This window comes from Erythrobacter sp. RANMB8, from assembly GCF_056848235.1.
Genome location: NZ_JBREHG010000012.1, coordinates 1 through 55595 on the forward strand (window position 1 = coordinate 1; position 55595 = coordinate 55595).

At 65.9% G+C, this 55595-nt stretch carries 52 protein-coding genes, 3 tRNA genes, 1 other RNA gene and 1 pseudogene (1 of these 57 running past the window's edge); 35 read left to right on the plus strand and 22 right to left on the minus strand.

What is annotated here, in order from left to right:
- Window position 1 precedes the first annotated feature (1 nt).
- From ACU0AG_RS12705 to ACU0AG_RS12735, 7 genes are all read right to left on the minus strand, one after another.
- Window positions 2-1312, minus strand: coding sequence for an NAD(P)/FAD-dependent oxidoreductase (locus ACU0AG_RS12705; RefSeq protein WP_482782652.1), 1311 nt, complete (start codon window positions 1310-1312; stop codon window positions 2-4).
- A 220-nt stretch (window positions 1313-1532) separates the two neighbouring features.
- Complete coding sequence (accC, locus tag ACU0AG_RS12710; protein ID WP_482782653.1) at window positions 1533-2879, minus strand: acetyl-CoA carboxylase biotin carboxylase subunit; 1347 nt, start codon at window positions 2877-2879, stop codon at window positions 1533-1535.
- Window positions 2880-2884: 5 nt separating this feature from the next.
- On the minus strand, window positions 2885-3397 hold the full coding sequence (gene accB, locus ACU0AG_RS12715) for an acetyl-CoA carboxylase biotin carboxyl carrier protein (protein ID WP_482782654.1): 513 nt from the start codon (window positions 3395-3397) through the stop codon (window positions 2885-2887).
- Between the two features lie 107 nt (window positions 3398-3504).
- On the minus strand, window positions 3505-3945 hold the full coding sequence (locus ACU0AG_RS12720; RefSeq protein WP_482782655.1) for a type II 3-dehydroquinate dehydratase: 441 nt from the start codon (window positions 3943-3945) through the stop codon (window positions 3505-3507).
- A gap of 39 nt (window positions 3946-3984) precedes the next feature.
- Window positions 3985-4398 (minus strand): holin family protein, encoded by a 414-nt coding sequence (locus ACU0AG_RS12725; RefSeq protein ID WP_482782656.1) that lies wholly within the window; start codon window positions 4396-4398, stop codon window positions 3985-3987.
- Between the two features lie 69 nt (window positions 4399-4467).
- A complete protein-coding gene (locus tag ACU0AG_RS12730) occupies window positions 4468-5370 on the minus strand; it encodes an HpcH/HpaI aldolase/citrate lyase family protein (RefSeq protein ID WP_482782657.1) in 903 nt (300 codons plus the stop codon).
- A 52-nt stretch (window positions 5371-5422) separates the two neighbouring features.
- Entirely contained in the window at window positions 5423-7495 is a 2073-nt protein-coding gene (locus tag ACU0AG_RS12735) for a TonB-dependent receptor plug domain-containing protein (RefSeq protein ID WP_482782658.1), read from the minus strand.
- Between the two features lie 220 nt (window positions 7496-7715).
- On the opposite strand from ACU0AG_RS12735, the gene ACU0AG_RS12740 reads away from it, so the two are divergent.
- From ACU0AG_RS12740 to ACU0AG_RS12750, 3 genes and pseudogenes are all read left to right on the plus strand, one after another.
- On the plus strand, window positions 7716-8198 hold the full coding sequence (locus ACU0AG_RS12740) for a (2Fe-2S)-binding protein (RefSeq protein ID WP_482782659.1): 483 nt from the start codon (window positions 7716-7718) through the stop codon (window positions 8196-8198).
- Complete coding sequence (locus tag ACU0AG_RS12745; RefSeq protein WP_482782660.1) at window positions 8198-10465, plus strand: xanthine dehydrogenase family protein molybdopterin-binding subunit; 2268 nt, start codon at window positions 8198-8200, stop codon at window positions 10463-10465. The genes ACU0AG_RS12740 and ACU0AG_RS12745 overlap by 1 nt, the downstream gene beginning before the upstream one ends.
- A 1-nt stretch (window position 10466) precedes the next feature.
- Window positions 10467-10970, plus strand: a pseudogene (locus tag ACU0AG_RS12750) (nucleotidyltransferase family protein); the annotation flags it as partial.
- Between the two features lie 26 nt (window positions 10971-10996).
- Here ACU0AG_RS12750 and ACU0AG_RS12755 read toward each other — a convergent pair.
- From ACU0AG_RS12755 to ACU0AG_RS12765, 3 genes are all read right to left on the minus strand, one after another.
- Entirely contained in the window at window positions 10997-12001 is a 1005-nt protein-coding gene (locus tag ACU0AG_RS12755; protein ID WP_482782661.1) for an XdhC family protein, read from the minus strand.
- 149 nt (window positions 12002-12150) lie between these two features.
- Window positions 12151-12226, minus strand: a tRNA-Thr gene (locus tag ACU0AG_RS12760).
- Window positions 12227-12403: 177 nt separating this feature from the next.
- Window positions 12404-12480 (minus strand) — tRNA-Pro (locus ACU0AG_RS12765).
- 296 nt (window positions 12481-12776) lie between these two features.
- On the opposite strand from ACU0AG_RS12765, the gene yajC reads away from it, so the two are divergent.
- From yajC to secF, 3 genes are read left to right on the plus strand one after another with little or no spacing between them, the layout of a single operon-like run.
- A complete protein-coding gene (gene yajC / locus ACU0AG_RS12770) occupies window positions 12777-13106 on the plus strand; it encodes a preprotein translocase subunit YajC (RefSeq protein ID WP_482782662.1) in 330 nt (109 codons plus the stop codon).
- A gap of 59 nt (window positions 13107-13165) precedes the next feature.
- A complete protein-coding gene (secD, locus tag ACU0AG_RS12775; RefSeq protein ID WP_482782663.1) occupies window positions 13166-14764 on the plus strand; it encodes a protein translocase subunit SecD in 1599 nt (532 codons plus the stop codon).
- Between the two features lie 13 nt (window positions 14765-14777).
- Window positions 14778-15791 carry a protein translocase subunit SecF gene (secF, locus tag ACU0AG_RS12780; RefSeq protein WP_482782664.1) on the plus strand — a complete coding sequence of 338 codons (1014 nt, stop codon included), beginning with the start codon at window positions 14778-14780 and terminating at the stop codon, window positions 15789-15791.
- Here secF and ACU0AG_RS12785 read toward each other — a convergent pair.
- Window positions 15767-16948 (minus strand): glycosyltransferase, encoded by a 1182-nt coding sequence (locus tag ACU0AG_RS12785; RefSeq protein WP_482782665.1) that lies wholly within the window; start codon window positions 16946-16948, stop codon window positions 15767-15769. The genes secF and ACU0AG_RS12785 overlap by 25 nt on opposite strands.
- Window positions 16949-16973: 25 nt before the next feature.
- The gene (locus tag ACU0AG_RS12790) at window positions 16974-17552 is read right to left on the minus strand and encodes a helix-turn-helix domain-containing protein (protein ID WP_482782666.1); all 579 of its coding nucleotides are present in this window, start codon (window positions 17550-17552) and stop codon (window positions 16974-16976) included.
- 135 nt (window positions 17553-17687) lie between these two features.
- On the opposite strand from ACU0AG_RS12790, the gene ACU0AG_RS12795 reads away from it, so the two are divergent.
- Window positions 17688-18173 (plus strand): DUF6456 domain-containing protein, encoded by a 486-nt coding sequence (locus tag ACU0AG_RS12795; protein WP_482782667.1) that lies wholly within the window; start codon window positions 17688-17690, stop codon window positions 18171-18173.
- Between the two features lie 10 nt (window positions 18174-18183).
- On the opposite strand, the gene ACU0AG_RS12800 is transcribed toward ACU0AG_RS12795, so the two are convergent.
- Window positions 18184-20028, minus strand: coding sequence for an ABC-F family ATP-binding cassette domain-containing protein (locus tag ACU0AG_RS12800; protein ID WP_482782668.1), 1845 nt, complete (start codon window positions 20026-20028; stop codon window positions 18184-18186).
- 105 nt (window positions 20029-20133) lie between these two features.
- Here ACU0AG_RS12800 and ACU0AG_RS12805 point away from each other — a divergent pair, with 105 nt between their 5' ends.
- From ACU0AG_RS12805 to ACU0AG_RS12830, 6 genes are all read left to right on the plus strand, one after another.
- On the plus strand, window positions 20134-20874 hold the full coding sequence (locus tag ACU0AG_RS12805) for an SIMPL domain-containing protein (protein WP_482782669.1): 741 nt from the start codon (window positions 20134-20136) through the stop codon (window positions 20872-20874).
- 49 nt (window positions 20875-20923) lie between these two features.
- Complete coding sequence (locus ACU0AG_RS12810; RefSeq protein ID WP_482782670.1) at window positions 20924-21238, plus strand: PepSY domain-containing protein; 315 nt, start codon at window positions 20924-20926, stop codon at window positions 21236-21238.
- Between the two features lie 111 nt (window positions 21239-21349).
- Window positions 21350-22027 (plus strand): response regulator transcription factor, encoded by a 678-nt coding sequence (locus ACU0AG_RS12815; protein ID WP_482782671.1) that lies wholly within the window; start codon window positions 21350-21352, stop codon window positions 22025-22027.
- Window positions 22028-22145: 118 nt separating this feature from the next.
- The gene (locus tag ACU0AG_RS12820; protein WP_482782741.1) at window positions 22146-23489 is read left to right on the plus strand and encodes a sensor histidine kinase; all 1344 of its coding nucleotides are present in this window, start codon (window positions 22146-22148) and stop codon (window positions 23487-23489) included.
- A gap of 93 nt (window positions 23490-23582) precedes the next feature.
- Window positions 23583-24206, plus strand: a complete 624-nt coding sequence (locus tag ACU0AG_RS12825) for a sigma-70 family RNA polymerase sigma factor (protein ID WP_482782672.1) — start codon at window positions 23583-23585, stop codon at window positions 24204-24206.
- The gene (locus tag ACU0AG_RS12830) at window positions 24203-25114 is read left to right on the plus strand and encodes a hypothetical protein (RefSeq protein ID WP_482782673.1); all 912 of its coding nucleotides are present in this window, start codon (window positions 24203-24205) and stop codon (window positions 25112-25114) included. The genes ACU0AG_RS12825 and ACU0AG_RS12830 overlap by 4 nt, the downstream gene beginning before the upstream one ends.
- Window positions 25115-25118: 4 nt before the next feature.
- On the opposite strand, the gene ACU0AG_RS12835 is transcribed toward ACU0AG_RS12830, so the two are convergent.
- Window positions 25119-25427: a chorismate mutase gene (locus tag ACU0AG_RS12835; protein WP_482782674.1), complete on the minus strand. Its 309-nt coding sequence runs from the start codon at window positions 25425-25427 to the stop codon at window positions 25119-25121.
- A gap of 68 nt (window positions 25428-25495) precedes the next feature.
- On the opposite strand from ACU0AG_RS12835, the gene ACU0AG_RS12840 reads away from it, so the two are divergent.
- From ACU0AG_RS12840 to ACU0AG_RS12875, 8 genes are all read left to right on the plus strand, one after another.
- Window positions 25496-26506 (plus strand): polyprenyl synthetase family protein, encoded by a 1011-nt coding sequence (locus tag ACU0AG_RS12840; protein ID WP_482782675.1) that lies wholly within the window; start codon window positions 25496-25498, stop codon window positions 26504-26506.
- A gap of 20 nt (window positions 26507-26526) precedes the next feature.
- Window positions 26527-28956 carry an ATP-dependent helicase HrpB gene (hrpB, locus tag ACU0AG_RS12845; RefSeq protein ID WP_482782676.1) on the plus strand — a complete coding sequence of 810 codons (2430 nt, stop codon included), beginning with the start codon at window positions 26527-26529 and terminating at the stop codon, window positions 28954-28956.
- Window positions 28957-29067: 111 nt separating this feature from the next.
- Window positions 29068-29346, plus strand: coding sequence for an ETC complex I subunit (locus ACU0AG_RS12850; RefSeq protein WP_482782677.1), 279 nt, complete (start codon window positions 29068-29070; stop codon window positions 29344-29346).
- Between the two features lie 35 nt (window positions 29347-29381).
- An RNA gene (gene ffs / locus ACU0AG_RS12855) (signal recognition particle sRNA small type) lies at window positions 29382-29476 on the plus strand.
- A 59-nt stretch (window positions 29477-29535) separates the two neighbouring features.
- Window positions 29536-31302 carry a DNA polymerase III subunit gamma/tau gene (locus ACU0AG_RS12860; RefSeq protein ID WP_482782678.1) on the plus strand — a complete coding sequence of 589 codons (1767 nt, stop codon included), beginning with the start codon at window positions 29536-29538 and terminating at the stop codon, window positions 31300-31302.
- A 13-nt stretch (window positions 31303-31315) separates the two neighbouring features.
- On the plus strand, window positions 31316-31657 hold the full coding sequence (locus ACU0AG_RS12865; RefSeq protein ID WP_482782679.1) for a YbaB/EbfC family nucleoid-associated protein: 342 nt from the start codon (window positions 31316-31318) through the stop codon (window positions 31655-31657).
- Window positions 31658-31727: 70 nt separating this feature from the next.
- Entirely contained in the window at window positions 31728-34133 is a 2406-nt protein-coding gene (gene lon, locus ACU0AG_RS12870; protein ID WP_482782680.1) for an endopeptidase La, read from the plus strand.
- 241 nt (window positions 34134-34374) lie between these two features.
- On the plus strand, window positions 34375-34647 hold the full coding sequence (locus tag ACU0AG_RS12875) for an HU family DNA-binding protein (protein ID WP_482782681.1): 273 nt from the start codon (window positions 34375-34377) through the stop codon (window positions 34645-34647).
- Between the two features lie 87 nt (window positions 34648-34734).
- On the opposite strand, the gene ACU0AG_RS12880 is transcribed toward ACU0AG_RS12875, so the two are convergent.
- Window positions 34735-35628: a hypothetical protein gene (locus ACU0AG_RS12880; protein ID WP_482782682.1), complete on the minus strand. Its 894-nt coding sequence runs from the start codon at window positions 35626-35628 to the stop codon at window positions 34735-34737.
- Between the two features lie 44 nt (window positions 35629-35672).
- Window positions 35673-36464, minus strand: a complete 792-nt coding sequence (gene rlmB / locus ACU0AG_RS12885) for a 23S rRNA (guanosine(2251)-2'-O)-methyltransferase RlmB (protein WP_482782683.1) — start codon at window positions 36462-36464, stop codon at window positions 35673-35675.
- Between the two features lie 171 nt (window positions 36465-36635).
- Here rlmB and ACU0AG_RS12890 point away from each other — a divergent pair.
- Window positions 36636-36721: transfer RNA gene (locus tag ACU0AG_RS12890), tRNA-Tyr, on the plus strand.
- Window positions 36722-36849: 128 nt separating this feature from the next.
- Here the strand turns inward: ACU0AG_RS12890 and ACU0AG_RS12895 are convergent.
- The 4 genes from ACU0AG_RS12895 to ACU0AG_RS12910 form a co-directional block, all read right to left on the minus strand.
- Window positions 36850-36975, minus strand: coding sequence for a hypothetical protein (locus ACU0AG_RS12895; protein ID WP_482782684.1), 126 nt, complete (start codon window positions 36973-36975; stop codon window positions 36850-36852).
- A complete protein-coding gene (locus ACU0AG_RS12900; RefSeq protein WP_482782685.1) occupies window positions 36969-37496 on the minus strand; it encodes a hypothetical protein in 528 nt (175 codons plus the stop codon). Before ACU0AG_RS12900 ends, ACU0AG_RS12895 begins: the two co-directional genes overlap by 7 nt.
- 104 nt (window positions 37497-37600) lie before the next feature.
- Window positions 37601-39985: a YbcC family protein gene (locus tag ACU0AG_RS12905; RefSeq protein ID WP_482782686.1), complete on the minus strand. Its 2385-nt coding sequence runs from the start codon at window positions 39983-39985 to the stop codon at window positions 37601-37603.
- Between the two features lie 37 nt (window positions 39986-40022).
- Entirely contained in the window at window positions 40023-41555 is a 1533-nt protein-coding gene (locus tag ACU0AG_RS12910) for a proton-conducting transporter transmembrane domain-containing protein (RefSeq protein WP_482782687.1), read from the minus strand.
- A 115-nt stretch (window positions 41556-41670) separates the two neighbouring features.
- On the opposite strand from ACU0AG_RS12910, the gene ACU0AG_RS12915 reads away from it, so the two are divergent.
- The 4 genes from ACU0AG_RS12915 (at window position 41671) to pssA (ending at window position 45446) form a co-directional block, all read left to right on the plus strand.
- Window positions 41671-42585 (plus strand): LysR family transcriptional regulator, encoded by a 915-nt coding sequence (locus ACU0AG_RS12915; RefSeq protein WP_482782688.1) that lies wholly within the window; start codon window positions 41671-41673, stop codon window positions 42583-42585.
- Between the two features lie 12 nt (window positions 42586-42597).
- Window positions 42598-43746 (plus strand): beta-ketoacyl-ACP synthase III, encoded by a 1149-nt coding sequence (locus ACU0AG_RS12920; protein WP_482782689.1) that lies wholly within the window; start codon window positions 42598-42600, stop codon window positions 43744-43746.
- A gap of 39 nt (window positions 43747-43785) precedes the next feature.
- The gene (locus ACU0AG_RS12925) at window positions 43786-44538 is read left to right on the plus strand and encodes a phosphatidylserine decarboxylase (protein ID WP_482782690.1); all 753 of its coding nucleotides are present in this window, start codon (window positions 43786-43788) and stop codon (window positions 44536-44538) included.
- Between the two features lie 110 nt (window positions 44539-44648).
- Window positions 44649-45446: a CDP-diacylglycerol--serine O-phosphatidyltransferase gene (pssA, locus tag ACU0AG_RS12930; protein ID WP_482782742.1), complete on the plus strand. Its 798-nt coding sequence runs from the start codon at window positions 44649-44651 to the stop codon at window positions 45444-45446.
- Here pssA and ACU0AG_RS12935 read toward each other — a convergent pair.
- Window positions 45385-45636: a hypothetical protein gene (locus ACU0AG_RS12935; protein WP_482782691.1), complete on the minus strand. Its 252-nt coding sequence runs from the start codon at window positions 45634-45636 to the stop codon at window positions 45385-45387. The two genes, pssA and ACU0AG_RS12935, sit on opposite strands and share 62 nt — an antisense overlap.
- Before the next feature lie 330 nt (window positions 45637-45966).
- On the opposite strand from ACU0AG_RS12935, the gene rpsB reads away from it, so the two are divergent.
- Both rpsB and tsf read left to right on the plus strand, forming a co-directional pair.
- Complete coding sequence (gene rpsB / locus ACU0AG_RS12940; protein WP_482782692.1) at window positions 45967-46734, plus strand: 30S ribosomal protein S2; 768 nt, start codon at window positions 45967-45969, stop codon at window positions 46732-46734.
- A gap of 129 nt (window positions 46735-46863) precedes the next feature.
- Window positions 46864-47790: a translation elongation factor Ts gene (gene tsf, locus ACU0AG_RS12945; RefSeq protein WP_482782693.1), complete on the plus strand. Its 927-nt coding sequence runs from the start codon at window positions 46864-46866 to the stop codon at window positions 47788-47790.
- 44 nt (window positions 47791-47834) lie between these two features.
- Here the strand turns inward: tsf and ACU0AG_RS12950 are convergent, their stop codons facing one another.
- A complete protein-coding gene (locus ACU0AG_RS12950; protein ID WP_482782694.1) occupies window positions 47835-48677 on the minus strand; it encodes a metallophosphoesterase in 843 nt (280 codons plus the stop codon).
- A gap of 84 nt (window positions 48678-48761) precedes the next feature.
- Between ACU0AG_RS12950 and pyrH the strand changes: the two genes are divergently transcribed.
- The 7 genes from pyrH to bamA form a co-directional block, all read left to right on the plus strand.
- Window positions 48762-49481 carry a UMP kinase gene (pyrH, locus tag ACU0AG_RS12955; RefSeq protein WP_482782695.1) on the plus strand — a complete coding sequence of 240 codons (720 nt, stop codon included), beginning with the start codon at window positions 48762-48764 and terminating at the stop codon, window positions 49479-49481.
- Between the two features lie 18 nt (window positions 49482-49499).
- Window positions 49500-50057, plus strand: coding sequence for a ribosome recycling factor (gene frr / locus ACU0AG_RS12960; RefSeq protein WP_482782696.1), 558 nt, complete (start codon window positions 49500-49502; stop codon window positions 50055-50057).
- Window positions 50058-50160: 103 nt separating this feature from the next.
- Window positions 50161-50844: a polyprenyl diphosphate synthase gene (gene uppS / locus ACU0AG_RS12965; RefSeq protein ID WP_482782697.1), complete on the plus strand. Its 684-nt coding sequence runs from the start codon at window positions 50161-50163 to the stop codon at window positions 50842-50844.
- The gene (locus ACU0AG_RS12970; RefSeq protein WP_482782698.1) at window positions 50831-51595 is read left to right on the plus strand and encodes a phosphatidate cytidylyltransferase; all 765 of its coding nucleotides are present in this window, start codon (window positions 50831-50833) and stop codon (window positions 51593-51595) included. The genes uppS and ACU0AG_RS12970 overlap by 14 nt, the downstream gene beginning before the upstream one ends.
- Before the next feature lie 7 nt (window positions 51596-51602).
- Window positions 51603-52769 carry a 1-deoxy-D-xylulose-5-phosphate reductoisomerase gene (gene dxr / locus ACU0AG_RS12975; RefSeq protein ID WP_482782699.1) on the plus strand — a complete coding sequence of 389 codons (1167 nt, stop codon included), beginning with the start codon at window positions 51603-51605 and terminating at the stop codon, window positions 52767-52769.
- A gap of 16 nt (window positions 52770-52785) precedes the next feature.
- Entirely contained in the window at window positions 52786-53883 is a 1098-nt protein-coding gene (rseP, locus tag ACU0AG_RS12980) for an RIP metalloprotease RseP (protein WP_482782743.1), read from the plus strand.
- 241 nt (window positions 53884-54124) lie between these two features.
- On the plus strand, window positions 54125-55595 hold the 5' portion of the coding sequence (gene bamA, locus ACU0AG_RS12985; protein WP_482782700.1) for an outer membrane protein assembly factor BamA. The gene runs 1286 nt beyond the window's last position; the window shows 1471 of its 2757 coding nt (coding positions 1-1471); the start codon lies at window positions 54125-54127; its stop codon lies off the right edge, out of view.

Genomic DNA, 55595 nt, shown 5'->3' on the forward strand with positions numbered 1-55595 from the left:
GTCAGTGCAGCTTCAGCCGCGGTCGCACGATCCGGTTCACGCGGCCGATCAGCATCAGGAAGGTCGCCTTGATCCAGCCGTGGATGCCGATCAGGTGCAGGCGGTAGAGCGAGGTGTAGATGAACCGCGCCAGCCGACCCTCAATGGCCATGCTCCCGCCGATCAGGTTGCCCATAAGGCTCCCAACGGTCGAAAAGCGGCTGAGCGAGACCAGCGATCCCTTGTCGTGATAGGTGAAGTGCGCCAGCGGACGGCCCTTTTGCATCCGCACGATATTGTCGAACACCGTGCCCGCCATCTGGTGCGCAGCCTGCGCGCGTGGCGGGATCGGGCGGTCTTCGCCGGGCGGGGTGTAGCTGGCGCAATCGCCGAGCGCGAAGATGGACGGATCGACCGTGGTCTGGAGCGTATCGGTGACGATGATCTGGTTGCGCGGATTGGTCTCCAGCCCCAGTCCCGATACGAAATCCGGGCCCTTCACCCCGGCGGCCCAGACGATCAGATCGGCCTCGATCACTTCGCCCGTCTTGGTGATCAGCTGACGCGGGCGGGCTTCGACCACCTGCACGCCCGGACGCACCTGCACGCCAAGCTGCCCGAGTTCGTAGGTCGCGGCGGCGGCCAGCTTGTCGGGCAGAGCGGGCAGGATGCGCGGGCCGGCTTCGAGCAGGGTGACATGCATCCGGCTCTCGTCGAAAACCTCCAGCCCGTAGTGCCGCAGTGCGCCAGCCGCGTTGTAGAGCTCGGCTGCCAGTTCCACGCCTGTCGCGCCGCCGCCGACGATGGCGACACGCACCTGTTCGTTGGCGGTGGGGTCGTTCATCATCGCCCGGCTGACGCGCAGGCAGTGGTTGAGAAGGCGGGTGCGGAACCGGTCGGCCTGAACGCGGCTGTCGAGGTAGAGGCAGTGCTCCTTCACCCCCGGCACGCCGAAATCGTTGGAAACCGATCCCATCGCCAGGGCAAGGATATCGTAGCGGATGGTGTGGCCTGCGATCAGCTCGCTGCCGTCCTCGTCTTTGACCGGCGCCAGACGAATGGTCTTGGCTTCGCGATCGATCCCTTCAAGGCTGCCCTGAAAGAAGCGGTATCCCCAGCGGTGGCAATGGCCGCGATAGCCGACTTCATCGAGATTGGCGTCGAGCGATCCCGCCGCCACTTCGTGCAGCAGGGGCTTCCAGATGTGGGAGAGGTTCTTGTCGACGAGGATGATGTCGTGCGCCTTGCGCCCGTATTTCGCGCCGAGCCGCCGCACCAGTTCCAGTCCGCCCGCACCTCCGCCGACGACGACAATCTGGGTCTTGCGGTTCATCCATCACTCCTTCGTGCGGCTGTGCCGCGCAATCCCGTCACGGGTCATAGCCGGACAGCAAAACAAAATCGCGTCAATTCATGCTGCTGGCAGCAAGGCATGAATGTTCTCGAAGGGGAGGCCTTCCTTGCCATAACGAAGCGGGCGGAAAGGTCCAACCTCTCCGCCCGCTGTCAAAGCCGATTTGTGTTGCGGTGCAGCAAAATTGCACCGGATCGCGTTAGCCGCGCTCCTCCAGCCACTTTTCCAGCCACTTGATCGAATAGTCGCCGTTCAGCACATCGTCCTGCCGCAGCAGTTCCTGATGCAGCGGGATGTTGGTCTTCACGCCTTCGACCACCATTTCCTCCAGCGCACGCCGGAGCCGCATGATGCAGCCTTCGCGGGTGCGGCCGTAAACGATCAGCTTGGCGATCATGCTGTCGTAATAGGGCGGGATCTTGTATCCGGCGTAAAGCCCTGAATCGACACGGACATGCATCCCCCCTGCCGCGTGATAATAGGTCACGAGGCCGGGCGAGGGCGCGAAGGTGAAGGGATCTTCGGCATTGATCCGGCACTCGATCGCGTGGCCGTGGAATTCGAGTTCGTCCTGCGTCACCGAAAGCGGGCGGCCTTCGGCAATGCGGATCTGCTCGCGCACCAGATCGACGCCGGTGATCAGCTCGGTCACCGGATGCTCCACCTGCAGGCGGGTGTTCATCTCGATGAAGTAGAACTCGCCGTTTTCCCACAGGAACTCGATCGTGCCCGCGCCGCGATAACCCATGTCGCGCATCGCCTGCGCGCAGACTTCGCCCATCCGCATCCGCTCTTCGGCCGAAATGACGGGGGAGGGGGCTTCTTCCAGCACCTTCTGGTGGCGGCGCTGCAAGGAACAGTCGCGCTCGCCCAGATGGATCGCGTTGCCGTTGCCGTCACCGAACACCTGGAATTCGATGTGGCGCGGGTTGCCGAGATATTTCTCGATATAGACCGTGGCATCGCCGAAAGCGGCCTTCGCTTCGGAGCCGGCCTGCTGCATCAGGGTTTCGAGCTTGTCCTCGCTCTCGCACACCTTCATGCCGCGCCCGCCGCCGCCGCTGGCGGCCTTGATGATCACGGGATAACCGATGTCCTTGGCGATCTTGCGCGCCTCGTCGAAATCGCTGACCGCGCCGTCGGAGCCAGGCACCAGCGGCAGGCCCAAAGCGCCCGCAGTGCGCTTGGCCTCGACCTTGTCACCCATGGTGCGGATATGTTCGGGCTTGGGGCCGATCCAGATGATGTCGTGCGCTTCGACGATATCGGCGAACTTGGCGTTCTCCGACAGGAAGCCGTAGCCCGGGTGGATCGCATCGCACTGCGCGATTTCGGCGGCAGAGATGATGTTGGCGATGTTGAGATAGGATTCGCCAGCCGGCGGCGGGCCGATGCACACGGCATGGTCGGCCAACCGCACATGCATGGCGTCGGCATCGGCGGTGGAGTGCACCGCGACCGTTTCGATCCCCATTTCATGCGCTGCGCGGTGGATGCGCAGCGCGATCTCGCCGCGATTGGCGATCAGGATGCGTTTGATGCCCATGGCTCTTACGCGATCACGACCAGCGGCTGGTCGAATTCGACCGGCTGGGCATTGTCGATCAGGATGGCGGTCACCGTGCCTGATTTGGGCGCGGTGATCGGGTTCATCACCTTCATCGCCTCGACGATCAGCAGGGTGTCGCCTTCCTTGACGGGTTTGCCGACCGCGATGAAGTTCGCCGCACCCGGTTCCGGCGCGAGGTAGCAGGTGCCGACCATCGGCGACTTGACCGCATTGGTCATATCGGGACCGGCGGCAGGTTCGGGTGCCGCCGGTGCAGCGGCAGCAGGTGCCGGTGCGGCAACAGCAGCAGGCGCGGGGGCTGCGGCATAGACCGGCGCAGCAGCGGCCACCGCCCCGCGCGATACGCGGATCTTGCGATCATCGTCCTCGACCTCAATCTCCGTAAGGCCGGTTTCGTTGAGCAGTTCGGCCAGCTCGCGCACCAGCGCGGTGTCGATGTTCATGCCGGACTTGCGCCCGTTCGACTTGCTGCCTTGGCCACCGTCGTTTGCCATGTTTGTCCCTTGTTATTGTGTATCGCCCGTAGAGCGGAGGGGACTATTGCCGCGAATTGCGGCTGGCAAGTGGCAAAGGCTGCAAATTGTGAAAGTCTGGTGACGGATCAGACCTCGCCCGACGCTACGGCTTCGAGTGCGATGCGATAGGAATCCGCGCCGTGACCCTCGACCGTCATGGCTGCGGCCATGCCGACATAGGAGAGGTGGCGGAAGGATTCGCGGGTCTTGGGGGCGGACAGGTGCACTTCGATCACCGGCGTTCTGATCGCCTTGATCGCATCGAGCAGCGCGACGGAGGTGTGGGTGTAGGCCGCCGCATTGAGCAGCACCGCGCGCGCCCCTTCGGCCTGCGCCTCGTGCAGCCAGTCGACCAGCATCCCCTCGTGATTGGTCTGGCGCATCTCGATTTCGAGTCCGAGTTCACGGGCGCGGTCCTCCAGCATCCCGGCGATATCGTCGAGCGTGGTGGTGCCATAGATCTCCGGCTCGCGCGTGCCGAGGAGATTGAGGTTGGGGCCGTTGAGGACGTAGACAAGGTTGGTCATGGCGGTGCGGATAGCGGGAAGGGCGAGGGTGGGGAAGGCCTACCGGTCCACACCCTTGACCTTACCCCACTGGCGCGCCGCCGTGTAGCCGAGGTAGCCAGTGCCGAACAGGGCGTAGAGCGGCTCGGGCAGGCCCGCGAGATAGGCGTTCATGCCCGCCGCGATCTCGCGCGCGGCGACGGGGTTGAAGGCGGAGAGCAACCCCATTGGCAGCGAGGCAAGCAGCAGGACATACATCACGTAGAGAAAGCTGGGGCGCGCGCGGCTGGTCCACGGGTCGCTCGAATTCGCCTCGGCAACGATCGCCCGCAGCTGCGTTTCCAGCATCTGCATTTCCTGCGTGCCCTGAAGCGCGATCAACTCCAGCTTGGCTTTCGCGCGGGCTTCCTTGTCGGGGATGATCTTGTCGATGATCGAGGCGATGGGGCCGATCAGGACGTCGAGAATGGCCATGTGGTGCGCTCCTTGGCTGCGAGTCGCAGGAAAATGACCAATCCGGTTAAAGTAGGAAAATGATTTAACCTAATTTGCGCCTGCTTCGGCCAGCAACCGCTGCGCCAGCAGCAGATGCGGGCGGTCGAGCATCGCGCCGTCCAATGCCACCACGCCTGCACCCGGATGGTCGGCGAAAGCCTGCACCACGGCACGGGCATGGGCGAGTTCCTCGGCGCTTGGCGTGAAGGCTTCGTTGATCGGTTCAACCTGCGCGGGGTGAATCGCCAGCATCCCGCGGAAGCCCTGCGCCCGGACCCGCTGCGCACGCGCGGCCAGCGCTTCGAGGTCGCGGAATTCGGGCTGCACGGTCTCGATCGCCGCCACCCCCGCCGCCGACGCGCCGACAAGGCACAGGCTCCTCGCCATTTCGTAGGTGTGCGAATATTCGCCGTCCGGTCCGCGCTGTTCACGCGCACCCAATGCCGAGGACAGGTCTTCCGCTCCCCAGCTCATCGCCACCAGCCGCGCCTTGCCGGGGAAGTCGCCGACATAATCGCCGGTCTTGAACATCGCCGCCGCCGTTTCAGTGACGAGCGCAGCAATCAACGTGCGGCCCTGCGGAATGCCGTTGGCGGCCTCCAGCGCGGTGAGATAGTGGTGCAGCCGGGTGATATCCGCTGACCCTTCGGCCTTGGGCAGAAACACGCCGCCCGGCCGCGAGGAGATCACTGCGACCAGATCGGCGATGCAATCGGCGGTGGCCACCGGATTGATCCGCACCCACAGCCTTGCGCGATTGTCGCTGGCCGCGATTGCCTCTGCCACCATGGCGCGGGCCGCCGGCTTGTTTTCCGGCGCGACCGAATCTTCCAGATCGAGCAGTGCGATATCGGCAGGCCCGCCGATCGCCTTGCCCATCTTCTTCTCGCTGTCGCCCGGCGCAAACAGCCATGAACGCATGCGGGGAAGGGGGGCGGCGGTGTGGGGCATGACGGTTTCCTCTCAGCCCCCGCTTACGAAGCGGACCCGCCCGCGACAAGCCTCAGAAAGACCCTTCGACATCGAAGCTGAAAACCGTGCCAAAGCGCCGGTCGCGCCGCTCGCTGAATGCGACGAGGCCGGCGGCGCGGTCGGCAAAGACGGTGCGGGCAAACCGGTCGCGCTGGCCCAGCAGGTTGCCCACGCGGGCGCGCAGCGTCATGCCCGCGACATCCTTGTTTTCGACAAAGGCCGTGACAAAGCCGAAGCTCGGCTGGTTGCGGAAGACCTCGTCCAGCCGCACCTCGCGGGCGTTGATCTGCCAGTCGGTGGTTCCGCCGAATGCCCAGTCGGTCGCGGGGACATCATGGCGGAAGCTGACGTTCATTTCCAACAGATCATTGCCCGAAACCTCGCGCAGCGAGCCCAGCAACGGATCGCGCACTTCGCTTTCGGTCCACAAGGCGGTCACGTCCAGCCGTGAACCTTTCCACCCCAGCCGGTCGGACAGCAGCGTGGCATTGCCTTCGAGCCCGTAGAACCGCGCCGAGGGAAGGTTGCCCGGTGCCTGCCCGCCGCCCGCAATCGGGATCTGGTCGACGATATCCTCGATATCCTCGACGAAACCGCGCAGGTTGATGTTGCCGAGCGCGCCCAGCCGCCAGCTTGCCTCCAGCTCGTAAACCCAGCTCTGTTCGGGCACGAGATTGGCGTTGCTGACGTCCTCGCGATCCTGATCGAGATCGACCGAAGCGATGAAATCGAAGAAATCGAGCTGGCCGACCACACGCTCGATCCGGCCTGCAAGGTTGAACGAAGGGGCCGCCTTCCAGTCGAGCGCGGCAAAGCCCTTGGGCCGCCAGAAGGTGCGGGTCAGGCCCGCCGGTCCTGCCTGGCTGAGCCGTGAATACTCGCCCCCTGCCGACAGCTGCAATTGCAAGTTCTTTGCCAGCGCGCGGCTGAAGGTGAGACCGGCATCGATGCGGTCCTCGTCGACGCGGTCGCTCGCACCCGGCAAGGGGGCTGGTCGCAGCACGCCTGCCGCATCGCGCACTTCGAGCGCGGAGTTGATTTCGAGGAAGTTGCGCACGCCTTCCACCGCCGCGACGAGGTTTCCGCCGCCCGCGCCGAAGGTGTATTCGGAACGCAGGATCGTCTCGCCCTCGTCGGCATCCTGCACGAACAGCGAGCCTTGCGGCGCTGCGCCGCTGGTGAATTCCGCCACCACGGCATTGGTGAAGGGGCTGTCTTCATAGCGATGATAGGCGATCAGCTTGAGCTTTCCGGGGCCGAGCGCGAACTGGTAATCGGCGCCAAGTTCGAAATTGAATTCGTCCTCGGTGCGGCGCAGGGTGCGAAGGCGGTCTATCGCCGCACCGGGCGCGGACTGGGCCGAAATCTCGCGCTCGCGGAAGAAAAAGCCCTGTGTCTGGCCCGTCAGGTTCAGCACGTTGCCGTTATCGGCATTGCGGGTGAACGAGCCGGACAGGCTGATCCGGTCGGAATTGAAATTGGCCTGTTCGTCGCGCAGCGCCACCAGCGTGCCCGCGCCGTCGAAGACCTCTTCCAAGCCCTCGTTGCCGCGTCGGTTCGAATCGTTGCGCAGCGCCAGCGTCCATTCGCTTTTGGCCCCGCCGCCTGCCAGCGCGACCTGCCCGTTCAGCAGCCGCGCAGGCGTGCCGAAGCTGCGGAATTCGGGGGAATAACGGAACTGCCCTGTCACCCGCCCGCTCGACCTGGTGACGATATTGAGCACCTGACCGGTCAGCCCGCCGATTTCGAGACTGGCCCCGTCGACCAGTTCAAGCCGCACCACATCCTCGACCGATATGCGCCGCAGCGCTTCGACCGGGCCGTTGGACTTGCCCGAAATGCGCCGCCCGTTGATCAGCACATTGGTATCGGCCTGCCCCAGCCCGCGCGCGCCATCGCCTGCGCGGATGGCAAAGCCCGGCACCTGCCGCGCCATGTCGAGCGCGTTGCGCGGGGCGAAGCGGGCGAAATCCTCCGGTGCGAATGTGCTGCGGGTGGTTGATGCAGCCCCGCCCGCATTGGCATCCGGCGCAGGCTCGGTGGGGATATCCTGCGCGGCAGCCGGCAGGGCCGGCGCGAGGGCGCAGGCCGCTACGGACAGCATGAGAGAGAAGCGTCGGGGGCACAATGTCATCGGCCGCCCAGACCGCAATTGTTTCGCAATGTCGATAGGTTGCCGCCGCCGCGCTCGTCAAAGCGGTGTTGGCATTCGACGAACGTGAAGGCGGGCAGCCGGGCGGGCGGGCATGCCCCGCGTCTTTCCCATGGCCCGCGCGCCAACAGGTTGCTATGCAGGACGCATCTCAACAACGGGGACAGGCGCGGTGGCAATCGGCTTCACGGTAAACGGCAAGGACGTCAGCGTCGAGGCAGAGGGCGATACGCCGCTGCTGTGGGTGCTGCGCGATGACCTGGGGATGACGGGCACCAAGTTTGGCTGCGGCATCGCGGCCTGCGGGGCCTGTTCCGTGCATGTCGATGGCGCGATCACGCGGTCGTGCAGCATTCCGGTGAGCGAGATTGCGGGCAAGGCTGTGACCACCATCGAGGGGCTGAAGGCTGCTGACGGCACCCTCCACAAGGTGCAGCAGGCATGGATCGATGCGCAGGTGCCGCAATGCGGATATTGCCAGTCGGGCCAGATCATGGCCGCCGTGGCGCTGATCGATCAGGTCGGCGCGCCGTCTGACGAACAGATCGACGCCGCGATGACCAATATCTGCCGCTGCGGCACCTATCCGCGCATTCGCAAGGCAATCCTCGCGGCGACCGGCCGGGCCGCGGCGCAGGCACAGGGAGAGGCATGATGGCGGACAATCCTAATCCCGAACTCGATCTGCCCGAAGCCGATGCCCCGGCGGAAAAGCCGAAAAAGAAGGGCGTGAAGCGCCGCATCTTCCTCGCCGGTTCGGCGCTGCTGGTGGGCGGCGGCCTTTTCGGCGTGTGGTGGACCGATGGCAGCTACAAGAAGACCGCCAAGGCCCTGACCGCAGGCGAGGGCGAACACGCCTTCCTGACCTGGATGAAGATCGCCGAGGATGACACGGTGACGGTCTATTCCCCGCACATCGATTTCGGTCAGGGGTCGCACACCGCGCTCGCGCAGATGCTGGCAGACGAACTGGATGCCGATTGGGCGAAGGTGGCAATCGAACAGGCGCCCGCCGACCTTGCGTTTGCCAATGCGGCGCTGGCCAAGGGCTTTCTGCCGGAAATGGCGGGCGAGACAGTGGCCGGCCTGCTACCCGATGCGATCATCGGCATGATGGCCCGCGCCATGCCGCTCCAGATCACTGGCGGTTCTTCGGCAATCCGCTTCACCGGCGAAGTCGGGATGCGCAAGACCGGTGCGGCCGTGCGCGCCGCGCTGATCGCCGAAGCGGCTGACCGGCTGGGCGTGCCGGAGAGCGAACTTGCGACTGCCAACAGCACCGTCACGCACGCCGGATCGGGCAAGTCGCTGCGCTACGGCGAACTGGCAGCCGGTGCGGCAGAGCGTTCGCTCCCCGGCGATCCGGTGCTCAAGACCCGCGACCAGTGGAAGCTGATCGGCCAGCCGGTGCCGCGGCGCGATATTCCGGCCAAGGTCGATGGCAGCGCGGTCTACGGGATCGATTTCACGCTGCCCGATATGCGCGTGGCCACGATTGCGATGGCGCCGGTGCGCGGCGGCACGCTCGAATCGGTCGATGAAGCGCCGGCGCTGGCGGTGAAGGGTGTCGAGAAGGTGGTGAAGCTGCCGGATGCCGTGATCGTCGTCGCCAAGGGATACTGGCAGGCGCAAAAGGGCCTGCAGGCACTCTCGCCGAAGTTCAGCGACGGCGGCAATGCGGCGGTTTCGACCGCGTCGGTCTATGCCGCGCAGGAAAAGCTGCGCAAGGCGGGCGGGGAGCCTGACAACGAAGGCGGCGAGGGCGATGTCGATGCAGCCTTCGGCGCATCGGGCGCGACGCTGGTCGAGGCCGAATACCGCGTGCCGTTCCTCCACCATGCGATGATGGAGCCGTTCGCGCTCACCGGCCATTTCAGGGACGGCAAGTTGCACCTTTGGGGCGGACTGCAAGACCCGCTCAGCACCCGCACCAAGGCGGCCAAGGCGGCGGGGCTTGAACCTGGCGATGTGATCTTCAATCCCATGATCATGGGCGGCGGCTTCGGCCGGCGTTTCCCCGATCTGGTCGAGATCATCGATCAGGTGGCGGTGCTGGCCAAGCAGCTGCCCTATCCGGTCAAGCTGGTGTGGAGCCGCGAGGAAGAGGTGCGCCACGGCACCTACCGTCCGCAATCCTCTGCCGGGCTGAAAGCGGCGCTGAAAGGCGGGCAGATCACCGCGATGCGGATGGATTATGTCCAAAGCGGCAATGCCGAGGGCGAAGTGCCCTTCATCTACGCCATCCCCGCGACCTCGCGCCGCCACTTCGCCTATCAGTCGAACCAGATCGACGGGCCGTGGCGGTCGGTCAACGCGACCCAGATCGGGTTCTACACCGAAAGCTTCATGGACGAACTGGCGGCGGCTGCGGGAGAGGATCCCTACCAGTTCAGGCGCAAGCACCTGCCCGAAGGTTCGCGGCATCGCGCCGCACTCGATATGGTGGCCAAGCGCGCCGGCTGGGGCACACCGCTGCCCGAGGGCGTCGGACGCGGGATCGCGATTGTCGAAAGCTTCGGCACCATCGTTGCCGAGGTGGTCGAGGCCAGCGTCAATGCGGACGGCAGTCCGAAGGTGCTCAAGGCCTTCGCCGTGGTCGATTGCGGCACAACGGTGAACCCGCTTAACGCCGAGGCGCAGATCGCGGGCGGGCTGATCATGGGGCTGTCCTCCGCCATCGGCGAGCAGGTTACGCTCGACAAGGGTGCGGTGGTGGAAAGCAATTTCGCCGATTACCCCGTGCTCAAACTGGCCGAGGCACCGCCGGTGATCGACGTGCACTTTATCGAGAGCGGAGCCAAAACCGGCGGGATCGGCGAACCCGGCCTGCCGCCTGCATCCCCTGCACTGGCCAATGCGCTGGCGGCGGCATCGGGCAAGCGCATCCGCACCTTGCCATTGCTGACGCAGGCAAAGGCGTAAGTTGCACGGCTGGACGGCGCTGATCCTTGCCGGTGGGGCAGGGCGGCGCTTTGACAGTGGCTTCGGCGGGGGCGGGGACGGGACGAAGCTGCTCGCACCGCTGGCGGGTGCTCCGCTGATCCGCCGCGTTGCCGAACGGATCGCGGCCGCAGGCTTTGCCGAGGCGCTGGTGGTGACCGGCGCGAGCCACACCGGGGTGGTGGCCGCGCTGGAAGGTCTCCCGTGCCGCATTCTCCATGCTGCCGACTGGGCAGAGGGGATGGCTGCAACCCTGCGCTGCGGCATTGCCGCGATTGCGCCAGAATCGCCCGGCGTCTGCGTGTTCCTTGGCGATATGCCGCTGGTGCCGCTCCCGTTGACGGGAAAGCTGATCGAAGCTGCGGCAAGGGCCGGCTACGCTGCCCGTCCGCTTGTTGCAGGCAAGCCCGGCCACCCCGTCGCCTTCACCCGCACCGCCTTTGCCGATCTGCGCGGGCTCACCGGCGATCAGGGTGCCACCGCATTGCTGAAGCAGCGTGCCGGGGCGCTCGCCTATGTCGATACCGACGATGCCGGTGCATTGCTTGACATTGATACCGCCGCCGATCTTGCCGCAGCCGAGCACGCGTGGAACGCCTGCGCCACCTCCGCCACCAGCGAAAGCGCGACCGCACGCGGGGCCTTGCCGAAGCCGTAGAGCCCGATGGGTGCACGCAGGCGGGCAATGTCTGCCTCGCTCACCCCGTGCCCGCGCAACCGTGCGAGGCGGCCCTCCAGCCGCGCCCGCGCGCCGATGGCCCCGACATAGAAGGCCTCGCTGCCAAGCGCTGCTGCCAGCCCGCGCTCGTCATCCTCGCGGTCGTGCGAGAGCACGGCGATCGCGGTCCAGCGGTCGGGGCCGATGGTCGCCAGCGCGTCTGCCGGATCGCTGCGGTAACAGGAAAGGCCGGGCAGGGGCGGAGCGACCGGCCCGCCGGGAGTAACCAGCGCCACCTCCCAGCCCATTTCCAGCGCCAGTGCCGCAGCGGTCAAAGCCGCGCCATCCTCGCCGATCAGGACAAGCCGCAAGGGCGGCAGGAAGGTTCGGGCGTACCGGCTGCCATCCCAGCCAAACGCCGCCGAATCGCCTGCGGGCAGAGCATTCCGCTGTGTTCCATCGCTCGACCACAGCAACGGGCGGCGCGTGGTGAAGCTGTCGCACAGAGCGGCCAGCGCCGGATCGCGGGGCAACACGGGTTCGACCAGCACTGTAATCCCCGAGCCGCAGGCCAGTCTGATGTCGATCCACGGACTGCCATCGCCATAGCGCAGCAGGCGCGGCGCCGCTTCGTCCATCGCCTCGCGGGCGTGCCGGGCAACATCAGCCTCGATGCAACCGCCCGAGAGAAATCCCCAGAATGCGTCATCCGTGACCAGCATCTGCGCCCCTGGATCGCGCGGCGCAGAGCCATCGACCTCGACCAATGTGGCAATCGCCAGCCGTGCGGCGCGCTCACGCACAGCCAGCAGCGGCGCGCGGATATCGTCGATCGCAGCGGCAAGTCGCGAGGGGTTCATGGGTGCAATCAGGCTTTCGGCGAGAGGTGAGGGTTCAACCTATCCTCCGCCACCTGCCGGGGCAATTGCGCACGACGGACACTTGGCAAGTTGCTCGAAGCCAAGGGCTCCGGCCGAAGCCGGATCGCCTGCATGCGGGAAATGGGAGGTGGTGCCGCTTACGTGACTCGAACACGTGACCCCATCATTACGAATGATGTGCTCTACCGACTGAGCTAAAGCGGCGCGCCCTGTGGTTGGTTGCCTTGGGCAGGCGGGCGCTTTAGCCATAGGGCGGGCGCTAGGCAACGGTATTTGTGCAGCCCGGTTGTGGCACCGGTTCTGGTGCCGCCAAAAGCGCGCAGGATCATTGCCTGCGATCCGCCGTTCAGGGGTGTTGTTCGGATTTGAGGGGGAAACCACTGGTCGGGACGAGAGGATTCGAACCTCCGACCCCCACACCCCCAGTGTGATGCGCTACCAGGCTGCGCTACGTCCCGTTCCAGTGGAGCGGCGCCTATAGGGCGCGGTTTCGGGGCTGGCAAGCGTCCTTGTTGGCAATCGCGCTGTGGCGCGATTCAGGCCGCCCGCCCTGCATCCCTGCCCGGCCACCATAGCCTGATGGTATCGTTGGTGGCCGGGTGGAGAGGCGGGGCGGGCATAGAGGAGGGATGTCTGCGCCACCAAAGGTGGTCGATAGATTGCGACATCCTTGCATTGCTGCTAGGCGCGCCCACTTGAACGCAGGGGCGCTGGCCCTTCGCATCAATCACGGGATCCTGACGGGCTTTAACCTATGACATTCGACCTTCTCGCCGCCGCCGGAGCGGGTGCAGCTGCTGCACCGCCGGCATGGATCAGCTTCCTGCCGATTGTCGGCATGATCGCGATCTTCTGGTTCCTGATCATCCGCCCGCAGATGAAGCGGCAGAAGGAACACCAGCAGAAAGTCGCCGCGATGAAGAAGGGCGATCAGGTGGTCACCGCCGGCGGTCTGGTCGGCAAGGTGGTGAAGGTTGACGACGTCTATGTCGAACTCGACCTTGGCCCCAATGTCCGCGTGAAGGCGATCAAGGCCACCATCGGCGACATCATCCCGCCGGGCGGCACGCCTGCCAACGATTGATCCGGCGGGCCGCACAGCCCTGCCGAACCTGACCCTTTGCGCGCGGGATAGAGACGCACATGCTTGAATTTCCCCTCTGGAAAAAGCTCTGGCTGTGGGGCCTGACGCTGGCCGCATCGGCGCTGGCGCTGCCTTCGCTGTTCAATGTGTCGGGGCTGGACTGGCCGTCCGCGCTGCCGAATCCGCAGGTCAACCTCGGGCTTGACCTTGCCGGCGGCTCGCACCTGCTGCTTGAGGCGAAGTCGGATGACGTGCGCGCCCAGCGGCTCGAAAACATGGAAGAAACCGTCCGTCAGCTGATGCGCAACGCCACCCCGCGCATCCGCATCGGCGACGTTTCGACCGGCGACGGGAAGCTGTCGTTCATGCTCGACGACGCCGGCGATATCGATCGTGCGCGCGGGCTGATCGAGCCGGTGATGCAGGGCGCGAGCACCACCCGCGAGTGGGAGCTGGCGGTGGTCGATGGCCAGCGCATGGTGCTGACCCAGACCGATGCCGGCGTCGATCAGGCGATCGACGATGCCATGAACAGCGCGACCGAAGTGGTGCGCCGCCGGATCGACGAACTGGGCACCCGCGAGCCGACGATCATCCGTCAGGGCGACACCCGGATCGTGGTGCAGGTGCCGGGGCTGGAAGATCCCGATGCCCTCAAGAGCCTGCTGGGCCAGACCGCGCAGCTCGAATTCAAGCTGGTTGATCTCAATGCCCTGCCGGAAAACGTGCAGGCGGGAATCGCGCCTGCGGGCAGCGAGATTTTCCCCTATGCCCCCGGCACGCCTCAGGAAGGCAGTTTCGAGGCGGTGCGCCGTCTGGGCGGCATCCGCGGCGACAGCCTGACGGGCGCGCAGGCAGGGGTCGATCCCCAGACCAACCAGAACGTCGTCAACATCACCTTCGATGCACAGGGCGGGGCCAAGTTTGCCAAGCTGACGACCGAGAATACCGGCAAGCCCTTTGCCATCATCCTTGACGGGCAGGTGCTGTCGGCCCCCAATATCAACGAGCCGATCATCGGCGGGCGGGCGCAGATTTCGGGCAGCTTCACGCCCGAAAGCGCCAACCAGCTGGCGATCGCGCTGCGCTCTGGCGCGCTGCCGGTGCCGCTGGCGGTGGTCGAGGAACGCACCGTCGGGCCGGATCTCGGCGCGGATTCGATCCGCAAGGGCCTGCTGGCGATGATGATCGGCAGCTTCGCGGTGATCGCGCTGATGGTGGCGAGTTATGGCCGCTTCGGCGTTTATGCGACGGTAGCGCTGGTGTTCAACGTGCTGATGCTGCTCGGCATCATGGCGCTGGGCGGGTTCACGCTGACCTTGCCGGGGATCGCGGGCTTCGTGATCACCATCGGCGCGGCGGTGGACGCCAACGTGCTGATCAACGAGCGTATCCGCGAGGAACGCGCAAGGGGGCGCAAGGTCGTGGCTGCGGTCGAGACCGGATACAAGGAAGCCAGCCGCGCGATCTGGGACGCCAACCTCACCAACGTCATTTCCGGCGTGGCGCTGTTCGCGTTCGGATCGGGGCCGGTGAAGGGCTTTGCGGTGGTGCTGGTGATCGGCATCGCGACATCGGTGTTCACCGGCGTGACGCTGACGCGCCTGTTCGTCGCCAACTGGCTGCGCAAGACGCGCCCGACCGACATCAATATCTGAGGAGCAAGCGTCCATGAAACTCCTGAAGCTTGTCCCCGACAACACCAACATCAAGTTCCTGAAACTGCGCATCCCGTTCTTCGTGCTCAGCATTGTGCTGATTGTCGGAAGCTGGGCCGCGGTGCTGGTCAACGGCCTCAATTTCGGGGTCGATTTCGCCGGCGGCCAGGAAGTGCGCATGACCTTTGAAGAGCGCGAGACCGCGCCGATCGCCTCCTTGCGCGAACTGGTCGGCGGGCTCGGCTATGGCGAGCCGGTGGTGCAGGAATTCGGCGCCCCCAATCAGGTGTCGATCCGCGTGCCGCTGCCCGAAGGGGCCGAGGAAACGCCGGGCGCGGCCACCGCGATCGGGGCCAAGGTGATCGCATCGGTCGCCGCCGAATATCCCGATGCTCGCACCGACGGTAACGACACGGTTTCGGGCAAGGTCGCGGGCGAGTTCCGCGATCAGGCGATCCTCGCGCTGCTGGCGGCGATGGCGGCCGTGTCGATCTACATCTGGGTGCGGTTCGAATGGCAGTTCGGCGTCGGCGCGATGTTCGCGCTGGTGCACGACGTATCGGTGACAGTGGGCCTGTTCGCGCTGACGCAGATGGAATTCAGCCTCCAGATCGTCGCTGCGATCCTCGCCATCATCGGCTATTCGCTGAACGATACCATCGTGGTCTATGACCGTATCCGCGAGAACCTGAAGAAGTATCGCAAGATGCCGCTGGGGGAGCTGCTCGACCTGTCGGTCAACGAGACGCTGGCGCGCACGGTGATGACCTCGCTGACGCTGTTCGTCGCGCTGATCCCGCTGCTGATCTTCGGCCCGCCGAGCCTGTTCGGCATGGTCGCGGCGATCACTGCGGGCCTGTTCATCGGCACCTATTCGTCGATCTACATGGCCGGGCCGCTGCTGATCTGGATGGGGGTGACTTCGGACAGCTTCATCCCGCAGGAAAGCAAGATGGACCAGCAGGAAAAGGTCGCCCGCGGGGCGGGAGGTCTGCTCAGGCGTCAGCCTGACAACAACCCCTCGTAATGCGCCGCCAGCGCGGCGGCGTTGGCATCCCAGCTGAAGCTGTCGGTCAGCGCGGCCACCGCCTCGCGCGGGGGCGGGTTGTCGAGCACCGCCCTGATGCCTGCGACGACCCCTTCGACTGACCGTTCCACCAGCCGCCCGGCGGTATCGCAGGTGATCAACTCGCGCGCGCCGCCGACATCGGTGGTCACTACCGGGGTGCCGCAGGCCAGCGCCTCGACCCAGGCGTTGGCCAGCCCCTCGCTCACCGTGGGCAACACCATCACATCGGCGGCCGACAGGATCAGCGGCATCAGATCATGGTCGATCGATCCGGCGAAATGGACGCGGGCCTCCACGCCTTCGCTGGCCGCCAGAGCGCGCAGGCGCGCCTCGTCTTCGCCCTTGCCGATCAGGACCAGCCGGGCATCGGGAAAGGCTTTCAGCGCGGCGATGGCGATGCCCTGACCTTTGCGCTCGATCAGTGCGCCGACACAGGCGAACAGGGGGGCGTTATCGGGCATGGCAAAGCCCAGCTCGCGCGAAAGCTGGCTGCGCAGATGTTCGTGGCCGAAAGGGCGGAACCGGTCGCGGTCGAGGCCGGTGTAGTGGATCGTGATCTTGCCGGCATCCATGCCCATTGCGGCCATTTGCCCGGCCAGATCGCGGCTTACGGCGAGCAGGCCGGTGGCGGTGCGAGCCGCATCCAGCATCTGTTCGCGGGCAAAGCCGTACTCGCCCCAGAAGCTGATATCGCTCCCCCGCGCCTTGATCGACAGCGGCAGGCCGGTGGCCCTCGCAATCGCGGCGGCGGCGGGGCCATCGGGGAAGAAGAACTGCGCGTCGAGCATGTCGATCGGGGTCTCGGCGTGGATGCGGCGCACCAGCGGCAGCACTGCGCGGGCAATCGCGGCAGCGTTGCGGCGCGCCCCGATGCGCGGGATCAGGGTGAAATGCGGGCGGTGGACGGTGATGCCGCCTTCCACACTCACCGCCGGAAGATCGGCCAGCGGGCGGTAGCGGCCCAGGGCCAGCGGAGGCAGGCCGATCGGGTTGACCAGCGTCACCCGCCAGTCCCCGCGTTTCGCCAGTGCCTCCAGCGAGCGTGCGACAAAGGTGCCGAAGCGCGGATTGACCGCGTTGGGATAGAGCGTCGAGAGGGCAAGAACGTGCTTCACGGGCGGCACCTCTACCAGCGCGGGGTTAAAGCGGCCTGACCAGCATGAAGGCGACTGCGATCCACGCGGGATTTTCCACCACCACCTGTTTCTGCCCTGCGCCGGGCGGCAGCAGCCCGACCAGCGAGCCGCGCCGGTCGATCAGCCGCCCGAAGGCAAAGCGTCCGCCGGGGCGGGGGACAAGGCAATCGCGGTTCATCGCGCCCAGAATATTGTCGGATTGAAGCTGGCGCAGCCACACCAGATCGCCGGGGCGGTATTCCCCCACGCTGGCACTGACCGACAGCACCAGCGGGGCGGGGCCATCCTCGCCCGCAAGTTCGCTCGGCAAGACCGCCTCGCGCGGGGCGGTGAGCGCCTCGGCACCGCTTGCGGCGAGTTCTGCCACGATCATCGCCGAAGCGGCGGCTTCGGTGCGCATCAGGCTGGCAGGATCGACGCCGAGCGCTGCGGCGATGCGGTTCATCCATGTCAGCGAGAGGCTGCGCATGCCGGTTTCGAGCCTGCCGATGGTCTGCGCGGTGGTTGGCGGATCGCAGGCGGCGGCGAGATCGGCCAGCGTCAGCCCCTTGGCCTTGCGGATGTCGCGGATGCGGTTGGACATGACATTCCCTCAAGTGGCGAACCGGTAGGGGGACTAAAAACCCGCGGCTTTGAATTAACCGGATTGGTTTGTTCTTTCCTACAGATGTGCGCCCTTGGCAAGTCGCAATCCCACAGCAACCGGAAAGGACAGGGTATGAAGCGCGAACTGGTCGAACGGGAACTGACCGCCGAAGGCCCGCGCCGCAGGGTTGCGGGCCAGACTGCAGGGAAGCGTCCGGCGCGCACGGTGACGGTCAACCTTGCTGAAAGCCCGCTGGTTTGGCTCCACGCCCGCGGCCACCTGTCCGACCGGCTGCTTGACGCGGGCGAGCAATTGCGGGCCGATTACGAACGCAGCGCGCTGCCCGCCAGCATCACCATGCGCTGGGATCCGGTGCGGGTGAAATCCACTGGCGAGCGCGGCCTTTCCGCCAGCGAACGGCAGGTCGCCGCGCGCCAGCGGTTCGACGGGGCGATCAGGGCGGCGGGCAGGGGACTGGAGGATGTGCTGTGGCGGGTGGTATGCGCGGGCGAGACCTTGCCCGATGCCGAAAAGACCCTCGGCTGGCCGGCGCGCAGCGGCAAGCTGGTGCTGAAGATCGCGCTGGAACGGGTGGCGGAGTTTTACCGCATCACCTGACCGGTGCTGGTTACCCCTCGACCTGCTCTGCCAGCATCAGCCAGCGTTCTTCCGCCGCATCCTTTTCGGCGCGGGCGTTGGCGATGCCTTGCGAGATGGTCGCAAACCGCTGGGGGTCTTTGGTGTAGAGTTCGGGATCGGCCAGCAAGGCTTCGCCGCGGGCGATGATGGATTCGAGTTCCTCGATCCGGGCCGGCAGGATCTCGTAATCGCGCTGGTCCTTGTAGGAAAGTTTGGCGGGCGCGGCGGGTTTCGGGGCAGGGGCGGCTTGGGTGCCGCCAGACCGCGCTTGACCCCCTCCAGACCCCGCCTTGACCCCGGCTTGACCCCCGCCAGACCCCTGTTTGCGCTTCGCTTCCCAATCGGCATAGCCACCGGCGATAATGTCCACCTTGCCCGACCCGTCGAGGCCGAGCGTGACTGTGACAGTGCGATCGAGGAAGTCGCGATCGTGGCTGACGATCAGCACCGTGCCTTCGAAATCGGCGATTACTTCCTGAAGCAGATCAAGGGTTTCGAGGTCGAGATCATTGGTCGGCTCGTCCAGCACCAGCAAGTTGGCAGTGCGTGCAAACTCGCGGGCGAGCAACAGGCGCGAACGTTCTCCGCCCGACAGGATGCCGACCTTGGTATCGACCAGACCGGGGTCGAACAGAAAGTCCTTCAGATAGGCCTGAACATGCTTGCGCACCCCCCGGACATCGATCCAGTCCCCCCCCTGCGCAAGGATCTGGCGCACGGTCGCCTGCGGTTCGAGGATCTTGCGCTGCTGGTCGATCATCACCCCCGAAAGCGTGCGTGCATGGGTGACGCTGCCGGTGTCGGGATCAAGCTCTTTGGTGAGCAATTTCAACAGGGTGGTCTTGCCCGTACCATTCGCGCCGACAATCCCGATGCGGTCGCCGTTCTGGATCCGCAGGCTGAACGGCTTGATGATCGGCCGTTCGCCGTATGTCTTTGAAATCCCTTCCGCAACGATCACCGATTTTGACTTGAAATCATCATCGCTGGCCAGCTTCAGCTTGGCCGTCCCCGCGCCCGAAATCATCGCCGCCCTGACAGCGCGCATCTGGTAGAGCTTTTCCAGCCGCCCCTGATTGCGCTTGCGCCGGGCCGTGACCCCGCGTTCCAGCCAGTGCGCTTCGATTTTCAGTTTGGCATCAAGGCGTTCGGCGGCGCGGGCTTCTTCGGCATAGACCTGTTCTTCCCACGCTTCATAACCGCCGAAGCCGATCTCCTTGCGCCGCAAAGTGCCGCGATCGAGCCACAGCGTCGCGCGCGTCAGACGGGTGAGAAAGGTGCGGTCGTGGGAAATGGTGATGAATGCGCCGCGGTAACGGGTCAGCCAATCCTCCAGCCAGTCGATCGCGCCCAGATCAAGGTGGTTGGTGGGCTCGTCCAGCAGCAGCAGATCGGGCTCCTGCGCCAGTGCACGGGCGATGGCAGCGCGGCGGCGTTCGCCCCCGCTGGCGGTCGCGGCCTCGCGGCTCATATCGATGCCGAGCTGCCCGGCGATGGCTTCCACCTCGTGCGCGGCAGGGGCATCCTCGCCGCCGAGGGCGAAGTCCATCAGCGTTGCCGCGCCGGAGAAATCCGGCTCCTGCTCCAGAAACACGATCCGCGCGCCCGGCTTGACCCGGCGCGCTCCGCGATCGGCCTCGATCTTGCCGGTAATGATCTTGAGCAGCGTGGTCTTGCCCGCGCCATTGCGGCCAATCAGCGCCAGCCGGTCACCCGGCAGCACGTGAAGATCGATCGGCTCCGCACCGCTGGTCGGGGTAGGGCCACCGAACAGCCAGCGCCCGCCTTGTTGCAGGGCGATGCCTTCGAGCGAGAAGATGGGGGGCTGTGCCATGGGATGCGCCACCTAGGGGCTTGGCCGCCAAGCCACAAGAGCGCGGTTCAGTGCAGCGAAAGCTGGCGGAGCGCAAAGGCGCGGCATAACGGAGGAATATTGCCCATGCGCACCGCTCTTGTCCTGCTCGCCGCCGCCTCTGCCGCACTGCCCATGACCGCGCAGGCCGCCCCCGATGTGCGGATTGACGCCAGCGGCCCGGTGGTCGAGCTCAACATCTACGAAAGCGTCGATGCCGCGCCCGACATCGCCACCATCGGTGCAGGCGTGACCACCGAGGCCCCCACCGCGACCGAGGCGCTGCGGCGCAACTCGGCGGAAATGCAGAAGGTCATCGCCCGCATCAAGGCGCTGGGCGTGGCTGAAAAGGACATCCAGACCACCGGGATCAGCCTTAACGCCCAGTATGATTACAGTCAGGATGCGGGGCGACCGGTGTTTCGCGGCTATCAGGCAGCGAACCGCGTCAGCGTGATCTTGCGCAAGGTGGATGACACCGGGCGGGTTCTCGACGCGCTGGTTGAAGCCGGGGCGACCGATCTGGGCGGACCGAGCTTTGCCATCGATAACCAGGACGCTGCGAGGGATACCGCGCGCCAGCGGGCGATGGCGCGGGCCGGCGCGCAGGCCAGGGCCTATGCGGCGATGCTCGGCTATGATGATGCGCGGGTGCTTTCCATCACCGAGAACATGGAAGGGCGCGGCGCCATGCCGGAACTCGGGCTGGTCAAACTGGCCGCCTCTGCCGATGCTGTGCCGCCGGTGCAGCCGGGCATGGTTTCGACCGGGGTCAGCATTGCCGTGACCTATCAACTGGTGAAATCCGGCACCCCTGCCGCGCCGTGATCCTTATTCACGGCTTGTTCAATGGACGACCGCTAGGCATGGACGTGTCATGAAACCGCTTCGCTCTCTCTCGCTTGGCATTGTTGCCGCTTCGGCGCTCGCAGCGCTTGTCGCGCCCGCTTCTGCGCAGGAACAGTTGCGCGGCGATCAGGGTGAGGCACGGCGCGAGGCGCAGGCCGGAACGCAGCTTTCCCTGCGCGAGATCGAACGGCGCATCCTGCCGCAGATGCAGGGCAGCGAATATCTTGGCCCGGCTTACGATTCGACGGCGCGGGCATACCGTCTCAAGTTCATCCGCGAGGGTCGCGTGACCTATGTCGATGTCGATGCCCGCACGGGCCGCATCATCGGCCGATCGCGCTGACAGGGCCGGCGCAGCGCGCCAAGATCGGGGGCTAGTGCAGGGCGCTTGCTTGACGCCCTTGTCCCGAAAGAGCACGACCCACACAATCACAACACGGGAATCTGGTGGAATATGCGCATTCTGATCGTCGAAGACGAACCGACACTCGGCGCGCAGCTGAAGTCGACGCTGGAAGGGCAGGGCTATGCGGTCGACCTTTCGGCCGATGGCGAAGACGGGCATTTCATGGGCTCGACCGAGGATTATGACGCCGTGGTGCTCGATCTCGGTCTGCCCGAAATCGACGGGCTGACCGTGCTCGGCATGTGGCGGCGCGAAGGGCGGACCTTTCCGGTGCTCGTCCTCACCGCGCGTGACAGCTGGAGCGACAAGGTCGCCGGACTTGATGCCGGGGCCGACGATTACCTTGCCAAGCCGTTCCAGACCGAAGAGCTGATCGCCCGTCTGCGTGCGCTTATCCGGCGTGCATCGGGCAATACCTCGTCCGAACTCACCGCCGGTGATGTGCGGCTCGACACGCGCTCGGGCCGCGTCACGCTGGCGGGTGAGCCGGTGAAGCTGACCGCGCAGGAATACAAGCTGCTCAGCTACCTGATGCACCACAAGGGCAAGGTGGTAAGCCGCACCGAACTGATCGAGCATATCTACGATCAGGATTTCGATCGCGATTCGAACACCATCGAAGTCTTCGTCACCCGCATCCGAAAGAAGCTTGGCGCAGACGTGATTACGACCATCCGTGGCCTCGGTTACAGCCTCGACGACCCCGCCGATCAGCCGCGCGCCTGAGGCGTCGGCAAGCGGCGGCGATGTGCGCACGGCCTTGCCCGAGGGCGGGGCCGTTGCCGTGCCGGAGCCCTCCATTCCCGCCGCCCGCCAGCCACAACGCGCCAGCCTGGCGCGGCGCATGGGCTTTATCGCGGCGGCGTGGATTTTTGTGTTGCTGCTGGGCGGCGGAATCGCGCTCGAACGGACGCTGACCTCGCAGGTCGAGGCCAATTTCGACGAGCAGCTCGAATACATCCTCACTGCGATGATCGCCTCGGCCGAGATCGATCCGAGCGGCGAGGTCTATTTCTACCGCACACTGGGCGACCAGCGTTTCCTTGAGCCGGGCAGCGGGCTCTACTGGCAGATCAGCGGCGGGGATTACGATCCTTGGCCTTCACGCAGCCTGTGGGACCGCACGCTGAAGCTGCATGGCGTGATCGAGGAAAACGGGCATTTCGACAGCGAGGCGCACTTCTACAACTCGGCCCAGTTTGCAGGCGAACCCCTGCGGATTGCCGAGCGCACGGTGATCCTGCCCGGCAGCGACACCCGCTGGACCTTCGCTGTCGCCAGCGCGACCGAGCAGATGGATACCCAGATCGGGCGGGTGCGGCTGATCCTGATCTGGAGCTTCGCTGTGCTTGGCCTTGGCCTGCTGGTGATGGCCTTGCTCCAGATCCGCTACGGCCTTTCCCCGCTGCGGCGGGTGCGGGCGGCGATCCAGAACCTGCGGACAACTGGCGCAGGGCGGATTACCGAACCGCTGCCGCTGGAAGTGCAGCCGCTGGTTGACGAGCTCAACGCGCTGCTCGACCATTCGGAAAAGCAGGCGGAAGAAGCGCGCCGCCACGCGGGCAATCTCGCCCATGCCTTGAAGACGCCGCTGACGGTGCTCACCAATGCGGCGACAGCGCGCGCGCCCGATCTGGGTGAGGCGGTGATGCGCGAGACGCGCACGATGCAGCGCCATGTCGACCACCATCTCGCCCGTGCCCGCGCAGTCGGCCGCCGTGCTGTCGGCCATGCCCGCACCAATGTGCGCGATTCTGCCGAAGCGGTGCGCCGTGCGGTCGAACGGCTCTATCCGCAGGGGCGCCTCGACATCGCGGGCAGCAAGACCGCGGCGGTCGCGCTCGAACGGCAGGATCTTGACGAATTGCTCGGCAACCTGATCGAGAATGCGGCCAAGTATGGCGGGGGCTCGGTGTTCGTGACCATCGATCCCGATGATGACGCTGCACCGCATGATCCGAAAATGTGCCTGATCTGGGTCGAGGATGACGGCACCGGCATTCCCGAAGCCGAACGCACCCGCATCTTCGACCGCGGCGTGCGGCTGGATACCGACAAGCCGGGCACCGGCCTTGGCCTTGCGATCGTGCGCGATGTGGCGGAAATTTATGGCGGTTCCGTCACGCTCGGCACCAGCGAGGATCTCGGCGGGCTGCTGGTCGAATTGCGGCTGCCGCGTGCCGATTGACGGGCAAGGCGCGAAGGGTTTGGCCGCCAGCCGCGTTTTGAACCCGAACACACAGCGAAACGCACCAGCACACAGGGCCATTTGCGCGCAGACATGACCGCACGCCGCGAGCCATCGAACCACGCCTTTCCGGGCGCTGCTTCGCCAACGGATGCGATGCTGGCAGCGCGGCTGGCGGCGCGCGATGCCGAGGCCCTGCGCGAAGTCATTGCGCTGCATGGCGGGACGCTGCACCGCATCGCCTATCGCATGACCGGCGATACCCACGAGGCGGAGGATATCGTGCAGGATGCCATGCTCAGGCTTTGGGATCATGCCCCGGTGATGGCGGCCCGTCATCCGGCGGGGAGCCGCGCGGGTGAGACGCTCCGGCTCGGCGGGTGGCTCAACCGGGTGGTGACCAACCTCGCGATCGACCGGTTGCGGAGGGCCCGCCGGCTGTCGGGCGGGGAAGTACCGGATAGCGAGGATGAAGCCCCGCTCGCCGATGCCCTGATCGAAAGCGGGCAGCGCGACAGCAGCGCCCGTGCCCTGATTGCCGCCCTTCCGGAGCGCCAGCGCGCCGCGATCGTGCTGACCTATTACGAGGAACTGCCCAATGCTGCTGCTGCCGAGGCTCTCGACATGAACATCAAGGCGTTCGAATCGCTGCTGTTGCGGGCGCGCATTGCGCTGCGCAAGGCATTCGCGGCTGGCAGTGAAGGGGAAGCGGCATGAGCGTCGATCCCATTATGGCGGGCAGCCCGCTGGCGCGGACGCTGGATGATTATCCGGTGCCGCCGCTCAGCTCCGGTTTTGCCGACCGGGTGGTGGCCAATGCGCAGGCGCGTCCTGCATCGCTGCCACCGCTGCGCCGTGCTGGCGGCGGGCGCGGCTGGCGGCTGGGGCGCCGGATCGTGCTGGGCGCGGCATGTTTTGGCGCTCTGGCGAGTGCAGCTGCGGCGACCGGATTGCTCGAACGCTTCGACATCGCCGTTCCCTCGCCGCAGACAATGTTGGCGAGCATCAGCGGCAGCGCACCTGCCGCCGCAGCCTCCAAAGCTGCGGAAGCTCCCACCCCAGCCAAACCCACGCCCGAAGCCGTTGCCGCCGTCGAGATCGTCGGGCCAATCGACACACCGGAAGAGCTGGGCGAGGCGTTCCGCCGGATCGACGAGGTTCGCCAGGGAAGGGCCGAGGCCCGCCGCGAGCAGGCCGAACAGCGGATCGCACAGGCCATCGAGCGCCGCCGCGCTGCCGGTCAACCCCTGCCGACCCCTGAACAGGAAACCCGCCTGCGCCAGCGGATGGAAGAGGCGCAAGCCCGCCGCCAGCAGCAGATCGATGAAAAGCTGGCTGCACGGCGCGAGGAGCTTCAGCGCAAGATCGAATCCGGCGAGGCCGTGACCCGCGAAGACATCCTGCGCCCCATGCGCGAGGAGCAGAGCACCCGCCAGCGCGAGCGGATCGAGCGGCTGCGCGCCATGACACCCGAACGGCGCCGCGAGACCTTGCGCCAGCTCCCGCCGGAAGAGCGCCGCGCGCTGATCGAACAATTCCGCGCACGCCGTGAAGCCCGCAATCAGCCGGATGCCGCGCCCGATGCCCCGACCCAGCCGGTGGAGCCGGCAGAACCGGAATCCTGACCGGCTATCCCGCCTGTGCGCGCTCGTGGTGGCGGATCACTTCATCGATGATGAAGCGCAGGAACTTTTCCGAGAATTCCGGATCAAGGTCTGCCTCTTCCGAAAGCTTGCGCAGCCGTGCGATCTGCCGCGCCTCGCGATCGGGATCGGCTGGGGGCAAGGTGGCCCGGGCCTTGTATTCGCCCACCGCCTGCGTGATCCGGAACCGTTCGGCGAGCATGTGGATCAGCGCCGCATCGATATTGTCGATGCTTTTGCGAAATCCGGCAAGGACCGGATCGGGCTGGTGGGTGGGTTGCGCTTCGTGAGACATCGGGCGCGAAACTAGCAGCAATTCTGCGCTTGCCAAGCACGCTGGGGCCGCCCTAATGCCGCCAGAGCATGAGTGCCGATATTATTCCCCTGCCGCGCAAGGCACCGACACTCGATCCGATGCTGTCGCTGACAGCTGCGGGCATGAACTCCGTCAACGCCGTGATCCTTGACCGGATGCAAAGCGAAATCCCGCTGATCCCGCGCCTTGCCGGTCACCTGATTTCGGGCGGGGGCAAGCGGCTCAGGCCGATGCTGACACTCGCCGGGGCGGAGCTGGTGGGTTACAAGGGCACGCGCCATCACAAGCTCGCTGCGGCGGTCGAGTTCATCCACACTGCGACACTGCTGCACGACGACGTTGTCGATGGCAGCGAACTGCGGCGCGGGAAGGCTGCGGCCAATATCATCTTCGGCAATCCGGCGACCGTGCTGGTCGGCGATTTCCTGTTCAGCCGCGCCTTTGAACTGATGACCGAGGATGGCTCGCTTCGGGTGCTCTCGATCCTCAGCCGCGCCAGTGCGGTGATCGCGGAAGGGGAAGTCTCGCAGCTTTCCGCCCAGCGCCAGATCACCACCAGCGAGGAGCAGTATCTCCATATCATCGGCGCCAAGACCGCGGCCCTGTTTGCCGCCGCCAGCCAGATCAGCGCGGTGGTGGCCGAATGTTCGGAAGAGCAGGAACACGCCCTCGAAGCCTATGGCCGCAATCTCGGCGTGGCGTTCCAGCTGGTGGATGACGCGATCGATTACGATTCCGACGCCGCCGAAATGGGCAAGGATCAGGGCGACGATTTCCGCGAGGGCAAGATGACCTTGCCGGTGATCCTCGCCTATGCCCGCGGTAACGAGGAAGAGCGCAAGTTCTGGAAGGACGCGATCATCGGGCACCGCGCCTCGGACGATGATCTGGCCCATGCGATCGCGCTGATCGGCAAGCATAACGCGCTGGAAGACACCCGCGAACGCGCCCGCCACTTTGCGCATCGGGCGATAGACGCGATCTCGATCTTTCCCGATGGCAAGGCGCGGCAGGCGATGGCTGAAGCCGCGCAATTCGCGGTCGCCCGCGGGCATTGAGCAGGCTATCGGCCGGGGCGATGAACCCCGACCTTCCCATTACGGCGGTCCTCCCGCAAATCCGCTCTGTGCTCGCAGGGCAGGGTGCGGGCGTGCTGATCGCGCCGCCGGGTGCCGGGAAGACCACCGCAATCGCCCCTGCTCTGCTGGACGAGGCATGGTGCAGCGGCCAGATCATCATCACCTCGCCCCGCCGTGTCGCTGCCCGTGCTGCGGCCGAGCGCATGGCGGACATGCTGGGCGAAGCGCCGGGCGAGACAGTGGGCTACATCACCCGCCTCGACAGCAAGGTGTCCGCGAAGACCCGCATCCTTGTGGTGACCGAGGCGGTCCTCGTGAACCGGCTGGTTGACGATCCCGAACTGCCCGGCGTTTCCGCCCTGCTGTTCGACGAGGCGCATGAACGCGCGCTCGACAGCGACCTGGGGCTCGCGCTCGCGCTGGAGACCCGCGCCGTTTTGCGTGAGGACCTGCGGGTGCTGGTGATGTCGGCCACCATCGATGGCGCGCGCTTTGCCCGGCTGCTGGGCGAAGGTTCTCCCGTGATCGAAAGCGAGGGGCGCAGTTTTCCGCTGGCAATCAAGTGGCTTGGCGGCAATGCCGCAGACCCGGTCGAGGAGCGCATGGCAAGCGCTGTTCTCACCGCATGGCGAGACGAGGCGGGCGATATTCTCGCCTTCCTGCCCGGCGTGCGCGAGATCGAGCGGGTTCGCGAGCGGCTGGAGGCGCGCCTTGCCAATACCCCGATCCACGCGCTTCACGGCCAGATCGAACCTGCCGCACAGCGCGCCGCGATCCGCCGCGATCCTGAAGGCCGCCGCCGGATCGTGCTCGCGACCGCGATTGCCGAAACCTCGCTGACACTGGACGGGGTGAGCGTGGTGGTAGACAGCGGGCTGGCGCGCCTTGCCGAGTTCGACCGGGCAGCAGGCACCACGCACCTTGTCACCCGCCGCGCCTCGCAGGCTTCGGCGGCGCAGCGGGCCGGGCGTGCGGCGCGGCAGGGGCCGGGGGTCGCCTATCGCCTGTGGGAAGAGGCAGGCCACGCCGGTCGCCCCGAATTCACGCCGGCCGAAATCCTGCAGGCGGATCTCGCTCCGCTGCTGCTGCGGCTGGCCAGATGGGGCACCGTCGATCCGGCCGGCCTGCCATGGCTCGATCCGCCGCCCGAGGCATCGGTGAGTGCGGCACGCAAGGCGCTGACGGCACTGGGCGCGCTTGACGAAGCGGGGCGGATTACCTCGCTCGGACAGGCGATTGGAGCGCTGCCGATGGCCCCCGATCAGGCGGCAGCCGTGCTTCACGGGGCTGCCGGCGGCTGCGGCGAGGATGCGGCGCGGATCGTTATGCTGTTGCAGGAGCGCGGGCTGGGCGGGCGCGGGGAAGACCTGATGCAGCGCCTGTCCCGCTGGCGAGGCGACCGATCGTCCCGCGCTATCGCAGCGCAGCGCATTGCGCAGGGTTGGGCGGGGCAGGCGGCAAAGCTCTCAGGGGTAATCGGAGACAGCCCGGCCACCGATGCTGCCGAGGCGCTGGCGCTAGCCCGCCGCGATTTCGTGGCGCGGCGCCGCGATCCGTCGGGCGAACAATGGCTGAGCGCGGGCGGGCGCGGCTATCAGCTCGATCCCGCCTCGCCGCTGGCACGGGCCGAATGGATCGTGATTGGCGATGCACAGGGGCAGGCCAGGGGCGCGCGGATCACTGCTGGGGCGGAAATCGCGCCCGAACGCATCGCCTCGCTGTTTGCCGAAGAACTGCAAGAGCGCGTCACAACCCGCTGGAATGCCGACAAGGATCGCGTCGAGGCGCGGCGCGAGCGGCGGCTCGGCGCGATTGTGTTGGCGAGCGTGCCCGAAAGCGCGCCCGACCCTGCGCTGTGTCTCGAATTGCTGCTGGCCAAGGCCTGCGAACGGCTGGAGGCGATCCTGCCCGAAGGCTTTCTGGCACGGGCACGTTTTGCGGGAATAGTGCCGCTGTCCCCGGAAGAACTGAAAAGCCGCGCAAGCGAATGGCTCGCGCCTTTGCTGTCCGGTCGCCGCGATCTCGGCCTTCCACCCCACCGCTTTGCCGAGGCCGCGCTCGGCCTGCTCGACTGGAGCACTCGGCAACAACTCGACCGCGCAGCGCCCACCCATTTCACCTCGCCCGCCGATACCCGCCACGCGATCGACTATGCAGGCGATGATGCGCCAAGCGTCGAGGTGCGGGTGCAGGGGCTGTTCGGGCTGGATACGCAGCCGATGATCGGCACCACTCCGCTGCTGCTCAAACTGACCAGCCCCGGCGGGCGTCCGGTCCAGTCGACCCGCGACCTTCCCGGCTTCTGGCGCGGCAGCTGGCGCGATGTGGTGAAGGACATGAAGGGGCGCTATCCCAAGCACCGCTGGCCCGACCAGCCATGGCTGGAAAAGCCGAGCATGAAGACCAAAAACGCGTTTAACCGCGAATAGGAATCAGCTATCGGCGTGGCGCAATTCGGGACGCGAATGCGGCCCGCAGGGCTGACCGGCCGCCCGCAGCGATGCGGCCGCCAGGCCGCGTGAGCGAGGATCGAAACAGAAATGAGCGCGAGAATTTACCAGAAGACCAAGCACGCCATGCAGTCGGGCAAGGCTCACACCGATGACTGGGTGCTGGAGTTCGAACAGTCGCAGGCCCGCTTTGCCGATCCGCTGATGGGCTGGACCGGCACTGGCGACACGCAGACGCAGGTGCGCCTGACCTTCCCTTCGAAGGACGCGGCCAAGGCCTATGCCGAAAAGTATGGCATTCCGGCCCGCATCCATGCGACCCCGCCCAAGCGGCTCAAGCTGCAAGCTTACGCGGATAATTTTCGGTGAGTTGATTTTTGCTCCGGCACGCGCCATATGCCCACCCGGGAGTCGGGTGGACGTTTGCGTCTGCTCACCGGGTCAGGGCCGGAAGGCAGCAGCCCAGGTGGATTGCGACGGGTCGCCCGGCTCCTTTTCTCCCACAATCGCCGCCATCCGCACCATGACAAAAGGGGCGCGAGCGCCTAGTTTGTCGGCATGAGCGATTCCGATCCCGATCTGCCCGAAGACGACACCGGCCCGACGGCTGCCGAACTGGAGGCAGCTGGCCAGAATGCGCTGTTCGGCGATCCGGCACCGATTGCCGCTCCGCCGGTCAAGCCGGCACCGGCGCCTGCCGCCGTGAACCAGCCCTATCGCGTGCTGGCCCGCAAGTATCGTCCGCAGACCTTCTCGGAACTGATCGGGCAGGAGGCGATGGTGCGCACCCTTGCCAATGCCATTGCTCGTGACCGGCTGGCGCACGCCTTCCTGATGACCGGGGTGCGCGGGGTTGGCAAAACATCGACCGCGCGCCTGATCGCCAAGGCATTGAACTGCATCGGGCCGGACGGGCAGGGCGGGCCGACCATCGACCCTTGCGGCCAATGCGAACCCTGCACCGCTATCGCCGAAGGCCGCCATATCGACGTGATCGAGATGGACGCGGCATCGAACACCGGCGTGGACGACGTGCGCGAGATTATCGAGCAGGTGCGCTATGCCGCCGTCTCGGCGCGCTACAAGATCTATATCATCGACGAAGTCCACATGCTGTCGCGCAATGCGTTCAACGCGCTGCTCAAGACGCTGGAAGAACCGCCGCCGCATGTGAAGTTCCTGTTCGCCACTACCGAGGTCGACAAGCTGCCGGTGACAGTGCTCAGCCGCACCCAGCGCTTTGATCTGCGCCGGATACCGGCCGGGATGCTGGCCGAACATTTCGCCAAGGTCTGCCGCCTCGAAGGCGTGGATGCCGAGCCTGAAGGCCTCGCCATCATTGCCAATGCCGCTGAAGGTTCGGTGCGTGACGGGCTCTCGATCCTCGACCAGGCGATTGCCCATGCCGATCTCGACGGCGAGGGCAGGGTTGCCGCGAGCCGCGTGCGCGACATGCTGGGACTGGCCGACAAGTCCGCGCAGCGCCGCGTGCTGGGCTACCTGCTCGAAGGCGATGCCAAGGCGCTGCTGGCTGCGGTGGACGAGCAATATGCGCTCGGGGTCGAGCCGCTCGCGCTGATGCGGGCGCTGATGGATCTGACGCACCGGATCACGCTGGCGCAGGTTTCGGGCGGAGAGCCGGAAGCGCCTTCCGAGGATGAACGCGCCGCGCTTGCAGATTTTGCCGCGCGGCTGGCTCCGTCGGAACTTCACCGCCTGTGGCAATTGCTGCTCAAAGGGCACGACGAGGTGCGCACCGGCCCCGATCCGCTGGTCTCGCTCCAGATGGCGCTGCTGCGGATTTTGCACGCCAGTCAGATGCCCGACCCCGGCAAGCTGGCGAAGCGGATCGAGGAACTCGCCGCCAGCGGGTTCGCATCCGCTCCGGCTGCGCAGGGCCATGCGGCCGCGACTGCCGCGCCGGTGGCGGCAGCGCCCGCGATGGACTGGGCGGCGCTGGTGGATCAGGTCGATGCTGCGGGCCAGTTGCGGGTCGCCCAGATCATGCGTGATCGTGTGCGGGTGATCGAACTCGCCCCCGAACGGCTGGTGTTCCAGCAGGCCGACAATTTCCCCGATGATCCCGCGCCCGATATCCGTGAGGCGCTGTTCAAGGTGACGGGCAAGCGCTGGCTGGTCGAACGCGGCGCCGGAGAAGCACAGCCATCCTTGCGCGAGATCGCCGAAGCCGCTGCCGCTGCCGAGGATGCCCGCATCCGCTCGGATCCCTTGGTCAAGGCGGCCTTCGAAGCTTTCCCCGATGCCGAACTGATCGACACCCCCGGCAAGCGCGCTGCCGCTGCCGGAAGCCCCCCCTGGAATTGATGGAGACCCCGCGATGAAGTCGATGGAAGAAATGATGGCCGCCGCCCAGAAGGCTGCCGAGACCATCCAGAAGCAGATGAACGAGATGCAGGTGAAGCTCGACTCGATCGAGGTCGAGGGCACTGCTGGCGGTGGGCTGGTCAAGGTTCGTGCCAGCGCCAAGGGCCGCATTCTCGGCGTGCATATCGATGACAGCCTGATGAAGCCGGAAGACAAGCAGATCGTCGAAGACCTCGTCGCCGCGGCCTTCAACGATGCGCGCGACCGCGCCGATCGCGTCTCTAACGAGCAGATGCAGGAAATGCAGTCCTCGATGGGGCTTCCTCCGGGCTTCAACCTGCCCGGTCTGGGGTGAGGCAGGCGCGTCCACAGCTTAGCCCTGTTCCGCCATTGCGGGAGCGGCACGGCCTTCCCATATCTGGTGCATGAACCAGACTTACCCTCTTCTCCCCCTGCGCGACATTGTCGTGTTTCCCGGCATGGTCGTGCCCCTGTTTGTCGGGCGCGACAAATCCGTTGCCGCTCTCGAAGCGGCGATGGAAGCCTCCAAGGACATTGTCCTGATCGCCCAGCTCGATCCGGGCTGCGACGATCCGGAAGGCGATGATCTTTACGATGTCGGCGTGATCGCGCAGGTCCTCCAGCTGCTCAAGCTGCCCGATGGCACGGTACGCGTGCTGGTCGAAGGCAAGACCCGCGCACGGCTTTCCGCGCTGGAGGATGTCGGCACCCACCTGCTCGCCGAAGTGCAGGCGATAGCACCCGAAACCGTCTCGGGCAGCGAAGTCACCGCGCTGATGCGGCAGGTGACCCAGCAATTCGGCGAATATGTGAAGCTGAACAAGAAGCTGGGCGAGGATGCCGCGATTGACCTTTCCGAGGTCGATGATGCCGGACAGCTGGCCGACACCATTGCCGCCGCGATCAGCGCCAAGGTCTCCGACAAGCAGGGCCTGCTGACCGAAACCAGCCCGCTGAAACGCCTCGAACTCGTGATGGCCTTCATGGAAGGCGAGCTTTCGGTGCTTCAGGTCGAACGCCGCATCCGCGGGCGGGTGAAGCGCCAGATGGAGAAGACCCAGCGCGAATATTACCTCAACGAACAGTTGAAGGCGATCCAGTCGGAACTGGGCGGCGGCGATGACGGAGAGGGCAATGAAATCGCCGAACTCACCGAAAAGATCGAAAAGACCAAGCTGTCCAAGGAAGCCCGCGCCAAGGCACAGGCCGAGTTGAAGAAGCTGAAGTCGATGCAGCCGATGAGCGCCGAGGCGACGGTGATCCGCAATTACCTCGACGTGCTGCTCGGCCTGCCGTGGGGCAAGAAATCGAAGCTGAAGAAGGACATCGGCAAGGCGCAGGAGATCCTTGATGCGGATCACTACGCCCTTGAAAAGGTCAAGGACCGGATCGTCGAATATCTCGCGGTGCAGGCGCGCACCAACAAGTTGAAAGGTCCGATCCTGTGTCTCGTCGGCCCGCCGGGTGTGGGCAAGACCTCGCTGGGCAAATCGATCGCCAAGGCGACGGGGCGCGAATTTGTGCGCCAGTCGCTGGGCGGGGTGCGCGATGAAGCGGAAATCCGCGGCCACCGGCGCACCTATATCGGCTCGATGCCGGGCAAGATCGTGGCCAATCTCAAGAAGGCCGGCACCAGCAATCCGCTGTTCCTGCTCGACGAGATCGACAAGCTCGGTCAGGACTTCCGCGGCGATCCGGCCTCTGCGCTGCTGGAAGTGCTCGATCCCGAACAGAACGCCAAGTTCCAGGATCACTATCTGGAGCTCGATCTCGATCTTTCCGACATCATGTTTGTGTGCACCGCGAACAGCCTCAACCTACCGCAGCCGCTGCTCGACCGGATGGAGATCATCCGGCTGGAAGGCTACACCGAAGACGAGAAGGTCGAGATTGCCCAGCGTCACCTGATTGAAAAGCAGGTGAAGGCTCACGGGCTCAAGAAGGGCGAATTCACCCTCACCGAGGAAGCCCTGCGCGATCTGATCCGCTACTACACCCGCGAGGCCGGGGTGCGCACGCTGGAACGCGAGATTGCCAAGCTGGCACGCAAGAGCCTGCGGCAAATCCTCGAAAAGAAGGCCGACAGCGTCACTATCACCCCCGAAAACCTCGGCGATTTCTCCGGCGTGCGCAAGTTCAAGCACGGCGTTTCGGAGGAAGAGCCGCAGGTTGGCGCGGTGACAGGGCTGGCGTGGACCTCGGTCGGCGGCGAGCTGCTGACCATCGAAAGCGTCACCACGCCGGGCAAGGGCGAGATCAAGACCACCGGCAAGCTCGGTCAGGTGATGAACGAAAGCGTCCAGGCGGCCTTCAGCTTCGTCAAGGCGCGTGCGCCCGCTTACGGGATCAAGCCTTCGGTCTTCAACCGCAAGAACATCCACATTCACCTGCCCGAAGGCGCCGTGCCCAAGGACGGGCCGAGCGCGGGGATCGGGATGGTCACTTCGATCGTCTCGACCCTCACCGGCATCGCGGTGCGCCCCGATGTGGCGATGACCGGCGAGGTCACGCTGCGCGGCCGGGTGCTGGCGATCGGCGGGCTGAAGGAGAAACTGCTGGCCGCCCTGCGCGGCGGGATCAAGACTGTCCTCATCCCCGAAGAGAACGTCAAGGACCTCGCCGAAATCCCGGCCAATGCCAAGGAAGGGCTGGAGATCATTCCGGTCGCCCATGTCGACGAAGTGCTGGCCCGCGCGCTGGTCCAGCCGCTCGAAGCGATCGAGTGGACAGAAGCCGATGATCTGGCGAGCCAGCCCGGCGGTACGACACCTGCGGCCAGCCCGACGACAGAGGTGCCAACCGCGCATTGAGTCACTACAAGGCGCGCACTTGCCGTGATTCGCGGCAGGGTCGCTCGCTTTTCGCAGGATGACGGTTGTTCGGCATTGCGCGGGAGACACCCGTTTCCCGCGGAAACACCATGGTTTTGCACGAGGCTGTCTGCTGCGGCTGATTGCCTTTGACAGCCTGTGCAAAAACGTCTCAACCTGCATCCTTTGACAAGCGCGATTCCTACCTATCCGACGCTATCCTGAATTGAGGGGTCCACGCATGAACAAGAACGACCTGATCAGCGCCGTTGCCGAAACCAGCGGCCTGTCCAAGAATGATGCTGCCAACGCGGTCGAGAGCGTTTTCGACGCGATTACCAAGGCACTTTCCGGCGGCGATGAAGTCCGCCTCGTCGGCTTCGGCACCTTTTCGGTGGCCAAGCGCAAGGCGTCGACCGGCCGCAATCCGCGCACCGGCGAACCGATGAAGATCAAGGCTTCGAACCAGCCCAAGTTCAAGGCCGGCAAGGGTCTCAAGGACGCTGTGAACTGAGCTTGCACACCGCCCGCGGACGGGCAGCAAAAACCCCGCCAGCCATACCGGCCGGCGGGGTTTTTTGTTGTCCGCAGCGCGGGCTGCCTATCGTCCCGCCGCAACCAGCGCGGTCGGGGCCTGCGTGGTCCGCGGGCTGATCTTCCACAACAGCACTTCGCCTCCGTCGGCCCCGGCCTCGGGGCCTTCGTCGGTGTTGTTGGCGAGGATCCGCATCCCCGGCGCGGCGCGCACGGTGAAGGTGCCTTCCATGACCGGAACACCGGGCACCTGCTCCCCGTTGGCGCCTTCCGAACCGCCCATCGCGGCAAGCCCGGCGAGCGACCCCATGCCCATCATCGCGCCCATCGCGCCGGTATCGCTGTTCTGGGTGGCAAAGGCAGGTGCGTTGATCCTCACCTGACCGCCCTTGCGCAGGAACATCTGCACGAAGGGATTGGTCGGCGGAAAGCCTTCGATCGAGGGGAACATGAAGTCATGGCCGAAGCTGCCGGCGGTGCGGTAGCTCACATCGAACACCCCGTCGCCCTTGTGCACGACGCGCTCCCACCCTTTCTGGCGCGAGAGCAGCTTGACCAGTTCGTCCGCTGCCTTGGGGTCGGACGGGTCGATCCCGCCCATCATCGCAGCCATCTGTTCGGCCTTGCGCTTGGCCTCGGCCGCCCGGTCCGCCGCGCCCGCTTCCCAGTCGGCGCGCTGCTGGTCGAGTTCGTCCTTGGTGCAATCGCGCGTTTCATAGGTCTCGTCGTCATAGCATTCCGACGGCGTGAACGCCTGTTCGGCTGCCGCATCCATCTGCGCCAGCTTGCTCAGGCCGAGGAAGAAAATCTCCCCGTCATAACTGAAGGTGAAGCTGTCCGGCCCGGTGATCTGCAATTCGCTGGTGAACTTGCCCGGCGACATGAAGCAGCCCGATAGTGTCAGCGCGCAGGCGCCCAGCACCGCAGCGGCCCGCAGGCGGATGGTTGAAAGCATCGTCATCGTCATTCCCCTCGTCACGCGCCGCGCGCGTCCCCTTTTCGCGTTTACCCGCGAGTGGCCGCCGCATAAAGCGCAATCGCAGCCGCGTTCGAGACGTTGAGGCTTTCGATCGCCGAGGAGATCGGCAGCTTCGCCAGCACATCGCAATGGGCTGCGATATTGTGCCGCATCCCTTCACCCTCCGCGCCGAGCACGATGGCAACGGGGCCGGTCGGCAGGATATCGGCGAGCACGGCTTCGGCCTCTCCGGCAAGGCCGATGCGCCAGTATCCGGCCTCGGCCAGCTCCTCCAGCGCGCGGGCGAGGTTGACGACGCGCACCCACGGCACCGTCTCCAGCGCGCCTGACGCCGCCTTGGCCAGCACGCCGCCTTCGGGCGGGGCGTGGCGATCCTGCGTCACGATGGCCGCCGCGCCGAAGGCCGCTGCCGAGCGCATGATCGCGCCCACGTTATGCGGATCGGTCACCTGGTCGAGCACCACGATCGGGCGATCCGCCTCGGCCAGCGCGACTTCATCGAGGAACACATCTTCCAGCGGGGCGCATTCCAGCACCAGCCCCTGATGCGGGGCATCCTTGGCGACGAGTCGCGCAAGGTCGGCGGCCTGTGCATGTTCGACCGGGAAATCGGCGGGCAGCTCGCCATCGAGGCTCTCCAGCCCTTCGGGCGTGGCCCACAGCTTGCGGTGCTGGCGTTCGGGGTTCTTGAGCGCCGCCTCGACCGCGTGGCGGCCCCACAGTCGCACCTGTCCGCTGCTGGCACGGCCCGATCCGCGCCCGCCTTTCATCCGGCCTGCCCGCCCGCGCAGGGCCCGTTTGCGTTCACCTTTGGCCATGTTCTTTCCTTGCTGGCGCTATCCAAGCGCGCCCCCTGCCAGCAGGGGCATTGACAGGCAAGCAGTGCTTCGCCAAAGGGGCGCCTCTCGGCAGCGGGACCGGCAACGGACTCGCGCAATTTCAGAGCATCCGATGCTCGGGAACGCCCCCCTCGAAGCAGGGGACTGTGTGGACAGGTGGCCGAGTGGTTAAAGGCAGCAGACTGTAAATCTGCCCGCGCAAGCGTACGCTGGTTCGAATCCAGCCCTGTCCACCACTTCCCCCAATGTTTCACGTGAAACATCGCTCTGCGACAGGCTAAAACGGGTCTAGAGGGGGTCTAGAGCGACCTAGAGGGGGTCTGGAACGGGTCAGGCAACACGCCCGGGCCACTGCCATTCGCGATCAGCGCAGCGAGGCTTCGGACGCTGTCAGCATTCCGTCGAGATAGGCGAGTGTCTCGCGGGCGCGCTCCAGCGACTGGCGCGTGTGGCTTTCCGAATTGGCCCTGCGCACCGACCGGTTCAGCATTTCGACATAGCCGCGATAGGCGCGTGCCGCTTCGGCGTTCTGTTGCCTGAGGCGATAGCCGCTCTCCTCTGCCGCGGCGGCGTTGCGGCCGGTGCCCCGATGGTTGCGCTGCCGGCGTCATCCGCTGTCCTTTCCACGATCGCGGCATCGCCTGTCTCGCCGCGCGATTGCGTGGCGGGCAGGGTGGCGGGCGTGCGGAGCGGTTCGCCTGCCTGCTGGACGATTGCAGCAGGCGCAGGCGCCGGGTCGCCGGTGAGGTAAAGCGCACCGCCTGCAAGCAGCGCAATCGCGGCCGCAAGTCCCGCGGGGAGCAGCCGCGCCAACCGCTCCGGACCGGTCGCGGCGTCAGCGGCAGGCTGTGTCGCCATCGCCGCGCCCGATGATGACAGCCATGGCAGATCCTCAAGCGGCGGGAGCGTTGCTGTCCCCGCCAGCCAGGCAGGCCTGCGCGGCGAATCCGGACAATCCGCCGGTGTCACCAGATCGAAATTGGCCCTGATAGCGGCGAGGCGGTTGGACATCGGACACTCATCCATTCACGACAAGAGGGGTTCTTCCTGCCCGAACGGATCAGCGCCGCGCCTTATTCCCGGCCCGCGATTTTTTCCTTGTCGCACCGTGCGGTTCAGGCGGCTTCGGCCCGTGCCTCGAGGCGGGCGTCGGCAAAGGCGAGGCCGGGCTGATAGCGCGCATCCACCTTGCCGCCCTTCAGCGTGAACAGGTGCAGCCAGCCATTGTCGAACAGGGCGCGCACGGCGGGGTGCCGTTCGAGCACCTTGAGGATTTCCTCCCTCGGCGCCTCGATCATCACCGACAGGCGCAGCGGCTCGTGCACCAGCGCCGCGCCGTCATGCACCGCCTGCCAGGGCAATCCGGCGCGCATCCTTCCGCCATTGCCCTCGATCACGCCAAACCCGCCGACGACATTGTGGATCAGCTTGTTGCCGCCGCCGAAGATATCGGGCGCGACGCTCGATCCGTAATATTGCAGCGCAATCCAGCTGGCCACCACCACCGGCGCGGTGATGATCAGCTCCAGCGTGGCAAAGCCGCTATCGGCCTGCCAGTCGTAGGAATGGAGGAACGCGCGTCCGCCCAGATCGCGGCCCGCCGTGGCGCTGCGCGGGGCCGCGATGAAGGCGGCGCATCCGGCCAGACCCCATTCGGGCCGCACCTCGGCCCAGTTGGCGGCGCGCGCCTCAAGCGTGTTCCAGCGTGCCCCCGGCAGACGTTCGGCCCGTTCGGCCCGCGCTGCCTGCGCCGCCTGATCGAGCCATGCGCGCACCCGTGTCAGATCGCCGCTGCGGCTGGCCGGCAGGCCATCGTCATAGATCGTCACCCGGTCGGTGGTGGTATCGTGCAGCCCTGCCACGAACAGCGTGTCTTCGGGCACGGCCACCCCGCGCTGCGCCAGCCCGTCGCGGGTTTCGGGATCGTTGAGCAGGATCGCCAGCAGCCGCGCCGAAACCTCGCCCGTGTATCCCCCGCAGGCGCCGCAGTGATAGGCGCTTTCGTGCGGGTTGTTGGTGACATTGCCGCCATGGCCAAGCAGCAGCACCACTTCGCCGTGGCCGTGGGTGAGGCTCATCGCTTTCAGCACCGCTGCGCCGGTATCGGCCTTGGCATCGGCGCTCATCCCGCCGATCACTTCGGGCGCGGGTTCTGCCCTCGTCTTGCCCCCAAGGCCCAGCGCCGCCTGCACCAGCTTGGCGGCGTAGACCGGACCCATCGCCTCGACAAAGGCGAAGGAAGATACCGCCGCCTGCCGGAACCGGCCCCATGCGCGGGTGGTGCGCGCCGCGATGCGGGTGGCCTGATCCTGCGCCGGATCGCCCGCGCCGGTGGTGTGGAGCGCGGGATTGAGCAGCACCGGCAGGCGCGCTTCGGGAATGTCCGATCCGTGGGCGCAGTGTTCCAGCGGCAGACCGAAAAAGCCAGCAAACCCGATGGTTGCAATCGAATCGTCGAGCGATTCGAGGGCGCGGCGGAACACTTCGGAACGCACGTCGATGCAGAAGGCGGCTTGCAGGGCGGGGCGCTGCACGGTTGCGGGAACATCGCCTTCGAGCATCGCGGCAAGCCGGCGCTGGTGTCCGCGATCGGCGGCGTCCTGCAGGATGGCGAGCGCGACATCGTCTGCCGTGGCGGCGACCGGCGCGGCGTGGGCGGCGACGGTTTCGGCCCAGCGGGCGGCAATCTGCGGGGTCTGCACCAGCAGCGCCTCGTCCCAGATCAGGCGGATCGCGATCAGATCGGTGAGGGTGCGGTCTGTGCCGCCAACCAGTTCCGCCTGCCACAGCAGCCAGCGGGCGTGCTGCGCCCAGCCGCCAAGGCTGATAGCGAGGCGATGGAAAGCGGTCGGCGCGGCGGCTTCATGGATGCCGAGCGTTTCGGCAGCAGACAGGATGGCGCGTTCGGCGGTGTCGGGGGCGCAGGCAACATGGGCGCAGAAGCCTTTTAGCCCTGCGATTTCGGGGGTGAGATCGTGCAGCGCCCAGGCCCGCCATGCGGCAAAGGCATCGTTGCCGGGCGCGGGGCTCCACAAGGCCTGCCCGCGATCGAAATGGCCTGCCGCCCACAGCCCGATGCACTTGTCGATCAGCGCGGGCCAATCGACGCCGGTGGCCTCGGCGGCGAGATCGGCGACTGTCGGCAGGGCGCGCGGGGAAGGGCCATCGCCCAGCCGCGTGGCGATCTCGCGCAGGGCCAGCGTGCTCGACGGTTTGAGCGGCGAGGGCGAGGCAGCAAGCGCCTCCGCCAGATCATCGGGGCTGATCCGGCCTGCGGTGATCGCGGCGGCATAGTCGCCGCCTGAACGGGTGGCGCGCACCCCGGCCACGCGGGCAAGGCGGGCGGCAGCCGTGGCCAGATCCTCGCCCGTCTGGCCGAGGAACGGATTGACCGCCACGGTCGCATCCAGCGGGAAGGCCGGCGGAATGGCGCGGGCGGCGGCCTCTGCCGCTTCGAGCAGCGCGGAAAAACGGGCAGGCGTGATGGCGGCGTGGTTCATCAGCATGGCAGGCTCCTTCGGCAGGGACGCGGGCGGATCAGCGGGTGCGGGTGGTGCGGAAACCGCCGATGGCGCGGTCGAGCAGGGCGTTGAGGTAAAGGCCGTTGGCAAGATGCACGCGCAGGCCTGCCATGGCGGGATGGTGCGCCCACAGCGGGAACAGCGCCTGGGCAAAGGCGACCATGCCGAAGCTGGCGACCGCGATCGCGATCATCGCCCATTCGAGCTCGCCCGGCATCGGGGCAGCGGGCAACAGCGGGCCGAACACGGTCTGCGCAATCGCCTGAAAGCTGAAATAGCCGATCGCAGCGGCCAGCGCGGCGGCGGCGGTGCGCTTGGTCAGGGCCACGGGCGCCCGGTCTGCGAGGCCCTGCGCGACCAGATAGGCCACCCCGAAGATCAGGATCGCGCCCAGCGCCAGCGCCTGCGGCGATTTCGGCCCGATCAGCGCGGTGAACCCGGCGGCAATCGCAGCGAAGATGGCAAGCGCAAGGGCGAAGCTTTTCAGCACCGCAGCCACGCTCGGCACGGCGACGGGGCCGGGGCGGCGGATGCTGGCGACATCCTTCACCGCTCCACCCGAGGACAAGAAGGCGTGCGCCTTGTAAAGCGAATGCGCGATGATGTGCAGTAGCGCGAGGCTCCACAGGCCCAGCCCGCATTGCAGCAGCATGAAGCCCATCTGCGACACGGTCGACCAGGCCAGCGCGGTCTTGATCGCGCTCTGGGTCAGCATCACGGCGGCACCGAACAGCGCTGTGAGCCCGCCAAGCGCGACCAGCGCGGCCATCGCGCCGCTGCTCGCCTGCACCAGCGGCGCGGCGGTGATCAGCAGCACCCCGCCCGAATTGATGATCCCGGCGTGAAGCAGGGCGGAAACGGGGGTGGGGGCCTCCATCACCTCGGTCAGCCAGCCATGCAGCGGGAAGGCGGCGGTCTTGAGCGCGGCGGCGGCGACCAGCGCGATGATGCCGAGCGTTCCGGTGATGCCGGGGGTGGTCGTTGCGGCGGTCGCCAGCCCGGCAAGGTCGAGCGTGCCGAACTGCGCGAACAGCAGCGCGGCGGCGGCCACCAGCATCGCATCGCCCGCGTGCCACACGATGGCAAACTTGGTCGCGGCGCGCTGTGCCTCGGGCCGGTCGGGGTAGAACAGCAGCAGCCGCCTGAGCGCGAGGCCGACTGCGAAAGTCGCCGCGATCATGGTGACAAGGCCCTGTGCCTGCACGAACACCAGCACCGCCGCCAGCGCCGCCAGCATCAGCCCGTGGAACGCGCCCTCGCGGGCTTCCCCGTCAAGATAGGTGCGGCTGTAGCGCATCACGATCCAGCCGATGAAGCCGACCAGACTGGCGAGCGCGGTGCTCACAAGATCGGCGCGCAGGCCGAAGGCGGGCGGGGCGGGGGCCATTGCGGTCTGCACCAGTCCGCCAAGTGCCAGCGCAAAGGCTGCGAAAGCCGCCGTTTCCGACCAGCGCGGCAGGCTGCCGGGCCGCTTGCCGGGACGGGCGATGGCCAGCGCGATCACGGGCAGCAGTGCGGCAGGGGCAAGCAGCGAAAGGGCAATCGGCATGGCGAGGCTCCGGACAGGGAGGGATTGGCTATGCCGGGCCAGATAGGGACTGGACGAAATTAAAGAAAATACATATTTTGCAGCGAAACATTCACTAAATTGGAACGTTTAAGCCGTGGCGAGCCTCAATCTGCACCATCTGCGCCTGTTCCGCGCCACCGCCCGCGAAGGCACGCTGACCGCTGCGGCACGCGCGCTCAACATCTCGCAAAGCGCGGTCTCCACCCAGATCAAGGCGCTGGAGGCCGATCTCGGCCATGATCTGTTCGAACGGCGCGGGCGCAATCTGGTGCTGACCGAGGCGGGGCGGATCGCGCTCGATTATGCCGAACAGATCTTCCGCGCCTCCGAACAGCTCACCGCCACCTTCCGCGCCGTGGGCGGGCAGCGCAAGGTACTGCGGATCGGCGCCCTCGCCACCTTGTCGCGCAATTTCCAGATGCGCTTTCTCGAACCGCTGATCGGGCGCGACGATGTGGAAGTGGTGCTGCGTTCGGGCACGCAGGGCGCGCTGCTGCGGGCGCTGGAGGCGCTGACAGTGGATGTGGTGCTGACCAATCTCGTCCCTGCCCGCGATGCGGCCAGCCCCTATCTGGTGCGGCGGCTGGACGAGACGCCGGTCAGCCTTGTCGGCACCCGCGCGCGGCTGGCGATGGCGGCGCAGGGCCTGCAAAAGCTGCTCACCACCGCGCCGCTGATCCTGCCCACGCCCGAAACCGCCCTGCGCGCCGGGTTCGATGCGATGATTGAGCGGATGGGGATCGTCCCGCGGGTCGCGGCCGAGGCAGACGACATGGCGATGCTGCGCCTGCTGGCCCGCAACGACGCCGGAATTGCGGTGATCCCGCCAATCGTGGTGCGCGACGAGCTGGCCTCGGGCACGCTTTACGAGTTGTTCCAGCTGCCCGAAATCACCGAGGAATTCTACGCCGTCACCATCGCGCGCACCTTCCCCAACCCGCTGCTGAAGGATGTGCTCGATCTCGAACCGCAGGCGGCAGGGCTTGCGGGCGGGCAGGGCGGGCAGTAAGGCCCGCGTCCCATGCAAGAGAGTCCCATGCAGGAAACGCAATCCAGCCCCGCGCTCACCGGTCGCCCGGTCATTTCCGCCACCGGCCTGTTCACCCCGGCCGAGACGATCACCAACGCCGAACTGGTCGCCAGCTTCAACACCTTCGTCGATCGTTACAACGCGGCCCATCCCGATGCCGAGCCGCTGGCCTATTCCTCGGTCGAGTTCATCGAGAAGGCGAGCGGGATCAAGGCGCGGCACGTGATGAGCAAGGCGCCGATCCTCGATCCCGATATCATGTGCCCGCGCCTGCCCGAACGCGGCAATGACGAGTTGTCGGTGATGGCCGAAATCGGTGTCGCCGCCGCAAGGCAGGCGCTGGAGCGCGCTGGCCGCAAGCCGGAAGATGTCGATGCGGTGCTGTGCGCGGCATCGAACATGCAGCGTCCCTATCCGGCGATGGCGATCGAGATCCAGCAGGCGCTTGGGATCGAAGGCTTCGGCTTCGACATGAACGTGGCGTGTTCGTCTGCCACCTTCGGCATCCAAACCGCCGCCGACTATATCCGCGCCGGCAACGCGAAAAGCGTGCTGGTGGTCAGCCCCGAAATCACCTCGGGCCATTTGAACTGGCGCGACCGCGACAGCCACTTCATCTTCGGCGATGTCGCCACCGCGGTGCTGGTGGAAGATGCCGCGATTGCCCCCGCGAGCCACTGGGACATCATCGGCACGAAGCTGAAGACGGTGTTCTCCAACAACATCCGCAACAATTTCGGCTTCCTCAATCGCGCCGCGCCCGAGGGCGAGGGCAAGGCCGACAAGCTGTTCGTGCAGGAAGGGCGCAAGGTCTTCAAGGAAGTGGTGCCGATGGTGGCACAGATGATCCTCGATGAAGCCGCGCGGCTCGGCATCGCGCCCGAAAGCTTGCGCCGCTTGTGGCTGCATCAGGCCAACACCGGCATGAACCGCCTGATTGCACACAAGGTTCTGGGCCACGAGGCGAGCGAGGATGAAAGCCCGACCGTGCTCGACACCTATGGCAACACGTCGAGCGCCGGGTCGATCATCGCCTTCCACCAGCATAGCGATGATCTGAAGGCGGGCGACACCGGCCTGATCTGTTCGTTTGGCGCGGGCTATTCGGCCGGCACGGTGTTTGTGCGCAAGGCCGGCTGACGGTTGCGGCTTCGCGCCGCGCCCCCTAGAAGCTGACCGATGGCAGGCGAAATCCTCGATAACAAAGGCCGGGGGGAGGCGGGCTGGAACTGGCCCGCGATCCATCCGGAAGGTCGCAAGTTCGGACTGATCGCGGTGGCGGCCAGTCTGTTCTTCCTGCTCGCGCTCGATTGGGAGATCATCGGCTGGCCGCTGATGCTGCTCAGCATCGGGGTGTTCGCCTTCTTCCGCGATCCCGAACGCGTGGTGCCGCAGGGCGATCACGCGATCATTGCTCCCGCAGACGGGCTGGTGACGCAGATCGAGGAGGTCGAACCGCCGCTTGAACTGCAGATCGATGATGGCTCCGGATATCCCGGTCTGCCCGCCGGACCGGTGACGCGCGTTTCGATCTTCATGTCGGTGTTCGATGTCCACATCAACCGCACGCCGGTGGGCGGCACGGTGCGGCGCGTGGTCTATATCCCCGGCAAGTTCATGAACGCCGATCTCGACAAGGCGAGCGACGAGAACGAGCGCCAGCATGTCCTGATCGAGCGGACGGACGGGCTGAAAGTCGGCTTCACCCAGATTGCCGGGCTGGTGGCGCGGCGGATCGTGCCTTTCGTGAAGCCCGGCGATATTGTCGCCAAGGGGCAGCGGGTCGGGCTGATCCGGTTCGGCAGCCGCGTGGATGTCTATCTGCCTGCCGGAACGGACGCGAAGGTGATGATCGGCCAGACCACGATTGCGGGTGAGACAGTGATTGCCGAAGTCGGCCAGCGCGGGCTGATCGAAGGGATTGCCCAGTGACGAGGCCCCCTGCCAAACGTCCGCGCCAGGTGGTGCGCAAGATGGCGCGGATGCCGTTCTTCCCCGCCCGTCTCGGCCCCAAGGCGGCCGAGGACGAGAGCGATGACGGCATGGCCGGGCGGCGCGATGCCAGCGCGGGCGGGCTGACATTGCGGGCGATGCTGCCCAACGCGATCACCGCTGCGGCGCTGTGTTCGGGCCTTACCGGCATCCGTTTTGCGACCGAGGGGCAGTGGGCCTTTGCCATCGGGCTGGTGGTGCTGGCCGGCGTGCTCGACGGGATCGACGGGCGGGTGGCGCGGCTGCTCAACGCCCAGTCGCGCTTCGGCGCGGAGCTCGACAGTCTGGCGGATTCGCTGTCCTTCGGGGTGGCGCCCGCGTTGATCCTGTTCATGTGGTCGCTTGAGGCCTTGCCGAGCTTCGGCTGGTTTGCCGCGCTGGCCTTTGCGATCTGCTGCGCGCTGCGGCTTGCGCGGTTCAACGCCCGCATCGATACCGAGGACCAGCCGCACAAGTCGGCAGGGTTCCTTACCGGCGTGCCCGCGCCGGTCGGGGCGGGGCTGGCCTTCACCCCATTCTACCTGTGGACCGAGACGGGGCTGGCGTTTTTCCGCGATCCGGTGGTGATGGCGATCTGGCTGGCGGTAATCGCGGTGCTGATGATTTCCAACATGGCGACCCTCAGCTGGGCCTCGCTGCGACCGCGCCGTTCGATCCGCCTGCCGCTGATCGCCTTCACCGGCCTCGCCTTTGCCGCGCTGCTGCTGGAGCCGTGGTGGACGCTGTCAGCGATCAGCATCGTCTATCTGGCGCTGATGCCCTACGGCCTTGTCAAATACGGACGGATCAAGCGGCGGCGGCAGCAGGAAGCGCTTGCAGCCGCAGCCCCGGCGAACGGCGCGGCATAGAACGCACCATCGCAGGGCGAACCCGCATCTCGCGCGCTTCCACCTGCACCGCAAACCCTGCGCGCATCAACGCCGCTTCGCGCATCAGCTGGGCATAGGCGTTGCGCGCCTTGATCGCACAATCGGCCAGCACCAGCACCGAGACGATACCGGTCAGCGTGAACAGCATGGTGATGGCGAGTGCGAGCATGGCGGTATCCCCTTCGTGATTCGGCGTTCGTTCTTTGTTCCAACGCGCTTGTTCCCTACATGTTCCATACTGTCAAGCGTATTTGTTTTGTTCCCGCTTCTCCGTGAGCATGAGGCGTCCCCGTGAGGGGATGGATCTTTTGCCGGCGGGGCCGATTCAGGGCTGGATTTTCTCCGCCCGTCCGACTAAGGGCGCGCTCGCACCTGCCGGGCCGCCTGGTCTGACGGGGGCGTAACGTCACATGGAAGGCGCACATACCGGTGCCGTTTGCGGGACACTCCGCACACGCGGTTCCAGCCTTCCAGAGGAACAACCGGAAAGGAAATACCTATGGCGGCACCTGTCGTCACGATGCAGCAATTGATCGAGGCCGGCGCTCACTTCGGCCACCAGACCCACCGCTGGAACCCGCGCATGAAGCCGTACATCTTCGGCGCGCGCAACGGTGTCCACATCATCGACCTGTCGCAGACCGTGCCGCTGTTCGCGCGCGCGCTCGATTTCGTCGAGCAGACCGTGCGGTCGGGCGGCAAGGTGCTGTTCGTCGGCACCAAGCGTCAGGCGCAGGAGCCGATCGCCGAGGCTGCGCGCATGTCGGGCCAGCACTTCGTCAACCACCGCTGGCTGGGCGGCATGCTCACCAACTGGAAGACCATCTCGGGTTCGATCCGCCGCCTGAAGTCGCTTGAGGAAATGCTTTCGGGCGACACCTCGGGCCTCACCAAGAAGGAAGTGCTCAACCTCACCCGTGAGCGCGAGAAGCTGGAAATGTCGCTGGGCGGCATCCGCGACATGGGCGGCATTCCGGACGTGATGTTCGTGATCGACGCCAACAAGGAAGATCTGGCGATCAAGGAAGCCAACGTGCTCGGCATTCCGGTGATCGGCATTCTCGACACCAACGTCGATCCCAACGGCATCGCCTTCCCGGTTCCGGGTAACGACGATGCGAGCCGCGCGGTGCGTCTGTACTGCCAGGCGATCGGTGAAGCGGCGCTGGCCGGCAAGGGCAAGTTCCAGGCCGACGTGTCGAGCGATTTCGGCGCGATGGCCGAACCCCCGGCCGAAGCGATCGCCGCGGAAGACGCCGAAGCCTGATCTTTTGCACGGGTGCCTGGCGTGATCCGTCAAGCACCCGTCACATTCCCCCTCTAGCGCGCCCGGCATTGCCCCCCTTTCAAGGACGGCAGGGCCGGGCGCCTGACAACACACGAAAAGGATATTCCCATGGCCGATATTTCTGTCGCCGATGTGAAGAAGCTGCGCGAGCGCACCGGCGCTGGCATGATGGACGCCAAGAAGGCGCTGACCGAAGCCAATGGCGACATTGAAGCCGCGGTTGACGCGCTGCGCGCCAAGGGCCTCGCCACCGCCCAGAAGAAGTCGAGCCGCACCGCGGCTGAAGGCCTCGTCGGCGTGCTCGTTCAGGGCACCCGCGGCGTTGCGGTCGAGATCAACTCGGAAACCGACTTCGTCGCCAAGAACGACCAGTTCCAGAGCTTTGTGCGCAACGCCACCGCGGTCGCGCTCGAAACCGGCACCAGCGATGTCGAAGCCCTCAAGGCGGCGGCCTATCCGGGCGGCGGCACCGTGGGCGACAAGCTGACCGAGAACGTCGCCACCATCGGTGAAAACCAGCAGATCCGTCGCATCAAGCAGGTCGCTGTGACGCAGGGCGCGGTCGTGCCCTACATTCACAACGCCGCTGCTGACGGTCTCGGCAAGATCGGCGTGCTGGTCGCGCTGGAATCGGATGCTGATGCCGACACGCTGAACGCGCTGGGCAAGGACATCGCGCAGCACGCTGCCGCGATGTTCCCGCAGGCGCTGGATGCCGACGGCCTCGACGCCGAAGTGATCGAGCGCGAGCGCAAGATCGCTGCCGAAAAGGCTGCCGAAAGCGGCAAGCCCGAAGACGTGCAGGCCAAGATGGTCGAAGGCGCGGTGAAGAAGTTCGCCAAGGAAAACGCGCTGCTCAGCCAGATCTTCGTCAAGGACGGCAAGGCGACCGTGGAAGAATACATCGCCAAGGCCGCCAAGGACGCGGGCAAGTCGATCAAGCTGGTCGACTACGTGCGCTTCCAGCTGGGCGAAGGCATCGAGAAGGAAGAAGTCGATTTCGCCGCCGAAGTGGCCGCGACCCTCAAGGGCTGATCGACCTCTTTCGAGAGAGCCAGTGAAAACACGGCCGTCGCAGCTCAGCGCTGCGGCGGCCGTATTTCTATCAGCCAGATTTCCGGGTGGGTGAACAGCCGCACCGGCAACAGGCTGGTGCCAAGCCCCGCGCTGGTGACCAGCACCTTGCCATGCTGGCGGGTGACGCCGCAGGCATAGAGATTGCCGTAGTCCGACATTGTCGCAGGCGCGCCTCCCCACGGCCAGGCAATCTGCCCGCAATGCGTGTGTCCGGCCAGCACCGCATCGACATCGACCGGCACCTGCGGAAAAATGTCGGGGCTGTGGGTCAGCACGATACGCGGCCCCGCGCCGCGCGGCATGGCAGCAAATGTTGCCGCCAGATCGGCGCGGCCGGTGAAATCATCGTCCACCCCGCCAATCACCAGCGGCCCGCGCACCATCGCCTGATTGCGCAGCACAGTAATCTGCCGATAGCGCGCCAGCTGCGCCGCCAGCGCATCCCAGTCGAACCAGTGATCGTGATTGCCGGGAACCACAACCACACCCAGCGGCGCGGCAAGATCGCCCAGCGGGGCTATCACTGCTTCGGCGGCATAGACCCGCGTTGCCGTGCGCTTTTCGCTGACGAGATCGCCCGCGACGGCGACCAGATCGGGCTTCAGCGCGTTGACCTGCGCCACGATCCTTTCCAGCCGTTCGGGCGGCATGTCCGGCCCTGCGACATGGATATCGGCCAGCAGCGCAATGGTTACCGGTCTTGCGCCTTGCGGCAGGGCCTCGCTTTCCACCACCAGCCGTTCCACCACAGGATCGCGCATGGTGTCATACCACGCCTTGCCGGCAAAGCCGCCGGCGATGGCAAGGGCCAGAACCGCTGCCCTGCGGACGATTGTCTTGCCCATTATCCCCGCTATCCTCTTGGCAGTTAGGTGACACCCCGATAAAGGCCGCCTCGCAGCCGAATTCCGCCAGAGAGCCATCTTCCTATGTCCATCCCCGAAATCAAGCGCGTCCTCCTGAAACTCTCAGGCGAAGTGCTGATGGGGGACCAGCAGTTCGGGATCGATCCGGCCTTCGTTGCCGATCTCGCCAAAGAGGTTAAGGCGGCCAAGGAAACGGGCCTCGAAATCTGCCTCGTGATCGGCGGCGGCAACATCTTCCGCGGGATGGCGGGCGCGGCGCAGGGGATGGACCGTGCGCAGGCCGATTACATGGGGATGCTGGCGACGGTGATGAACGCGCTCGCCATGCAGAACGCGCTCGAACAGCTCGGCGTGCAGACCCGCGTGCAATCCGCGATCGAGATGGACAAGGTGTGCGAGCCGGTGATCCGCCGCCGCGCCGAACGCCATCTGGAAAAGGGCCGCGTGGTCATCTTTGCCGCAGGCGTCGGCGCGCCCTATTTCACCACCGACAGCGGGGCGGCGCTGCGGGCTGCGGAAATGAAGTGCGATGCGCTGCTCAAGGGCACCAGCGTTGACGGGGTCTATGACAGCGACCCCAAGAAAAACCCCGATGCAAAGCGTTTCGATACCGTCACTTACGACCGCGTGCTGGCAGATAATCTCAAGGTGATGGACGCCTCTGCCGTGGCGCTGTGCCGTGACAACAAGATCCCGATCATGGTCTTCTCGATCCGCGAGAAGGGCAACCTTGCCCGCGTGCTGGCGGGCGAAGGCGTGCAGACCATCGTGCAAGACAGCTAAGAAAGAGGAACCTCAGCCATGCCGCAATATGACAAGGCCGATGTCGAGCGCCGGATGAAGGGCGCGGTGGAATCGCTCAAGAGCGACCTTCAGGGCCTGCGCACCGGCCGCGCCAACACTTCGCTCCTCGATCCGGTGGTGGTCGAGGTCTATGGCTCGATGATGCCGCTGTCGCAGGTCGCGACCGTCTCGGCGCCCGAACCGCGGATGCTGAGCGTGCAGGTGTGGGACCGGTCGAACATGACCGCGGTGGAGAAGGGCATTGCCCATGCCAACCTCGGCCTCAACCCGATCATCGATGGCCAGACGCTGCGCCTGCCGATCCCTGACCTGACCCAGGAACGCCGCAAGGAACTGGCCAAGCTCGCCGGGCAATATGCCGAAAAGGCCAAAATCGCGATCCGCAACGTGCGCCGCGACGCGATGGAAAGCCTCAAGGCTGACGAGAAGAAGAAGGAAATCTCCGAAGACGACCGCAAGCGGTCGGAGGAGCAGGTCCAGAAGCTGACCGACCAATACGTCAAGGAAACCGACGAGGCAGCCGCCAAGAAGGAACAGGAAATCCTGACGCAGTAAGGCGATCGAGAGGCATCCCTTTCCCGTTCGTGTCGAGCGCAGTCGAGACACTTGGGGCAGGGCAGGCCTCTCGACTTCGCTCGAGGCGAACGGATATTTGGGGATGGTATTGGACCAGTCGCGCGCCAGACATGTCGCCATCATCATGGATGGCAATGGCCGCTGGGCCAAGAAGCGTGCGCTGCCGCGTGCGGTGGGCCACCAGCGCGGCGTGGAGGCGGTGCGGCGGCTGGTGCGCAGCCTTGAGCCGACCGGGCTTGAGTGCCTGACGCTCTACGCCTTCTCGTCGGAAAACTGGAAACGCTCGGAGGACGAGGTCGATGACCTCATGAACCTGATGCGCCGGTTCATCAAATCCGATCTGCCCGAATTCGTCGCCAACAATGTGAAGCTCAAGATCATCGGCGACTGGCAGAGCCTCGCGCCCGATATCGTTGCGATGCTGGAAGATGCGCTGGCGCAGACCGCGAATGGCAGGCAGACGCTCGCGGTGGCACTCAATTACGGCGGGCAGCATGAAATTGCGCGGGCTGCGGCCAAGGCTGCGGCTGAAGGCGCGGTGACGGTGGAGAGCATCGCCGCGCATCTCGACACGCATGATCTGCCGCCGCTCGATCTGCTGATCCGCACCAGCGGCGAAATCCGCCTGTCGAATTTCCTGCTGTGGCAGTCGGCCTATGCCGAGATGCTGTTTGTCGACACGCTGTGGCCCGATTTCGAGCCTGCGCATCTGGCGCAGGCGCTCGATGATTTTGCGCGGAGGGAACGCCGGTATGGCGGACGGTAAAGTGCGGGTGCGCGACCCAAAGGCAGGGGCGTCCGATCTGCCGGTGCGGCTGGCTTCGGCGATTGTCATGCTGGTGGTGGCCGGCGGCGCGCTGTGGCTGGGCGGTTGGTTCTGGACCGCTTTCGTCGTGCTGCTGGCGGGCGGCGTGCTGTGGGAGTGGAACCGGCTGGTGAGCCGTTTCGGCGCATCGACCGTGGCCGAAACCCTGTGGTTCTTCGGCGGGGTGCTCTACATCGGCGGGGCGGGGATCGCGATGCTGGTGGTGCGCAACGGGCGGCAGGTGCTCCCGCTCGATCCGTTTGCTGCAGGATACGGCCCGGTCGAGGTGCTGGTCGCCTTTATCCTGCCGGTCGTGGCAGTGGATGTCGGGGCCTATTTCGCCGGACGCACCATCGGGGGTCCGAAGATCGCGCCGAAGATCAGCCCGTCCAAGACCTGGGCAGGGCTGGGCGGCGGCGCTCTGCTGGCAGCGCTGGTGGGCGTGCTGGTCGAGATCACCGATTTCGGCCCGGCGGCGATGCCCGGCTATACCCCCGCAGCGCTCGGCATGGCGGCGCTGGGCGGGGTGCTGATCGCGGTGCTCGCGCAGGCGGGCGATTTCTTCGAAAGCTGGATGAAACGGCGCGCCGGGGTCAAGGATTCGGGCGCGCTTATTCCGGGGCATGGCGGGCTGTTCGACCGGCTCGACGGGTTCCTCGCCGTGTTCTTTGTGCTGTTTGTGATTGCCACACTGCCCGTTTTGCTGGGATGATGGGGTGATGACACGCACGCTCACCCTGCTCGGTGCCACCGGATCGATTGGCGCATCGACCCTCGATCTGGTGCGGCGCAATCGCGATTCCTGGCAGGTCGAGGTGGTGACCGCCCATTGCAGCGCAGGCGAACTGGCGGCGCTCGCGATCGAATTCGGCGCAAAGCTGGCGGTGGTCAGTGACGAGGCGTGCCTGCCCGAATTGCGCGAGGCGCTCGGCAATAGCGGGATCGCAGCCGCTGGCGGGCGCGCGGCGCTGGTCGAGGCGGCGGCGCGTCCGGTCGACATGACCGTGGCGGCGATTGTCGGCTGCGCTGGCCTTGCGCCGGTCATGGCGGCGGTGGAGCGCGGCGGCACCATCGCGCTCGCCAACAAGGAAGCGCTGGTTTCCGCGGGCGAGGTGCTGATGCAGGCCGTTGCCCGCCACGGCGCGACGCTGCTGCCGACGGACAGCGAACACAACGCGATCTTCCAGTGCCTTGCCGGAAACCGCCTGTCGGATGTAGCGAAAATCACGCTGACCGCGAGCGGCGGGCCGCTGCGCACCTGGTCGCAGGCGCAGCTTGATGCGGCAACGCCCGCCGAGGCCGTGGCGCACCCCAACTGGTCGATGGGCGCCAAGATCAGCGTCGATAGCGCGACGATGATGAACAAGGGGCTCGAATATATCGAGGCCTATCACCTCTTTCCCGTGGGGCTGGAGAAGCTGGGGATCGTGGTGCATCCGCAAAGCGTGATCCACTCGATGGTCGAATTCCGCGACCGTTCGACACTGGCGCAGCTTGGCCCTTCGGATATGCGCGTGCCGATTGCTTCGTGCCTTGCATGGCCGCAGCGGATGGATACGCCGCTCGCTCCGCTGGATCTCGCCGCGATTGGCGAGCTTACGTTTCATGCGCCCGACGAAATCCGCTTCCCCGCCACCCGGCTGGCGCGCGAGGCGATTGCCGCAGGCGGCAGCGCGCCCGCGATCCTCAACGCCGCAAACGAGGTGGCGGTCGCCGCTTTCCTCGCCGGTCAGATCAGGTTCACCCGCATTGCGGCAGTGGTGGAAGAGACGCTTCAGCGCAGCAATGATGCGCCGCGCCCGGCCAGCCTTGATGAAGTGCTGGCTGTCGATCAATCAGCTCGCAGGCAAGCCCTGAGCCTGCTGGAGACCAACGCCCTTGTTTGATAGCCCCCCGTTCTGGATGTATGTCGCAGGTTTCCTGCTGCTGCTCGGCCCGCTGGTGACGCTGCACGAACTGGGCCACCTGCTGGTGGGCCGGTTGTTCGGGGTCAAGGCGGATGCCTTTTCGGTCGGGTTCGGCCGGGAAATCGCCGGTTATACCGACAGGCAGGGCACCCGCTGGAAGCTGTCGCTGCTGCCGCTGGGCGGCTATGTGCAGTTCCGGGGCGACATGAACCCGGCGAGCGTGCCCGATCCTTCCGCACCGAAGGAAGAAGGCAGCTTCCAGCACGCCGCCTTGTGGAAACGCGCGCTGATTGTGGCTGCGGGGCCGGTCACCAACCTGCTGGTCGCGATTGCCATCTTTGCCGCCTTCTTTGCCATTTTCGGCAAGCCGGTGATCACCGGTGTCGAGGATTCGCGCACAGTCGGCGGGTTTGCCGAAGGCAGCGTCGCCGAAGCTGCCGGGTTCGAGGTGGGCGATGTCGTCGTCGCGATCGATGGCCGCCCGATTGCCGATTTCACCGAACTGCGCACCCAGGTCGCGCTGCATCCGGCCAAGCGCATGGTCTTCACCCTCGAACGCGAGGGCGAGACCATCGAAGTGCCGCTCGTCACGGCGCGGGTGACCGATGTCGACAGCTTCGGCAACCGCAGCGCCATCGGCCAGATCGGTGTCGCAGCGGCGGGCGGTTCCTATGAATTGCAGGAGGTCGGCGCGCTGGAGGCGATCCCGCTGGCGGTCGGCCAGACCTGGGATCTTACCGCGATGATGGTCACCGGCATCCGCCAGATCGTCACCGGCGAGCGTTCGTTCGACGAGCTTGGCGGGCCGCTCAAGATCGCGAAGTACTCGGGCGAACAGATGAGCCTCGGGCTGGTGGCCTTCATCAATTTCGCCGCGCTGATCTCGCTTAATTTGGCATTCATCAACTTCTTGCCAATCCCCGCGCTCGATGGCGGGCATCTGATGTTCTATCTGGCCGAGGCGATCCGCCGCAAGCCGGTGGGGCCGCAGGTGACCGAATGGGCCTATCGCACCGGCATCGCGCTGGTGCTGATGCTGATGGTGGTGGTGACGGTGAATGATCTCTTTTCGCTACCCCTGTTCGGCTCCTGAGCCTGTATCTGCAAAAAGCTGCGGTTTGCCGTGGAAAGCATGCGCTGCGGCGCATCGCACCGGCGCTCGCGGCTTGACCCGTGCAGGGCAGTTCGGGCAGAGGCGTTGGCCGATGGCGCAGGCTGGCGGCAGGGGCCGGGGATGGGCCGCACCGCGCAGGGGCGAAAAGATTGCTGGCGGGCCGGTCGCAAACCGGTGCACCCGCGCAGGGCACTGACGGTTGGAACGGGATTTTAGCTGCATGAACCGATTGAGCGAGACAGGCGCAGGGCCGGTCGTTTGCAACACTGCCGCGCCGCGTCCGGGTTCTCACGGGGCTTCGGGCCGCAAGCGCATGGCCGCCATGCTGGCCTGCGGTTCGGTGCTGGCAGGAATGCCGGCGGCCGCTTTTGCCCAAACCCAGCCTGCGACCCAGCCGCAAGCTGCCCCGGCACAGGCACCCGCACCGCGCAGCAACGTGATCCAGACGATCAATGTCGTCGGGGCCGAGCGGCTCGAGCCGACCACCATCCTCAGCTACATCCGCCTGCGCGTCGGGCAGGAATATACCGCGGTTGCCGCTGACGAGGCGATCAAGGATCTCGGCGCGACCGAGCTGTTCGCCAATTCCTCGATCCGCAACGACAATGGCAATGTGGTGATCACCGTCACCGAAAACCCGGTGATCAACCGCATCGTGCTGGAAGGCAATGAACGGCTCAAGCCCGACAAGATCCTGCCCGAAATCAAACTGTCGCCGCGCCAGATCTTCACCCGTTCCAAGGTGCGCGCCGATGTCGCCCGCATCATCGAGCTCTACAAGCGGCAGGGTCGTTTTGCCGCCAAGGTCGAACCCAAGTTGGTGCAGCTGCCCCAGAACCGCGTCGATATCGTGTTCGAGATTTCGGAAGGCCCGAAGTCCAAGGTCCGCCAGATCAACATTCTCGGCAACGAGAAGTTCAAGGACGGCGAACTGCGCGGCGAAATGGTGACCAAGCAGGCGCGCCTCACCAGCTTCTTCAGCTCGAACACCAGCTATGACCCCGATCGTCTGGCCTTCGACCAGCAGAAGCTGCGCCAGTTTTACCTGACCGAAGGCTATGCCGATTTCCGCGTGGTGTCTGCCGTGGCCGAGCTTACGCCCGACCAGCGCGACTTCATCATCACCTATGTGGTCGAGGAGGGCGAGCGCTACACCTTCGGCGACGTCAAGGTCGACAGCCAGCTGCGCGACTTCGACAGCGACGTGATGAGCACGCAGCTGCCGATGAAGGATGGCGATTTCTACAACGCCAAGATGGTCGAGGATACGGTCGAACAGCTGACCGAGCTGGCCGGCCAGTTCGGCTATGCCTTTGCCGATGTGCAGCCGCGCTTCAACCGCGATCCCGACAATCGCAAGATGAACGTCACCTTCGTCCTGCGCGAGGCACCGCGCGTCTATGTCGAGCGGGTGGACATCAACGGCAACACGCTGACGCAGGACAAGGTCGTGCGCCGCGAGTTCCGTCTGGCCGAAGGCGATGCCTTCAACAGCCTCGGCGTGCAGCGCACCACCGCGCGCATCAACTCGCTGGCCTACTTCCAGGAAAACTTCGAAGTCACCCAGACCGAAGGCAGCGCGCCCGACCGGATCATCCTCGAAGCCAATGTCGAGGAACGCCCGACCGGCGAATTGCAGTTCTCGGCCGGTTTCTCGTCGATCGAACAGTTCATTCTGGCAGGCTCGATCC

Excerpts from the sequence above, each read along its gene's own strand:
- ACU0AG_RS12705 (WP_482782652.1), bottom strand. The coding sequence starts at position 1,312 with ATGAACCGCAAGACCCAGATTGTCGTCGTCGGCGGAGGTGCGGGCGGA.
- accC (WP_482782653.1), bottom strand. The coding sequence starts at position 2,879 with ATGGGCATCAAACGCATCCTGATCGCCAATCGCGGCGAGATCGCGCTG.
- accB (WP_482782654.1), bottom strand. The coding sequence starts at position 3,397 with ATGGCAAACGACGGTGGCCAAGGCAGCAAGTCGAACGGGCGCAAGTCC.
- ACU0AG_RS12720 (WP_482782655.1), bottom strand. The coding sequence starts at position 3,945 with ATGACCAACCTTGTCTACGTCCTCAACGGCCCCAACCTCAATCTCCTC.
- ACU0AG_RS12725 (WP_482782656.1), bottom strand. The coding sequence starts at position 4,398 with ATGGCCATTCTCGACGTCCTGATCGGCCCCATCGCCTCGATCATCGAC.
- ACU0AG_RS12730 (WP_482782657.1), bottom strand. The coding sequence starts at position 5,370 with ATGCCCCACACCGCCGCCCCCCTTCCCCGCATGCGTTCATGGCTGTTT.
- ACU0AG_RS12735 (WP_482782658.1), bottom strand. The coding sequence starts at position 7,495 with ATGCTGTCCGTAGCGGCCTGCGCCCTCGCGCCGGCCCTGCCGGCTGCC.
- ACU0AG_RS12745 (WP_482782660.1), top strand. The coding sequence starts at position 8,198 with ATGGCGGACAATCCTAATCCCGAACTCGATCTGCCCGAAGCCGATGCC.
- ACU0AG_RS12755 (WP_482782661.1), bottom strand. The coding sequence starts at position 12,001 with ATGAACCCCTCGCGACTTGCCGCTGCGATCGACGATATCCGCGCGCCG.
- yajC (WP_482782662.1), top strand. The coding sequence starts at position 12,777 with ATGACATTCGACCTTCTCGCCGCCGCCGGAGCGGGTGCAGCTGCTGCA.
- secD (WP_482782663.1), top strand. The coding sequence starts at position 13,166 with ATGCTTGAATTTCCCCTCTGGAAAAAGCTCTGGCTGTGGGGCCTGACG.
- secF (WP_482782664.1), top strand. The coding sequence starts at position 14,778 with ATGAAACTCCTGAAGCTTGTCCCCGACAACACCAACATCAAGTTCCTG.
- ACU0AG_RS12790 (WP_482782666.1), bottom strand. The coding sequence starts at position 17,552 with ATGTCCAACCGCATCCGCGACATCCGCAAGGCCAAGGGGCTGACGCTG.
- ACU0AG_RS12795 (WP_482782667.1), top strand. The coding sequence starts at position 17,688 with ATGAAGCGCGAACTGGTCGAACGGGAACTGACCGCCGAAGGCCCGCGC.
- ACU0AG_RS12800 (WP_482782668.1), bottom strand. The coding sequence starts at position 20,028 with ATGGCACAGCCCCCCATCTTCTCGCTCGAAGGCATCGCCCTGCAACAA.
- ACU0AG_RS12805 (WP_482782669.1), top strand. The coding sequence starts at position 20,134 with ATGCGCACCGCTCTTGTCCTGCTCGCCGCCGCCTCTGCCGCACTGCCC.
- ACU0AG_RS12810 (WP_482782670.1), top strand. The coding sequence starts at position 20,924 with ATGAAACCGCTTCGCTCTCTCTCGCTTGGCATTGTTGCCGCTTCGGCG.
- ACU0AG_RS12815 (WP_482782671.1), top strand. The coding sequence starts at position 21,350 with ATGCGCATTCTGATCGTCGAAGACGAACCGACACTCGGCGCGCAGCTG.
- ACU0AG_RS12820 (WP_482782741.1), top strand. The coding sequence starts at position 22,146 with ATGGGCTTTATCGCGGCGGCGTGGATTTTTGTGTTGCTGCTGGGCGGC.
- ACU0AG_RS12825 (WP_482782672.1), top strand. The coding sequence starts at position 23,583 with ATGACCGCACGCCGCGAGCCATCGAACCACGCCTTTCCGGGCGCTGCT.
- ACU0AG_RS12830 (WP_482782673.1), top strand. The coding sequence starts at position 24,203 with ATGAGCGTCGATCCCATTATGGCGGGCAGCCCGCTGGCGCGGACGCTG.
- ACU0AG_RS12835 (WP_482782674.1), bottom strand. The coding sequence starts at position 25,427 with ATGTCTCACGAAGCGCAACCCACCCACCAGCCCGATCCGGTCCTTGCC.
- ACU0AG_RS12840 (WP_482782675.1), top strand. The coding sequence starts at position 25,496 with ATGAGTGCCGATATTATTCCCCTGCCGCGCAAGGCACCGACACTCGAT.
- hrpB (WP_482782676.1), top strand. The coding sequence starts at position 26,527 with ATGAACCCCGACCTTCCCATTACGGCGGTCCTCCCGCAAATCCGCTCT.
- ACU0AG_RS12850 (WP_482782677.1), top strand. The coding sequence starts at position 29,068 with ATGAGCGCGAGAATTTACCAGAAGACCAAGCACGCCATGCAGTCGGGC.
- ACU0AG_RS12860 (WP_482782678.1), top strand. The coding sequence starts at position 29,536 with ATGAGCGATTCCGATCCCGATCTGCCCGAAGACGACACCGGCCCGACG.
- ACU0AG_RS12865 (WP_482782679.1), top strand. The coding sequence starts at position 31,316 with ATGAAGTCGATGGAAGAAATGATGGCCGCCGCCCAGAAGGCTGCCGAG.
- lon (WP_482782680.1), top strand. The coding sequence starts at position 31,728 with ATGAACCAGACTTACCCTCTTCTCCCCCTGCGCGACATTGTCGTGTTT.
- ACU0AG_RS12875 (WP_482782681.1), top strand. The coding sequence starts at position 34,375 with ATGAACAAGAACGACCTGATCAGCGCCGTTGCCGAAACCAGCGGCCTG.
- ACU0AG_RS12880 (WP_482782682.1), bottom strand. The coding sequence starts at position 35,628 with ATGACGATGCTTTCAACCATCCGCCTGCGGGCCGCTGCGGTGCTGGGC.
- rlmB (WP_482782683.1), bottom strand. The coding sequence starts at position 36,464 with ATGGCCAAAGGTGAACGCAAACGGGCCCTGCGCGGGCGGGCAGGCCGG.
- ACU0AG_RS12895 (WP_482782684.1), bottom strand. The coding sequence starts at position 36,975 with ATGCTGAACCGGTCGGTGCGCAGGGCCAATTCGGAAAGCCACACGCGC.
- ACU0AG_RS12900 (WP_482782685.1), bottom strand. The coding sequence starts at position 37,496 with ATGTCCAACCGCCTCGCCGCTATCAGGGCCAATTTCGATCTGGTGACA.
- ACU0AG_RS12905 (WP_482782686.1), bottom strand. The coding sequence starts at position 39,985 with ATGAACCACGCCGCCATCACGCCTGCCCGTTTTTCCGCGCTGCTCGAA.
- ACU0AG_RS12910 (WP_482782687.1), bottom strand. The coding sequence starts at position 41,555 with ATGCCGATTGCCCTTTCGCTGCTTGCCCCTGCCGCACTGCTGCCCGTG.
- ACU0AG_RS12920 (WP_482782689.1), top strand. The coding sequence starts at position 42,598 with ATGCAAGAGAGTCCCATGCAGGAAACGCAATCCAGCCCCGCGCTCACC.
- ACU0AG_RS12925 (WP_482782690.1), top strand. The coding sequence starts at position 43,786 with ATGGCAGGCGAAATCCTCGATAACAAAGGCCGGGGGGAGGCGGGCTGG.
- pssA (WP_482782742.1), top strand. The coding sequence starts at position 44,649 with ATGGCCGGGCGGCGCGATGCCAGCGCGGGCGGGCTGACATTGCGGGCG.
- ACU0AG_RS12935 (WP_482782691.1), bottom strand. The coding sequence starts at position 45,636 with ATGCTCGCACTCGCCATCACCATGCTGTTCACGCTGACCGGTATCGTC.
- rpsB (WP_482782692.1), top strand. The coding sequence starts at position 45,967 with ATGGCGGCACCTGTCGTCACGATGCAGCAATTGATCGAGGCCGGCGCT.
- tsf (WP_482782693.1), top strand. The coding sequence starts at position 46,864 with ATGGCCGATATTTCTGTCGCCGATGTGAAGAAGCTGCGCGAGCGCACC.
- ACU0AG_RS12950 (WP_482782694.1), bottom strand. The coding sequence starts at position 48,677 with ATGGGCAAGACAATCGTCCGCAGGGCAGCGGTTCTGGCCCTTGCCATC.
- pyrH (WP_482782695.1), top strand. The coding sequence starts at position 48,762 with ATGTCCATCCCCGAAATCAAGCGCGTCCTCCTGAAACTCTCAGGCGAA.
- frr (WP_482782696.1), top strand. The coding sequence starts at position 49,500 with ATGCCGCAATATGACAAGGCCGATGTCGAGCGCCGGATGAAGGGCGCG.
- uppS (WP_482782697.1), top strand. The coding sequence starts at position 50,161 with ATGGTATTGGACCAGTCGCGCGCCAGACATGTCGCCATCATCATGGAT.
- ACU0AG_RS12970 (WP_482782698.1), top strand. The coding sequence starts at position 50,831 with ATGGCGGACGGTAAAGTGCGGGTGCGCGACCCAAAGGCAGGGGCGTCC.
- dxr (WP_482782699.1), top strand. The coding sequence starts at position 51,603 with ATGACACGCACGCTCACCCTGCTCGGTGCCACCGGATCGATTGGCGCA.
- rseP (WP_482782743.1), top strand. The coding sequence starts at position 52,786 with ATGTATGTCGCAGGTTTCCTGCTGCTGCTCGGCCCGCTGGTGACGCTG.